The organism is Poseidonibacter lekithochrous (assembly GCF_018861145.1).
Classification (GTDB): Bacteria; Campylobacterota; Campylobacteria; order Campylobacterales; family Arcobacteraceae; genus Poseidonibacter; species Poseidonibacter lekithochrous_A.
Genome location: NZ_JAHKQT010000030.1, coordinates 1 through 57,671 on the forward strand (window position 1 = coordinate 1; position 57,671 = coordinate 57,671).

The window sequence follows — 57,671 nt, forward strand, 5'->3', positions numbered from 1 at the left end:
TTTTGGGCTTTACTTCTTTTTATTCTCTTTTAGGCCTCTTTTTTTATGTATTTCACAATTATTATATGTATTGTTATATTTCATTTACATTAGATTTACATATGATTAAAATATTAATGTCATAATTCTTTATCAAAGAATTAAAGGATTTAAAAATGAAAAGTTCAAATAAAATATTAACAAGTTTAGTTTTAGCAGGATTATTAAGCACATCAGTATATGCAAGTTGTGATATGGGTAAGAATAAAAATAGTGAGATGAATTCTAAGTCTAATTGTAAGAAGCACATGATGAAGAAGAGTATGCCTATTTTCAAGGTATTAAGAGATTTGAATTTATCTAAAGATCAAAGAGTGCAGGTTAAAGCAATTATGATGGAAAGTAAAAAGAATCGTAATTCATTAAATACTGTATTTACAAAAGATAGTTTTAACAAAGATGAATTTATCAAAAGAATGAGTGAAAAAAGACAGTATATGATTAAATCTAAAGCGGATATGATTGAAAAAGTTTGTAATATTTTAGATTCTATACCTAAACTTTTAGTCTTAATATATTAAGAAATTATATATCTTTAAACATAGATCGAATCTTATATATTTCATCAATATTCTCAAAAAATAGTTCTATGATATCTGGATCAAAATGTTTTCCTTTTTCTTCATTAAATAGTTTGAATATCTTTTCGTCATCCCACGCTTTTTTATAAACTCTGTCACTTCCTAGTGCATCAAATACATCAGCAATTGCTGTAATTCTTGCAAAAATATGTATTTCTTTTTCTTTTAAACCTCTTGGATATCCTTCTCCATTATATTTCTCATGATGGTCTCTTGCAACTATTGAGGCTGCTTGAAGGATTGGTTTTTTTGAATATCTTAACATTTCAAAACCTAAGTGAGTATGTGTTTTCATTATTTCAAATTCTTCAAAAGTTAATTTTCCAGGTTTATTTAGAATATTATCTGGAATACCAACTTTTCCAATATCATGCATTGGAGAAGCTAGTTTTAAAATACTCGCTTCTTCTTCAGATAATCCAATTTTTTTTGCAAGTATATAAGAATATTCAGCAACTCTTTTTACATGATTTCCTGTTTCTTTACTTCTTGTTTCAGCAATTTCACCCATTGTATAGATGATTTCTTTTTGGGTATTTGTAATCTCTCCATGTAACTCTTCAATTTGCTCAATACCTTCTTTTATAGATTTTGACATATCTTTAATTGCAAAAGAAATTTCTCCTAGCTCATCAGGTCTATTAATTGTTTGAGTATTATTGTATTCTCCTGATTTTATACTATTAATATTCTCTATTATCATTTTTGTATCTTTTTTTAATATATTTCCAAATGCTATTGCTAAAATTAATGCAATGAAAATCATTAACCCACCAATATACATCATATCAATTGTAACTTGAGTTCCAATTATTCCTTCGGTGTTATATCTTAAAATTATAAGTAATAAAGTTGTGATTGGTGCAAGTGTAAAAATTAGAAATGTTTCTATTATTCTTCTCGAAATCTTTTCATTAAAAAAAGTATAATTAGTATTATTAGAAATTTTTTTATATCTTATTTCAAATAAAATATATTCAAATTGCGCTAAAACTGCAGCTCCTAAAATTAAGTAACTTAAGAATATTCTTATATGACTTGCTATTGGAAAATTAGGATATAAAAAGTAATGTAATAAAAAGGCGCAAAAACCAGCAAATATCCAGGATACTATACTTAAGAGATAAGCTTGTCTTGGCAAAGATAGATCATTTGATTTTTTACTAAATCTCCAGTATAAAAACTCTCTAAAAATAGTATGTATTATAAAAATAAAGAAAAGATTTCTTAATACTTGTTCTGGCATTAGTCCATCTATAAATTCACATATATTTGTACAAAAATTTTGTAGAAATAATAATGTAAACAAAGATGAGATATAAAGTAATATTCTTGTTTTTGTATCAATTAGATTTTGTATTGTTAAATTTTTTTTCATAATTTTTTTTAAAAAGTTAAAAAGTAACTTTTAATATCCTTCTTTTAATTTGGTTTTTAATGATTATATCAGTTAAATGTTTATAGTTTATAATATATTATTAAATAAATAATTTTAATTTAGACGTCATTAACCATTTTGTAATTATCCTTTGCTAAAATAGATAAAATTAAATATGTTGGAAGATAAATGAAAAATAAATTAATAGAAATTATAAAAGAAGCTGGTGAGATATTTAAAGAAGGCTATTATTCAAAAAAAGATGTCACTTTTAAAGCTAAAAAAGATTTAGTTACAAAATATGATGTTGCTGTAGAAAACTTTTTAAAAGTTAGATTTGAAAAAGAGTTTTATGATTTTAATGTAATAGCAGAAGAGTCTGATAATACAGATAAAATATTTTCAAATTCAATTATTGTAGATCCCATAGATGGAACTACAAATTTTGTAAATAAATTGCCTCATACTGCAATTTCAGTTGGAGTTTATAAAGATAAAAAACCATACATTGGAATTGTATTTAATCCAATTTTAGATCAATTGTACACAGCTGTTGTAGGTGAAGGTGCTTATTGTAATGGTGAAAAGATTCAAGTCTCAGATGAAAGTGATTTTCAAAAAGCTTTACTTTCAACTGGATTTCCTTACTCTTCTGGGACTTGTGAAGATGATCTAAATGATGTAGTAGAAAAAATTAAACATATTTTACCAAGATGCCAAGATATAAGAAGATTAGGTTCTGCTGCACTTGATTTATGTTATGTTGCATCTGGTATTTATGAAGCATATTATGAAATGAATTTAAAAGCTTGGGATGTTAGTGCTGGCCTTATTATTTTACAAGAAGCAGGTGGTAAAGTATCAAATATTGATGGAAATGATTATGTATTATTTGAAAATAAATATATACTTGCTAGTAATGGATATGTACATAAAGAATTAATAGAAAATTTAAATTTTTAATAAAGAAAAATAATATTTTGTAAAAAAGATATTATTTAGTAAGTTTTAAGTATAATCGCTGATTAAATTTTTTCTAAAAGGTACTACTATATGTGTGGAATAGTTGGTTATGTAGGTAAAAACGATACAACAAAGATATTATTAGATGGCCTAAAAGAGCTTGAATATAGAGGTTACGACTCTGCAGGAATTGCTGTTTTAGGTGATGATAAAATTGATGTATTTAAAGCTCTAGGAAAATTGCATAATTTAGAAGAAAAAATAAAAGCTAGTTCTTCAAGAGATTATGAACTAGGAATTGGACATACACGATGGGCAACACATGGGCAACCAACAGAACTTAATGCACACCCCCATTTAGGTGAATATTCTTATGTAGTACACAATGGAATTATAGAAAACTATAAAGAATTAAAAGAAGAATTAATCTCAAAAGGACATAAGTTTGTATCTCAAACGGATACAGAAGTTATTGTTCATTTATTTGAAAATTATTATAATAATTTAAATGATACAACAGAAGCATTTAATAATACAATTAAAAGATTAGCAGGTGCTTTTTCTATTCTTTTAATAACAAAAGCGGATCCTACTAAAGTATTTTTCTTTAAGCATGGCTCACCTTTAATTGTAGCAAATGGTAAAGATGAAGGTGAAGTTTTATTTTCTTCGTCAGATGCTCCCTTAATAGGTTTAGCAGATGATGTTGTATATTTAGAAGATGATGTTGGTGGAATTGCTAGTGCTTCTGGAATTGAATTCTTTAGTGATAATTATTCATGGGCAACACTTCCAACTTCTAAGCAATTTGCACAAAAAGATGGTTTTAGATTTTTTATGGAAAAAGAAATTTATGAGCAAAGTGATGTAGTAGGCGATTGTATGTTAGGTCGACTTAATGATGAAGGAATTTTATTTGATGAAATTGATAAATCTTTAATAGAAGGTATTAATGAAATTAAAATTTGTGCTTGTGGTACATCGTATCACTCAGGATTAACAGCTTCATATCTTTTTGAAAGATTATCAAAAATCAAGTGTAATGTTGAAATTGCAAGTGAGTTTAGATATAAAGATCCTTTATTAACAAAAGATACTTTATTTATTGTAATATCTCAAAGTGGAGAAACAGCAGATACTCTTGAAGCTTTAAAAATGGCAAAAACAGCAGGACTTAAGTCTCTTGTAGTTTGTAATGTTGATAACTCATCCATGACAAGAACAGCAGATGCTACTATTTTAACACGTGCCGGAATTGAAAAGGGCGTTGCATCTACTAAAGCGTTTACAACTCAAACAGTTGTTTTATGGATGTTAGCTCTTTATTTTGGAAAAGTTAAAAATGTAATTCCAAATGACAAATTACAAAGTGAACTTCTTGCTTTAAGAGAAGTTCCAAAATCATTAATTATTAATGATTCTATGCATGAGAAAACAAAAAGATTATCTAAAAGGTACCTACATGGTCATGGTTTCTTCTTTATTGGTAGGGATGTATTTTTCCCACTAGCTTTAGAAGGGGCTTTAAAGCTTAAAGAAATTTCATATTTACATGCAGAAGGTTATCCTGCAGGTGAAATGAAACATGGTCCTATAGCATTAGCTGATCCTGAGTTGTTCACTATTGCTTTAATGCCACAAAATTTACTTTATGATAAAATAAAATCCAATGTTGAAGAATTAAGTGCTAGAGATAGTACTATTTGTTCTATATCACCACTTGATTTTGATTTGAGTGATGATTTTATTAAAATTAACGAGACTGATCATTATATGTTAGAATTTTTTGAAATGTTAATAGCTTTACAGTTATTATCAATGGAAATATCAGTTCGATTAGGAAACGATGTTGATATGCCAAGAAACTTGGCTAAATCAGTTACCGTAGAATAGATTCAACTTGCTGTTGTATTTGTTATTTTTTTAACAGCAAAATTGTAATTAAAAATAATGGAAAACAAAAATGGAAAACCACAAAGGAAAACAAAAATGGAAAACAAAAAACAGTATTTATTTACTTCAGAAGTAGTAAGCCCAGGTCACCCTGATAAATGTGCAGATATTATTGCGGATACTATTGTTGATAAATTAATTATTGAAGATAAAAACAGCAGAGTTGCATCTGAAGTTTTTGTTGCAGGAAAAAATGTAATAATTGGTGGAGAAGTTAAGTCAACTTGCCAATTAAGTGATAAAGAGTATGAAGATTTAGTTAAAGCAGCACTTGCTAAAATTGGTTATGATGGAAAATCAGCTTTTACAAAAGAGCAGTGTTTACATCCAGATGATGTAAATGTTCAAGTATTATTAAACCAACAAAGTCCAGACATTTCTCAAGGTGTTGATCAGACTACTGGTGATATTGGTGCTGGTGATCAAGGTATTATGTTTGGATTCGCTTCAACAGAAACTGCAGATTTTATGCCAGCAGCTATTTCTTATGCCCGAATGCTAAGTGACAAAGTTTATAATTATGCGTTAAAGCATAATCATAAATTAGGTGTAGATATTAAAACTCAAGTTACTGTTGATTATGGAACAAAAGAAAATTTTGAAAATTGTAAACCACAAAAAATACATACTATAGTTGTATCTGCTCCTTCAGTTGAAGATATGGATATTAAAGATGTACGAGAATTAATTCAAGGTTTAATTGATGATTCTGGACTTCCAACTAATATGTATGATAAAGATAATACAATTATACATATTAACCCAACAGGAAGATATGTAAGTCATTCGTCTTTACATGATAGTGGTTTAACAGGAAGAAAACTTATTGTTGATTCTTTTGGAGGATATTCACCAATTGGTGGAGGAGCTCAAAGTTCAAAAGATTATACAAAAGTTGATAGATCTGGACTTTATGCAGCAAGATGGATTGCAAAACATATTGTAGCTTCAGGACTTGCTTTAAAAGCAGTTGTTCAAATATCTTATGCGATTGGAGTTGCACGTCCAACTTCTGTTTCAGTTGATACAATGGGTACATTTACAAAATTAAATGATGATGAATTGTCTGAATTTGTAATGAATAATTTCTCATTAACTCCTAAATGGATTACTGATAAGTTTGCATTAGATAAACCAAGTGCAGAGACTTTCCTTTATGCCGATGTTGCATCAAGAGGACAAGTAGGTCAAAGTGACTACCCTTGGGAGAAACTTGACGAATTAGAAAAATTCGAGAATTTATAAGATTAAAAAAAAGGATTTAATATGGATTTAAAAAACTTATTTAGCAAAATATCATTTGATAGTGATTCTAAAGAACAACCTACAAAGAAAGATGCACCAAGTCACTGGGTAAAGTGTCCAGAATGTAGTTCTTTAATGTTCTTTAAAGAAGTTGAAAATCAAGATAATATATGTCCTAAATGTAATTTTCATATGAGAATTGGGGCTAAAAGAAGAATTGAGATTTTAACAGATGAAGGCACTTTTGTTGAACATGATGAAAATTTAAGACCTAACGATCCTTTAAAGTTTGTAGATAAAACTTCTTATAAAAAAAGAGTTGAAGTTGCAGAGAAAAAAACAGGAAGAACATCTTCTGTTGTAAGTGGTGATTGTGAAATTAATGGAACACCTGTTCAAATTGTAGTATTTGATTTTTCTTTTATGGGAGGTTCCTTAGGATCTGTAGAAGGTGAAAAGATTGTACGAGCTGTAAATAGAGCTATTGAAAATCATCAAGGTCTTATTATTGTTTCAGCTTCAGGAGGTGCAAGAATGCAAGAATCAACTTTTGCATTAATGCAAATGGCAAAAACTTCTGCGGCACTTAAAAGGTTAGATCATGCGAAATTACCATATATTTCAATTTTAACAGATCCTACAATGGGTGGTGTTTCTGCATCTTTCGCATTTTTAGGGGATATTATTATTGCAGAGCCAGGTGCTTTAATTGGTTTTGCAGGTCAACGGGTTATTAAACAAACTATTGGAGCTGATTTACCTGAAGGATTCCAAAGAGCTGAATTCTTACTAGAAAAAGGTTCTATAGATATGGTTGTAAATAGAGCTGATATGAAGAGAACATTATCTGATTTATTAACAATGTTTAAAAAAGAGAAAATAGCAAACTAAATGCTATCAAACTTTGAAGAAGCTTTAGGTTTTAAACTTGAAGCTTCTAACCTTTTATATGTTTTATGTGATTATGAAACTCTTTTAAAAAAAAATATTTCACTTGAATCTTTTGTAAGTTTATGTAAAAATAAAGATATAAAACTGATTCAATATAAAGATAAAATATCTTCTATTCAAACACAAAAAGAAAATTTAATCTTTTTAAAAAACTCTCTTGATATTCAAATTATTGTGAATAATAAAATAGACTTAATAGAATATTGTGATGGCTTACATTTAGGCCAAGAAGATTTTACTTTAATACATAAAAATAAAAAACTTGCTTTTAAACTAATAAGAAAAAGAATAGGAAATAAACTTTTAGGACTTTCAACTTATAATGAATTAGAAATATTGGAAGCTAATGAATTAGAAATTGATATGATAGAACTTGGAGCTTATAGAAAAACTAATATAGATGATATTAATACTTTCTTGGGTGATAAAATTACTTACTTAGCAAAAATATCCACTCACCCAGTTTGTGCTACAGGTGGAGTTAAAATTGAAGATAAAATTAAAAATATAACTTTTAATGTTGTAGGAAGTGATTTTTATATGACTAAAAGGAATGCTTGTTGTGAAAATTAATATTTATTCTATAGTAAAACCATCAAAAGATGAATTTGACATTTTGATAAAAGAGTTTATTAAAATGTCTTTAAAATATGCAAAAATTGAAGTTCATTATATTTTTAATAAATCAATTTCTAAGGCTCAAACTATTGGTGAAAGAGAATCACAAAAAGCTTATAGTGAAACGTATGAACCATTATTAAAAGGTTATAATATTGCTTTAGATGTTTTAGGGAAGAAATTAGATTCATATTCTTTTTCTAAAATATTAGAGGGTAAAAATGAAATAAACTTTTTTATTGGTGGAGCATTTGGCTTTGAAAGAGAATTTTTAAAGAAATGTGATAGTATAATATCTTTAAGTGATTTAACAATGGCACATAAAATAGCGAATATTGTCTTGACTGAACAGATCTTTCGAGGCCTTTGTATCATAAATAATCATCCGTATCATAAATAATTTATAATATTTTTTGTATAATAGCAAAATTTTAAATTTAAGGGTACAATGTGGCTAACACAAAACAAGTTGAAGAATTAAAACAAATTCTACTAGATAGAAAAGAATTAATCATTAAAAATATTCAAGGAAGTCGGGATAGTATTGATTCTTTAAAAAATTCAGAATGTAAAGATGAATTTGATTATGCAGAAATATCAAGTGATAGTTTTAAAGAAGGCATTATTGCGAATCAACAAGTTAAAGAATTAGAAGAAATAGAAGATGCACTAAAAAGAGTTCAAGAAGGAACTTATGGAACTTGCGATATGTGTGATGAATTAATAGCAATTGGAAGATTAAGAGCAAAACCATTTGCAAAGTTTTGTACACCATGTAGAGAGATTTACGAAGCAGAAAAATAGTAAAAAGGATTTAGTTATGGGTTTTAAAAAATATATTGTTTTTTCAGTATTATTTATTGGTTTAATTTATGGATATACATTTAGTTTAGAGTTAGGGGATTATAAGGTTACGATCCTTGACATCTCACTACTTTTACCAGTAGCAGTTTGGATTATACTTCCAATAGTTTTCTTATTTATCGCAACAATAGGACATATTCTATTTTATGGTTTAATAAATATATTTAAGCAAAGAGCAATAAATAAAGATAAAGATACAATGATGACTCTAATTAAATCAAATTTATTAGAAAAAAATCCTCCAAAAAGATTTAGAACTAAAGCTTTTAAAGAATTATCAGCAGTTGTTTCACAGTTAAAATTAAATGTTAAAAATGATACATTTACCTCTTCAGATTCAGAACTAAACAATTTAATTGCAAATATTCAAGATATTAAAGCTGGAAAATTTGTAAATGATAAATCATTAAAATTAAATGAAATGTCAGAATTAGCAAATCAAAACATGATTAACAAAGTAAATGAACAGCCAGATTTTGCAGTGGAAGTTCTTAAAAAAGTTGAAAATTATGCTCCAAATGTTGTTAGACAATCTTTTATAAATGTTATAAATGAAAAATCAATGACTACAATTAAAAAACTTTATAAAAATGTAAAACTAGATAAAGAATTAGCAAGAAGGTTATTTGAAAAAGATGCTGCAAATAATGAATTTGGATTTAGTGCAGAAGAGTTATCTAAAATTGTAAAAGATTTAGAATATACAACTGAAGACTATTTAGCACTTGCTAGAAATTATGAGTCAATTTTACAGCCAGATCAAATAATTGCATTATTTGAAAAATTAAGTTCAGAAATTGATGAATCAACTCCAGCATACTTACATGTATTATTTGAATATGAAATGATTGAGAAAGTAAGAGAAATAGTTGATACTACGCCAGAGGGTGAGTATTCATCATTCAAAGCACTTTTAGATTTAAAAGAAGCTGGTAAACACTACGATTTAGAATCAATCTCTTATAAATAATGACAAAAAAAATAGATTTTAGCCAACCCTTAATGGTGTTGGCGCCACTTGCTGGTTATACTGACTTGCCTTTTAGATCTGTAGTTAAAAAATTTGGTGCAGATATTACAATTTCTGAAATGATTTCTTCAAATGCTTTAGTTTATAAATCAGAAAAAACATTTAAAATGATAGAAAAATCTCCAAGTGAAGATCCTTATATTGTACAAATTGCAGGAAATACTCCTGAATTAGTTAGAGATGCTGTTTTGATGTTAAATGATATTGATGGAATTGATGGAATTGATTTAAACTGTGGGTGTCCTGCTCCAAAAGTATTCTCACACGGTTCTGGTTCAAATCTTTTAGGAGATTTAAAAAAATTAGAAACTATTCTTTCAACTGTTAAAAAATATTCAACAAAACAATATACAAGTGCAAAAGTTAGAATTGGTGTTACTGATAAAATACCAGTTGAAATTGCAAAAGCAGTTGAAGCTTGTGGTGTAGACTTTGTATCCGTTCATGGTCGAACTAGAGCAGGTAAATATAAAGCTCCAGTTGATTATGATGCAATTAAAGCAATGAAAGAAGCTGTTAGTATCCCTATTATTGCTAATGGCGATATTAAAGATTATGATAAGGCTAGAGAAGTTTTGGAATATACAAAAGCTGATGGTGTAATGATTGGTCGTGGTGCAATAGGAAGACCTTGGATTTTTCATCAATTAAAACAAAATATTGAAGATAAAGATATATCTCAAGATTTAAAAAAAGAGATTATTTTAGAACACTTTGATGCAACACTTAACTTTCATGGTGAACATGGTACAGTTATGTTTAGAAAACTACTACATTCATACTCTAAAGGCTATACAGGGGCAAATGAATTTAGAGATTTAATTAATAAAATATCTGATAAAAAAGTTATGAGAGATATGATTGAATCTTTCTTTTAAGCCTTCTTAATATTATTTATAATGTTATTTAGATAAAATATTACACTTTTTATAAAATAATTTAATTTTATATAGTTAAATAAAAAGGAAATATTTGTCTGAATACTATTTTGAATTAATAATTAATCCAAATAAAAATTACGAACTTTTTTTAGATCTACTTACTTCATTAACAAATAACAATGCTATTGAAGAAATTGATGGCACTTTGATTGCTAGAAGTGAAGATGATTTATCTAATGTTGAAGAAGGTATCTTACAGTTTGCAAAAGCTTTAGATATCAAGTGTAAAACTACACATACAAAAAAAGAAAATATTGATTGGATAAAACAATATCAAGAATCAGTTAAATCTGTTGAAATTGGAAACTTTTATATCCGTCCTTCATGGGAAGAGAAAAAAGAAGATAAAATTGATATTATAATTGATCCTGCATTATCTTTTGGTTCAGGTCATCATGAAACTACTTCTTCTTGTGTTGAAGCTATTGATAATTATGTTAGTGAAAGATCAACAGTTTTAGATGTGGGAACAGGAAGTGGAATTTTAGCAATTGCAGCTTCTAAGAAAAACTGTATTGTTGATATTTGTGATACAGATGAAGTTTGTATTAAAGATACTGCAAGTAATTTTGAATTAAATTCTGTTAAATTTAATACTTCATGGATTGGTTCTGCTAATAAAGCAGTAAAGAAATATGATGTAGTAATTGCAAATATAGTTGCTGACGTTTTATCTATGATTGCAAAAGATTTAAATAACTGTTTAAATGATAATGCTATATTAATAATTTCTGGTATTTTAGATAAACACATTGATAGAGTTTTAAACAAATTTAAAGACTTAGAACAATTAGAACTTATTCATAAAAATGAATGGGTTACAGTTGTATTTAAAAATAATAAGGAGTTTTAGTTTATGAACGATAAACAAAATAATGACAATAATGGTGGAAATAATAACAATTTTTTTAATAATAACCCATTATTAGTTTTTGTAATTTTTTCAATAGTTACAATTTTTGCTTTTAAAGCATTATTCCCAGAAAATCAAATGGGAACTGGTTCAAATAATGGTGTTACACCATTTAATACGCAATCTACAAATAAAACAATTCCATATTCAGAGTTAAAAACTTTAATTACTTCTGGAAAGATTGAATATGTTGGAATTGGTAATACTCAAATTAGAGCTGTATCTAAATCTAATACAGGTCAAGTTATTACGTATACTGCAAGAAGAGTTGTTCCTGATGAAACTTTAGTTCCAAGTTTAGAAAAAAATGGAATTAATTATGGTGGAATAAATGAAGAAAATATTCTGGCAGATATTTTATTTGGATGGGTTTTACCTATTTTTATTTTCTTAGGTATTTGGATGTTTATTTCAAGAAAAATGTCAAAATCAATGGGTGGAGGAGGCGGAGGTCTTCTTGGAATTGGATCATCTAAAAAGATGATTAATTCTGAAAAACCAAATGTTAAATTTGAAGATATGGCTGGAAATAAAGAAGCTAAAGAAGAAGTTCAAGAAGTAGTAGAATTTTTAAGAAATCCTGATAGATATGTAAAGTTAGGAGCACAAATTCCTAAAGGTGTTCTTTTAGTTGGACCTCCTGGAACTGGTAAAACATTACTTGCAAAAGCAGTTGCTGGAGAAGCAGATGTTGAGTTTTTAAGTGTTTCTGGTTCAGCATTTATTGAAATGTTTGTAGGGGTTGGAGCTTCAAGAGTTAGAGATTTATTCGAGCAAGCTAAAAAAGTTGCACCTGCAATTATCTTTATTGATGAAATTGATGCTATTGGTAAAAGTAGAGCAAGTGGTGGACCAATGGGTGGTAATGATGAAAGAGAACAAACTCTAAATCAATTATTAGCTGAAATGGATGGTTTTGCTACAGAAGAAGCTCCTGTTATTGTATTAGCAGCTACAAATAGACCAGAAGTTTTAGATCCTGCACTTTTAAGACCAGGAAGATTTGATAGACAAGTTTTAGTTGATAAGCCTGATTTTGAAGGTAGAAAAGAAATCTTAAACGTGCATATTAAAAATGTAGCAGTTGGAAAAGATGTAGATTTAGTTGAAGTTGCGCGTATGACAGCAGGATTGGCAGGTGCTGATTTAGCAAATATTGTAAATGAAGCTGCATTACTTGCAGGACGAGCTAAAAAAGATGAAGTTACATATGAAGACTTTAAAGAAGCAGTTGAAAGACAAATTGCTGGTCTAGAAAAAAAATCTAGGAGAATATCTCCAAAAGAGAGAAAAATTGTAGCTTACCACGAATCTGGACATGCTGTAATTGCAGAAATTACAAAGGGTGCTAAGAAAGTAAATAAAGTATCAATAGTTCCAAGAGGAATGGCTGCTTTAGGTTACACACTTAATACTCCTGAAGAGAATAAATATTTAATGCAAAAACATGAGCTAATAGCTGAAGTAGATACACTGTTAGGTGGTCGTGCGGCAGAAGAAGTATTTATTGGTGAGATTAGTACAGGTGCTGGAAATGATCTTGAACGTGCTACTGATATTATCAAATCAATGGCTACAATCTATGGGATGAGTGATATTGTTGGATTAATGGTTCTAGAAAAAAGACAAAACCAATTTTTAGGTGGACAAACACAAAAAGACTTCTCAGATGATATGGCTAAAAACTTAGATTCACATATTAAGACTTTATTAAATGAAAGATATGAAGTTGTTCTTCAAGCTTTAAGAGATAATGATGCTGCAATTGAGCAAATGACAGCTGAATTATTGGATATTGAAGTAATTTCAGGAGAAAGAGTACGAGAAATTATTAAAGAAAATGGTGGAGAAGTTTTTGAAGATGAAGACCTTCATAGTGATGCTATTTCTAAAGATGAAGAAGAGCTTGAAGTTAGTGAAACTGAAACTCAAGAAGAAGCATCTTCATATGATGAAGATATCGTAAATACAGAAAACAACGAAACTAAAAAAGACTAAATGCACTACTTTAAAGGGGTAAAATATTATTTTTACCCTTTTCTTAATTTAAACTACTATTAACGAGCAACTCCAAAATTATTATTTTATGTATTTTCTGATATAATGGAAAAAACTAAATATATAGGCCACTTATGAAAAAATTAATTAAATTATTATTTATCTTTAATCTTAGCCTTTTTTCATATGCAGAAGAAGTAGATGAATTAAAATATGGTTTCCTAGAAAGTACATTAGTCTCATCTTTTGCAGATGCAAGAGTCGCAGCAAAAGTTTGGTTAGAAGACATTGTCTCTGATAATTATGAAAAAAAAGCTAATATAGAATTTTATGATTCAGCAGATATTTTATATAAAGACTTAATAAGCGGTAAATTAAATATGGTTGTTCTTGATTTAGAATTTTTCTTTAAGCACAAAAAAAATATCGAAAAAATAGCTCGTGAATTTTGGTCTTTAAACACTTTTGGTACGGTGTATTCTCAATACTATTTAATTGCTAGAAAATCTTTAAATGCTAAAGGTTTTAAAAATATAACAGGAAAATCATTAGCTTACAAAAAAGGAGATGTAAGTGCTGAAATTTGGTTAGATAAAAACTCATTAAGTACATATAAAAGTGAAGCCAAAAAAAATTTAAAGGAAATAATTCTAGTTAAAAAAGAGAATACTGCCCTTCTAAATATCTTTTTTAATAAAACTGATTTTGCTATAGTTACAAAGAAAACTTGGGAAATTGCAACTGAATTAAATCCTTCAATAAAAAAGAAAATTGAAATTATTGCAAAGTCTGAAAAAATACATATGCCTCTTATTGGTTTATTTCGTAAAGATGTTAAAGATTCAAGAATTAAATCTTTCTTTAAAGCAACGGAGAATATAAGTGCAGTTGAAGGAGGAAGAGAAATTGTACAATTACTAAAGTTTGATTCATTATTTAGAGTTAAAGATACCGATCTTAATAAATTGGATAAGTATTATAAAGAATATTTTGAATTAAAAAAGAAATATAAATGAGCATCAAAAACTTTAAAAATACGCTATTTTTAAAAGTATTTATTTTAATACTAATGACAATTTTTTTAGTCTTTTCACTTTTTTCTTATGAAGTTACAAGATTACAGAAAGAAGCAATACTTGACACTATTGAATCGAAAGCAAAAAGTATGAGTGAGTCTATTATTTTTGTAAACTCTGAATTTATGATTATTAATGATGAAATAAAAATTTTAGAATTTGTTTATGATTTTGTTCAAGCAAATGAAGATATAAAACAATTGATAGTTTCACGAAGAAATGGTAATGATTTAATTATTCAAAAAAATAAATGGGAAATTGAAGAAAATCATAACAAAAACATTTCTTCAAAAGAAGAAAAAAGTGAAATAAAAAAAATAAAATATGAAATTGTTTTTTCTAAAACACAAAATGAAGAAGTATTCAAATATTCTTATCCTTTATATTTGACATCAGTTCATTGGGGTTGGTTACATTTTGAATTGTCTTTAAATGAGTATAATCAGAGATTAAATAATATGTATAATCAGTTTTTTATTTTGGCAACTATTATGATGTTTATACTTTTAATAATTTCATATTTTATTGCAAAAATGATTTCAAGACCTATTGTTAAACTTGAAGAAATATCTGAAAAAATTTATAATGGAGATTTATCTAAAAGAGTAGAGATTGAAACAAGTGATGAGATTGGGAAGTTATCGCTTACTTTTAATAAAATGATTGATAGTTTAGAAAAATCGCAAGACCAATTAAAAGAATCACATAATAAACTTGAAGTAAGAGTAAGAGAAAGAACTGATGAATTAGAAAAAAAATCAAAACAATTAAAAGAACTTAATGATAATTTGGAAAATATTGTACTTGAGGAAATTTCAAAAAGACAAAAACAAGAAGAACTACTTATTCAACAATCTAAACTAGCTTCAATGGGTGAGATGATTGGGAATATAGCACATCAATGGAGACAACCTTTAAATGCATTAGGTTTAGTAATTCAAAATATACAATTAACTTATGCTATGGATGAGTTAGATGATAAATTTATTGAGAAATCTGTAGATAAAGCTAATTTATTAACTTCTACAATGTCTAAAACAATAGACGATTTTAGAAATTTCTTTAAACCAAATAAAGAAATAACTGAGTTTAGCCTTGATATGGCAATTAAAAACTCTATATCTTTAGTTGGGTCAACTTTTGACTATAATAATATTAATATAGAATATAAAGTTCAAGAAGATATTAAAGTAATTGGTTTTTCAAATGAATTTTCACAAGTTATATTAAATATTTTAACAAATTCAAAAGATGCCTTTATAGAAAAAGATATTTTGAATGCAAAAGTTTCTTTAGAGATTAATAAAGGTGATAAATATGGTTCTATCCTCATAAAAGATAATGCAGGTGGAATACCTGAAAATATCTTGGGTAAAGTATTTGAACCCTACTTTACAACAAAAGAAGAAGGCAAAGGTACAGGTATTGGTTTATATATGTCAAAAATTATTATTGAAAATAATATGCATGGTAAATTATATGTTAGTAATACGGAGGTAGGGGCTCAGTTTATAGTATCAATACCTTTATCTAAGTAATAGTTATTACAATAATGTTTTTTATTGTATACTTTACTTTTAATAACTATAATTTGTAAATAAAAAAGAAGTAGATTTGAAAAAGATAAATAAAACACTATTGAGTAATATAACCATATTATATGTAGAAGATGAAAAAATGATTAGTGAAGAAGTCTCTTTTTTCTTTAAAAGATATGTGAAAAGTTTTCATGTAGCAAATAATGGAATTGAAGGTTTAGAACTTTTTAAAAAAATAAAACCAGATATTTTAATCTCTGATATTCAAATGCCCAAAATGGATGGGCTTGAAATGGTTGAAGAAATTGGTAATACTTCCGTTCCTATTATTATCACAACAGCATACTCTGATATAGATTATTTCTTAAAAGCGATAGAACTTAAAATATCTAAATTTGTAATAAAACCAATTAATTTAATAACATTAATCTCAGATGTACAAGATTGTGTTACGTCTAGTCATTTACAAGATAAACTTTTTAAAAAAGATAATTTATTAAAAATAGTAGATGAAAATGTACTTATTTCAATTACAGATAAAGATGGAATTATTGTAGATGTTAGTTCTTCTTTTTGTGAATTTACAAAATATAAAAAAGAAGAATTAATTGGACAAACTCATAATATATTAAAGCATGATGAAACGCCTTCTTCTTTTTATAAAAATATGTGGGATATAATACGTTCAGGAAAAGTTTATATTTCTGAAATTAAAAATAAAAAGAAAGATGGTACAATATATTTTGTTACTCTTACAATAACACCTGTTTTTAGAGATGGTGAGATTGTAAATTACACAGCAATTAGAAATGATATAACTGACAAGATAAAGTTAGAGCAACTAATAATAGAAGATGATTTAACAAAACTTTATAATAGAAGACATTTTAATACAATTATAAATCAAGAGATTAGAAGATTAAAAAGAGATAATTTAAAATTATCATTAGTTAGTATAGATATTGATCATTTTAAGAAATACAACGATACTTATGGCCATCCCAAAGGAGATGATGTATTAGTTGAAATAGGAAAGGTTTTAAAAAATCATACTTCAAGAGCAACTGATTATGCTTTTAGAATGGGTGGAGAAGAGTTTTGTTTAATTTTTTCAGGTCTAGAAGTTGAAGAATCTTTATTTTATGTTCAAGAAGTTGTAAATGCAGTTGAAAATTTAAATATTGAACATAAAAATAGTAAAAATAATGATGTTGTTACTATCTCAGCAGGGATTGTTGTTCAAAAAGCATCTGAAATAATTAATGAAGACACTTTGTATAAATATTCGGATATAGCTCTTTATCAGGCAAAAATAAAAGGTAGAAATCAAGTTATTCTTTCTGATTCTTCTACAATGTCTTGACAAAACAGTTTAAATTAATTATACTTAGACATATTTAAAACCCAGGAGAGTTCTATGAAAATATTTAATTTTTGCAATAATCATTTCATCAAAAGTGTTAACTCTTCATTGCTTCTTTCAACAATTCTCTAATTTCTAAAATTAGACACTTACACAATCAACAAATCACAATTTTACAGTTTTCTTTTTTTATAAAAAAAAAGATATAATAATATATATTTTAAAAGGTAAATCACAATGGATAAAAATAGGATTATAGTATTTGATACTACATTAAGAGATGGTGAACAAAGCCCAGGTTGTTCAATGAATACAGAAGAAAAGATTAAAATAGCATTACAATTAGAGAAGTTAGGTGTTGATGTTATTGAAGCAGGATTTGCAGCTGCAAGTCCAGGAGATTTTGATGCGATTTCTAGAATTGCAGAACAAGTTAAAAACTCTTCTATCTGTTCATTAAGTCGTGCTATTGATAACGATATTAAACAATCAGGATTAGCAGTAAGTAAAGCCGCAAAACATAGAATTCATACATTTATTGCTACTTCTCCAATTCATATGAAATACAAATTAAAAATGAATGAAGCTGAAGTTATTAAAAGAGCTGTTCACGCAGTTGAATATGCTAGAACATTTGTTAACGATGTTGAGTTCTCATTAGAGGATGCAGGACGTTCTGAAATCCCATTTATGAAAGAAGTAATGGATGCAGTTATAAGTGCAGGTGCTACAACAATTAATTTACCAGATACTGTTGGATATAGATTACCTTATGAATTAGGTGCAATGGTTAAAGAATTAGCTGATTTTGCAGGTGACAGAGCTATTATTTCTGTTCATAATCATAATGATTTAGGTTTATCAACTGCAAATACATTAGCCGCTGTTATGAATGGTGCTAGACAAATTGAAGTAACAATGAATGGTTTAGGTGAAAGAGCTGGTAATTCTGCTTTAGAAGAAGCTGTAATGGCTATTAAAACTAGAAAAGATGCTTTTGGAGATTTATATACTGGTATTAATACAGCTGAAATTTATCCAACATCAAGATTAGTTGCAACTGTAACAGGTGTTGAACCACAACAGAATAAAGCAATTGTTGGTAAAAATGCATTTGCACATGAAAGTGGAATCCATCAAGATGGTATGTTAAAAAACAATGAAACATACGAAATTATGAGACCAGAAGATGTTGGTGTATTTAAAGAATCTACATTAATTTTAGGTAAACACTCAGGTCGTGCAGCATTTAGAGATAAAATTGAGCACTTAGGTTTTGACAAAGTTAGTGATGAAGAATTAAATGCTGCTTTTGAAAAATTTAAAGTTTTAGCTGATAAGAAAAAAGATGTGAGTGATGATGATATTAGAATGTTAATTACTGATGAATCATTAAATCAAGATAAGACTTATGAGTTAGATGCATTACAAATTTCTGATTGTTCCTCTGGAGTTCCAACAGCCGCAGTTGCTATTAAATTCCAAGATAAAATTATGAGAGATGCAGCTATTGGAGATGGTACTATGGATGCAATCTTTAAAACTATTGATAGATTAACAGGTTATAATGGAGAACTTAAAGATTATAAAGTTACTTCAGTAACAGAAGGTAAAGATGCCTTAGCAAAAGTAACAACAAGAGTTTCTTTTGATGATGAGTCTCCTGCATTTGTTGGCCATGGTTTAAGTATTGATACTATGTTAGCAACTGCAAAAGCATATTTAAGTGCTTTAAATTCTTACCTTTCTCAAAAAGAAAGACTTTCTAAAAAAACTTCACACCAAGTATAAATATCAAAAGCAGATTTACTGCTTTTGATATAAAATAATCCAGATTTAAGCTAGGAGAAATAATATCATATGATGCAGTTTAACTTCTTTTTGAAACTTTTAAAAGAATCTTTTAGAGATCTGATTCCAATCATAATAGTTATTTTATTTTTCCAATTAGCAATTATACAAGTTATACCTGATGAATGGTTAAATACTACTATTGGTTTAGGAATAGTTGGAATTGGTCTTGCAATATTCTTACAAGGTTTAGAAATCGGAGTATTTCCAGTAGGGGAAGGACTAGCAAGAGATTTTGCTAAATCTGGATGGACTTCATGGATATTAATATTTGGTTTTTTAATAGGTTTCGGTACTACAATAGCCGAACCAGCTCTTGCCGTAATTGCAGATAAAGCAGCTTCTATTTCAAGTGGAAGAATTGATGCAACAGTTTTAAGGTTTGTAGTTGCAGGTTCTGTTGGTCTTGCAATTTTATTAGGTGTCTTTAGAATTATTAAAGGTCATCCAATTCATTATTATATTATCGCAGGATATATAATAGTCGTTACAGTGACTTTTTTTGCACCTGCTGAGATTATTGGATTATCTTACGATTTAGGTGGAGTTACCACTTCCACAGTAACTGTACCTTTAGTTGCTGCACTTGGGATTGGATTAGCTTCAAATATTAAAGGAAGAAATCCTGTAATTGATGGATTTGGATTAATTGCATTCGCTTCTTTAACCCCAATGATATTTGTTCAAGTTTATGGAATTGCTGTGTATAATTTAGTTGATGCACAAAATGTAGCTACAATTGTAGTCAAAGCAGCAGTTTCTTCTCCTACTGATATTACTGATAAATCAGTTTTTTATGGAATATTATCAGTTATAAAAGATGTAATACCTATCTTAGTAATAATTATGTTCTTTCAATATGGAGTATTAAAAAAAACAATTGAAAACTTGAAAACAGTATTTTTAGGTTTTACTCTTGTAATAGTTGGCTTATATGCATTTATTCTTGGACTTGAAATGGGTCTTTTCTCACTTGGTGAGACAATGGCATATCAATTAACTAAATCTGATTCTGTAATGATGATATATGCATTTGCTTTTTCTATTGGCTTCTCAACTACTATGGCAGAACCAGCTCTTATGGCAATTGCAAAAAAAGCAAAAGATATTTCTGATGGTAAAATTAATGATTTTGCTTTAAGATTATTTGTAGCTTTTGGTGTTGCTTCAGGTATTGCTTTAGGAGCTTTTAGAATTGTTGATGGTGGACACATTCATTATTATATTATTGTTGGTTATTTAATTGTAATCATTCTAACTTTTATAGCTCCTAAATATATTATTCCAATTGCTTATGATTCAGGTGGAGTTACAACTTCAACAGTTACAGTACCTTTAGTAGCAGCGCTTGGGATTGGTTTAGCTACTAATATACCAGGAAGAAGTCCTTTAATTGATGGTTTTGGTCTAATTGCTTTTGCTTCATTATTTCCAATGATTACAGTAATGGCATATGGTATTTTAATTGAGAAGCTTGAAGTTAAATCAGATACACAAATTGAAAAAGAAAATTTACTTCATGATAATATAATTGATGCAGATAATATGTCTTTAGCAACAGTTAAAATTGATGGTACCTCTACTAGACATTCTTTTGAATTAGAATTCTCAGCTGTGGTTATTATAGTTCCTAATGAAAGAAGATTTGATGCTATTGAAGCTGCTAAAAATGTGGGGGCTTCTGGAGTTACTGTTATTCCTGCTGAGGGAATTGGCTTTGAAAATATGACTAATATTTATAGAAGATCTTTTGAGCATAATGAATCTTTATTGTTATTTTTACTTCCTGAATATTTAGTTAATGATGTTGTTAAATCAATTATTCATTCACTTGATCTTACTACAACAGGAAAAGGTGTCGCTTTTGCGTTTCCTTTAACGCATATGAAAGGTATTTCTTTATCAAAAGAAGATATTTTTAAAGAACAAGCATATCAAATTAACCTAAATAAAGAACAAGGAGAGAGTAATGAAACAAGCAAAAACATTAATAGAAGTTGAAAACATTATTAATACTGGAAATCCTGTATTAATATACTTCTCAGGTGAGAATTGTTCAGTTTGTAAGGTTTTAAAACCAAAAATTGAAGAAGAAATAAGTAAAAACTTTCCTTTATTTGATTTAATTGAAGTTCAAACGGATTTACATAAAGAGATAACAAGCCACTTTACGGTATTTTCAATACCAACTATGTTAATCTTTTTAGATAAAAAAGAGTTTTTTAGACGTGGAAGAAATATATCTGTTTCTATGTTTATGGAAGAGATAAGAAGACCATATAATTTAATGACAAAGTAGAATATGAAAAGAACACTTTTAATTTTTTTAATAATATTTATTTTAATGCAATTTATTAGAGTTGATCAAACTAATGTTGCAGTAGAAAAAGATTTAGAAATCAAAGCCCCTATAGAAATTATGACAATATTTAAAAACTCTTGTTATGATTGTCATTCAAATGAAGTTAAATGGCCTTGGTATTCTCAAGTTGCACCATTTTCATGGACTATTACAAATCATGTTGATAATGGAAGAGATTGGTTAAATTTTTCGATTTGGGAAACGTATACCGATGAAGAAAAAGAAAAAAGATTAAAAGGTATTTATCGAACTGCATATGCAATAATGCCATTACCTACTTATATTTGGTTACATAAAGAAGCAGATTTAACTAAAGAGCAAAGAAATTTGATACGAGATTGGACTGGAGTGAGAAAGTATAAGTGAGAGAAGAAGTAGCAGAAATATTAGCAAATAAAAAGACACTTTTAACAATTACATATTTTAAATTACAAAAACTGTTTGAAAAAAAGTATGGTAAAAATACTGTAGTTTTAATGGAAATAGGAACATTTTTTGAAGTTTACGAAGTTAATAATGATGATGAGCAAATAGGAAAAGCAAAAGAAATTGCAGAACTGTTAAATATTCAATTAACAAGAAAAAATAAAACAATCTTAGAAAATTCACAAGAAAATCCAATTATGGCAGGAGTTCCTGCTATATCTTTGGAGAAACACTTAGCTAGAATTATCTCAGAACAAAAATATACAGTTGTTCTTATAAAACAAAAAGGCGTACCACCAAATGTTTCTAGATACTTAGACACAGTTGTAAGTCCTGGAACAAACTTTGATTTCGTGATAGACCAAGATGAAAATAATATCACTTCACTTTTAGTTGATCAAAGTAGAGGAATATATCTACTTGGGTATTCTGCTATTGATGTAACAACTGGAAAGTGTTACTATAATGAAATACATGGAACTAGTGAAGATAAATTTTTTGCCTTAGATGAAGTATTTAATTATATGAATATGCATAAAACAAATGAAGTTATAATTACTTTTGCTGATAAAAATATAAATCAAAAAGAAGTTATAGATTACTTAGAATTAAAATTAAAAACATTTCATATAGGAACTTTTAGACCTAAAATAGCATATCAAAATGAATTGTTTAAAAATGTATTTTCAATTCAATCTTTATTAACGGCAATTGAGCATTTAGATATGGAAAGAGTACCTTTAAGTACAGAATCCTTATCTGTGTTAATAGACTTTGTAATTGGACATGATTCAAATATTATACAAAAATTATCTCTTCCTTCTAAACTTGATATTAGTAAATATATTTATTTAGGTAATAATGCAATTGAGCAATTAAATATAATTGAAACTAATCATAACCCCTCACTTATTAAACTTATAAATAATACATCAACAGCAATGGGGAAAAGACTTTTAAAAGAGAGACTAACTCATCCTATCAAAGATTCAAAAGAACTATTAAGAAGATTTGCACTATCAAAAGAATTATTTGATTATCATGCGCCAATCGAGAATGAATTAGCAAATATTTATGATATTGAAAGACTAACAAGAAGAATTAAACTTACACGTCTTCATCCTTTTGAATTAAACTATTTATATGACTCCCTTCTTAGTATTAAAGAAGTTGTAACTTTTATGGAAAACTATAAGTTCATATCTCCTCCTTGTTCTAGTGCGGATTTAGAACTGTTTATTAGCTCAATAGATTCAACATTTGACTTATCTATATCTGGAAAATATATGTTAAAAGATGTAGAAACGAATATGGTAAATGGTGGAATAAATACTCAAATTGATGAGTTGAATGCACAAAATGAAGTTTTATATTCAAAACTAGAAATGCTAAGAGCTCATGTATTAGATTTCCTAAAATCTAGTGATTCAAACTTTATTGGTATTAATAGATTAGATAAAGAAGGTTTCTTTTTAACATTGACAAAAAATAGATTTAACCTTATAAAAGAAGAGCTTTTAAATTCACATATAATAATAGATGATGAATTATATTTATTTAAAGATTTTACTATTAAGATACAAACAAATTCTGTAAAAATATTTTGTAAATTAACAGATGAAATATCTGATAAATACGTACATAATTTAAGAAAAATAGTTGAACTAAATAAATTAGTATTTAAAGAAAAAATATTAGAGTTTGAAAAAAAATTTGCTCCTCTTTTAGAAGATTTAGTCCAGTTTATTGCTGAAGTTGATTTAACAGTTTCAAATATAAAAACAGCCAAAAAATATAACTATGTTTGCCCAAAACTTGTAAAAACTAATGATAATGAAAACTTTATAGAGTGTATTGACTTAAGGCACCCAATAATTGAAGCAAATGAAGAGCAGGGTATTTATGTACCAAATGATATTATTTTAGGTGAATTAAGTCTTGCATCTAAAGAGTATAAAGATAATGTGATTATAAAAAACTCAAATCCAGTAAATATAAAAAACAATAAAATGCATGGTGTTTTGTTATATGGAATTAACTCATCTGGAAAATCTTCACTAATGAAAGCTATTGGAATTGCAGTAATCTTAGCACAAGCTGGTTTTTATGTACCTGCAAAGTCTATGAGATTCTCAATCTTTGATGCTGTTTATACGAGAATATCAGGTGCTGATAATATTGCAAAAGGTTTATCTTCTTTTGCTGTAGAAATGTTAGAACTAAAAAATATTTTCAATCGTGCGAGTAAAAAGTCTTTAGTTTTAGGTGATGAAATTTCCCATAGTACTGAAACAATGAGTGGATTATCAATTGTTGCAAGTTCTATTTTAAAGCTTTCAAAACTTGAAGCTATTTTTGTATTTGCTACACATCTTCATCAACTTCCAGAAATAAAAGAAGTAGAAGAGTTAAAAAACATTATTTCACTTCATTTATCTGTAATGTATAAAGACGAGGAAGATAAACTTGTTTTTGATAGAAAATTAGCATATGGAAGTGGTTCTTCTATGTATGGATTAGAGTATGCAAAATCTTTACATATGGATAAAGAGTTTTTAACAATTGCAAATGATATAAGAAAAAAACTTACAGATGATTATGATTCAATTGAGAGACTTAGTATGCGTAAAACTTCAAAATATAATAAGAATGTTTACTCGTCTTCCTGCATAATATGTGGTAAGGCATGCGACGATGTTCATCATATAAAAGAGCAAGCACGAGCAAATAAAGAAGGTTTTATTGAGCATATAAATGCAAACCATAAATATAATTTAATTCCTTTGTGTAAAGAACATCATAAAATGGTACATGATGGAAGAATAAATGTAAATGGATTTGTAGCAACTTCAAAAGGTTTAGAGTTACATTATACAGATGCAGGAGAACAAAAGTAGAAGCGAGAAGATAAAAATTCTTCTTAATCCTCTTCTTGTACTTCTGGTAGTTTTATTGCTAGAAAGATACCTATAACACCTATTATTGATAATAAAAGAATAATTCCATTTAATCCAATACTTGAACTAAGTGTTCCTATAAAACCTGCAAATAATAATACAATACCAATAATTGTATTACTAACAGCTACATAATCAGTTCTCTTATTTCCACCTGCTAAATCAACTAAATAAGTTTTTCTTCCAATTCTAATACCTTGATATCCAACTGTTAAAACAAAATATATCAAAGGCATTAACCAAATGATTGAAAAAATATTTTCATAAAATATACTTAAAGTAAAAACTAAAAATCCAAGAGCAGTAGAAATACTAGCACCTATAATCATAGATTTTCTACTAGAAATATCAGATAATTTTCCCCAAATAACAGAAGAAGAAAAATCAGCAAGACCACTTGATAAAATAAATAAACCCAATAAATAATTACTAGAATCTGATTGTTGCTGAGCTAAAATTACAAAAAAAGGTGCACTTAATACTGAACATAAAAATAAGGCTCTTGTTATTACAAAAAGTCTAAAATCTTTATCTGTTTTTAGAAGAGATATCTTTTTTAAAGCAACACTTATGGCATTTCCTCCACCATCAGTCTCCCCTTTAAACTCTTCAATTTTTAAGTAAGTTAATGAAGCAATTATCCAAAAAATACCAGCTAAGAAAAGTAAAACTCCAAAGTTTTGAGGTGAAAATGGCTTTTCACCAACTAGTAAAAAATATACTCCAAGACCAATTACAATAAGTCCAGCTAAAGATCCTGAGTAACCATTTAATGCACCTCTTCTTGTTTTAGGAATAGTTTTGCCTATTACATCTTTTGCAGCAACGGAGCTTAATCCTCTTGCTAAACTCATTATGATTATTAAAGTAATAATTGCAATTCCTGCATTTAATCCTTGCATATTCCAAGCAACAATTCCTATTGCAATAATACAAAGTGCTTGAATAAAAACTCCAAGACTCCAAATATATTTTCTAATAGGAAGTTTTCTAACATATGCTGCAATTAAAAGTTGAGGTAAAAGTGAACCAGATTCTTTTATAGGAACTAAAAAACTAATTAAAAAAAGAGGAACACTAAGACTTTCCATTAGCCATGGAATAATTACTTTCATATTGGCAACAGAGTCTGCAAGTTTGTTAAAAAAGTAACTAATAATAGTTAAGAAAAAGTTTCCTGGAACTACTTTACAAGCTTTTTCATCAATAGCTTTGCAAACTCTTGCATCTTCTTCATTCATCATTTTTTCATAGATAGATTCGTATTTTAATTTTAATGACATTTTATTTCTTTTTAGCAGTAAGTATACTTCTTATAAGAAGTCCTATAAAAAATAGAGCAATTCCTCCATTTATATAAAAGCCTTGCATATTATTATCTTCAAAAAATAAATATGCAAGTGCTGCAAATACTAGAGAAATTACTAAACACATATTAACTATTTAGTCTTTTAATACTTTAAACCCTTCTTCTAAGTCTAAAGTTCCTTCATAAAATGCTTTTCCTACAATAACACCAGAGATGTTGCCGTTTACTTTACAGTTAATTATGTCATTGATATCTTTAACACCACCAGAGGCAATAGTATCAACTCCTGAAGCTAATGCAATAGATTGAGTAAACTCTACATTTACCCCACAAAGCATACCGTCTTTTGAAATATCAGTACAGATAATAGCTTCAACACCAGCGTTTGCAAATTCCTTTGCTAATGTTGTAGCTTCCATAGTAGAAACTTCAGCCCAACCTTCAACTGCAACCATTCCATTCATTGCATCAATTCCAACTGCAATTGGATATTTTGCAGCCATATCTTTTACAAATTGAGGGTCTTTAACTGCAATTGAGCCTAGAATTAATCTATCAACTCCAAGTTCAATATACATTTTGATAGTTTCTTCATCTCTAATACCACCACCTAGTTCAATTTTAAGATTACAATTTTCTCTAATCTTTTTTATTTGTTCTAAGTTTGCAGGCTCACCTGCAAAAGCACCATTTAAATCAACTATATGAAGCCATTTACTTCCTAATTCTTCAAATCTTTTTGCTACTTGCCAAGGTTCATCTGAATAGATTTTTGCACTTTCCATTAGCCCTTTACTTAGTCTTACAGCTTTTCCGTCTTTTAAATCTATTGCTGGTAAAATATCCATCTTTTTACTTCCTCTTTAGTGTGATAAATTCATAAAATTTTTAAGTATCTTTAATCCATTGTCATGTGATTTTTCAGGGTGTGGTTGAAAACCATATATGTTTTCTTTATGTACAGCACTTGCAAAATCATAACCATATTCAGTTGTTCCAATTACATTTTTAGCATCAGTTACTGCGTGATAAGAGTGTACAAAATATAAATAAGGATCTTTTAATCCTTTAAATAAAGTATGATCATCTTGAGTTTTAATTACATTCCAGCCCATATGTGGAATTTTTGTATCTTCATGCATTTTTGATTTATCAAATTTTACAATGTGTCCATCAATAAGGCCAAGACCTTTTGTTTCTCCAAATTCTTGAGAACTTTCAAATAAAAGTTGCATTCCAAGACAAATACCAATCATTGGTTTTCCTGATTTTGCATATTCATGGATTGCTTGAAACATTCCTGTTTTATGTAGGTTTTCCATAGCATCACCATATGCACCAACTCCTGGAAGAATAATTCTATCAAAATTTTTTAAATCTTCTGGGTCTTTAACAAATGAAGCTTTTGCATCTAGTAAATGACAAGCATTATAAACACTTGCTAAATTCCCCATATTATAATCAATAATTCCTATCACATTAATCCCTTTATTAAAAAAAGAATTATACTAAAGTTTTGCATCAGCTAGGGTTAAAGAAAATAGGACTTTATTATTTTGTTTTTCTAATGCTTTTTTTGCTTCTAAAATTGTTGTTCCAGTTGTAATTAAATCATCACAAAGAATAAGTGTTTGATTTTTTATATTTGAAACTTTGAATTTTCTAGGATTATTCTTTCTAAATTCTAAGTCTTTCCCTGCATATTTTACAATATTGGAAGCTTTTAAGATGTTGTATTTAGGTGTTATAAATTCTGATTTCAAATGCTTTGCTAGAATTGCAGTATGTGAAAAATCGTGTCTTGTATGATCATCGATGGGAATTGCTAAAACTTGATTTGGGAAATTAAAGTTTTGTCCAAATTTAGCAAAAGAGAGTTTTGCTAATATATTAAAAACCCTATCTCCATGAAAATAGTATTTTGATGAAATAAGATCTTCTAGTTCTGATAATGTATAAAAAGAATAATTGAAAAAGTCTTTTTTTAGTTCTCTTTTATGAAAAGAGGGCTCTAATAAATTCTTTTGACATGTATTACAAATGATTTGGAAAGATAGGTTTTCACAACTTAGGCATTTCATAAATTAATAATACTATAAATTATATTTATTTCTTTGATAGGATACTCCTTTCTTTTCTTTTTAGTAAAAAAAGAAGCAAAAGAAAAGTGTGAGTTCGCTGAGAATACGCTAAAAAATATGATTAAGTTCTAAAACTACAAAACTCGTTCCTACTTCACTCAGAAAGTTATAGTTTTTTAACGAACTTAATTTTATTCTTCTAGCAAATTTTAAAATGAGAATAGTAAAAGAAATTAGAAATCTATAAAATTTAATATTTTATGTAGATTCAAGGCGGAAAAGTAAATTTATCTAGGAGCTTAGTAAACTAAGTGATTAGATAAATTTTCTTTTTTAACGCAGAAGATGCACGAAAGATTATATTTTTAAAACAGCCATGAATGCTTCTTGTGGTACGTTTACTTTCCCTATAGATTTCATTCTTTTTTTACCGGCTTTTTGTTTTTCAAGTAATTTTCTTTTTCTTGTAATATCACCACCATAACATTTTGCTGTTACGTTTTTACCTGTTGATTTCACAGTCTCTCTTGCAATAATATTAGAACCAATACTTGCTTGAATAGCTACTTCAAATAATTGTCTTGGAATTAACTCTTTTAAGGCTTTGATAAACTCTCTACCTTTTGAAAGTGCTTTATTTTCAGGAACAATAATAGATAAAGCATCTACAACATCACCTGCTACTTTAATATCAAGTTTTTGTAATACTCCTGGTCTAAAACCTATTGGCTCATAATCAAAAGATGCATAACCTTTAGTAGTTGATTTTAATCTATCATAAAAATCCATTACAATTTCATTCATTGGAATATCATAGTCAAGTAAAACTCTTGTCCCTATATAATCCATTTTATTTTGAACACCTCTTTTATCATTAAGAAGTTTAATTACATTTCCTAAAAACTCATCTGGAACTAAAATCGTAGCTTTTACATAAGGTTCAAAAATTGTTTCAATATGATTTGGTTCTGGTAATTCACTTGGATTTTGAATAGATATTTTTTCACCATTATTTTTTAATACTTCGTAAATAACTGTTGGTGCTGTTGCTATTAAATCAAGATTAAATTCTCTCTCTAATCTTTCTTTAATTACTTCCATATGTAGCATTCCTAAGAATCCTGCTCTAAATCCACTTCCAAGTGCTGCTGAGCTTTCTGGTTCATAAGAGATTGAAGAATCATTAAGTCTTAATTTATCTAAGGCATCTCTTAAGTCTTCAAATTTATCTGTATCAATTGGATAAATTCCTGCAAATACAAAAGGTTTTGCTGGTTCAAATCCATCAATAGGTTCAGGTGTTCTATTTTTAGCATCAGTAATTGTATCACCAACTGCAATAATATCAACTGTTTTAATCCCAAGTACTACAATACCAATTTCACCTGTTTTAATTTCATCAGTAACTTGTTTTTTTAAAGGGTGTGGATACATTAATGATAAGACTTGTTGTTCATGCTCTGTGTTCATCATACGTACAACTTGACCTTTTTTAATACTTCCATCATATACTCGTACAAGTGCTAAGGCACCTAAATAGTTATCAAACCATGAATCATAAATTAAAGCTTTTGTAGGAGCATTAGTATCTCCTTTAGGAGGAGGAACTCTATCTACTATAGAATCTATTAAATCTCGTACACCAAGACCAGTTTTAGCACTGATTAGGTTATGTTCTGTACAATCAATTCCAATAGCATCTTCAACTTCTTCAAGAACTCTAAGAGGGTCAGCTGAAGGTAAATCAATTTTATTAACTACTGGTAATAGTTCTAAATCATTTTCCATTGCAATATAAACATTTGCAATAGTTTGAGCTTCTACACCTTGAGTTGAATCTACAATTAAAAGTGCACCATCAGATGAAGCTAAAGATCTACTTACTTCGTATGAGAAATCAACATGTCCTGGAGTATCGATAAGATTTAGAACATAGTTTTGACCATCTTTTATATAATCAAGTCTAACACTTTGTGCTTTGATTGTAATCCCACGTTCTTTTTCTATATCCATTGTATCCATAACTTGAGCAGACATATCTCTATCTGCTACTGAACCACACTCTTGAATGATTCTATCAGCAAGTGTTGATTTTCCATGGTCAATATGTGCAATGATACTAAAGTTTCTAATATTTTCTTGCAAGGTTATTATCCTTATTATCTATTATTTATCGCGATTATAGCTAAAGTTTTGTAAGTTTGATGTTAAATTAAAAATGTAAAGAGGGTTAAATGTAGGAATAAAGACTTAGATAAGTTTATCTAAGTCTTTAAGTTTTTAGATTATTGGTTTATTAAACCAGTAACTCTTCTATTTTCTGCTCTTCCTTCTTTTGTATCATTAGAGGAAATTGGTTGCGTTTCACCATATCCAATAGAGTGTAATCTTTCTGACGAAATATTAAAATTTTCTAAAGCTCTAACAGCAGACGCTGCTCTTTTTTCAGATAACTTTTGATTATATTTTTCTGGACCTACAGAATCTGTATGCGCTTCAATTGTAGCATTTAACTTAGGATTTTCTTTTAACATACTTGCAAATTCTTGTAATCTCTCGTTATATTCAGATGAGATTTTATCTGAATTGTAATCAAATTTTATATTTAAATTAAATGTAGCAACACATCCATCTGAATTAACTGTAACACCTTGAGATGTATTCATACATTTATCAAGTCTATTAACAACACCATCTTTATCATCATCTTCCTCACAACCATATTCATTTACAACTGCACCTGGTAATGAATCTGGACATAAATCTTTAGAGTTTAAAACACCATCATTATCATCATCTCCATCTACTACAGGAACAGTAGCTTCAACAGGTTCTTCAACAACAGGTACTTTTGCTACTATATTTTCAGAATATCTTTTTCCTAATGGCATTGCCAACCCTAATGTATACATTAAGTCATTTTTTCTATCATTAATTGAGTATAAATGTCTTACATCCCCTTTAACTGCAATTCCATAATATGGAATGTCATATCTTAATCCTAATCCATAGTTTAATAAGGCAGAATCATCATTATCTTTTATTTCTTGTGTTATATCTTGGTATCCAGCTCCAATTAAACCATAAGCAGCTAATTTTTCAGTTAATGGCAGTTTTTTTACTGCATTTAAAAATACTCTATTAATATTTGTATTTCCATTAGTCCCATTGTATTTAAGACTATCACTTCTCATTATTGCTAATTCTACTTGATCTAAAAAAGAGTTTTGTAAGTTTTTAGCTAATGAAATACCAGCATTTGCATAATGATCATCGTCTAAATTGGCTTTGCTATCTGATAATATTCCTGCAACAAAAGGTGTTACTTCATAGTTGTACTCAGTACTTGGTGCACTTTGTGCAAACATAAAAGATGCACATAATGCAGATGTTAATAAAATTTTTTTCATTTAACTTCCTTGTATTTTAAATAATTTATTTTATTATAGCAAAAAAAGATCAGATTTATATTAAAAAAGAATTTAGGAAGTTTTGGAAATTTGATATTAAGTGTAAAAAGGAATAAGACTAGGAAGTTTCCTAATCTTATTATTTGATTATAATTATTTAGTAATTACAGCTTGAACTCTTCTGTTTTGAGCTCTTCCTTCTTTATTCATGTTACTTGCAGCTGGTTTAGTTTCACCATAACCAATAGCAGTAATTCTAGAAGAATCAACATTTAAAGATTTTAAAACTTCAACAGTTGAAGCTGCTCTTCTTTCAGATAATTTTTGATTATATTTTGCAGAACCAATTGAATCAGTATGTGCTTCAATTGTAGCTTTTAATTTAGTATTGTTTTTCATCATATTTGCGAAGTTAACAATTCTTGAATTATAAGTATCTTTAATTACTGCAGAATTAGTATCAAAGTTAATGTTTAAGTTAACTAATGTCATACAACCAACATTATCAACTTTTGCACCAGCAATCGTATTTGGACATTGGTCTAATCTATTTACAACACCATCTTTATCATCATCCATTTCACAACCCATTGCATTTACAATAGCACCTGCAATAGAATTTGGACAGTTATCTTTAGCATCGATTACACCATCTTTATCAGAATCCATTGGAGCAGGAACAACTACAGGAGCAGGAACAACTACAGGAGCAGCTTTTGCAATCTTTCCAAATGGAACAACAAAACCTAAGTTATATAATAAAGTGTTATCTCCATGATCAGCTTCAATTAAATGTCTAACATCAGCTTTTAATGCAAATTGTTCAGCTATTTTATATTTCCAACCAAATCCATAGTTTCCTACAAGTCCATTTTCATTATTATCATTTGCTTCATCATCAAAGAATTCAACACCAGCACCTGCTAACGCATATAATGAGAAGTTTGAAGTTAATGGGTAATCTTTAACTAAGTTAACAAAAACTCTTGTAATTCCAGTATCTCTTCCACCTAAGTTATAATACTTTGTATCTTCTACTGTTCTGAATGCTGCAATTTCAACTTGATCTATCATAGAATCATTTTGATTAAATCCTAATGCTAATCCACCATTTGCGTAGTTTTGTTGCATACCTAAGTTACTTTCTGTATACGCTCCACCAATCATTGGTGTAATTTCATATTTGTATTCACTTGCTGCGAACATCATTGATGCACATACAACTGATGATAATATAATTTTTTTCATTTTGTATCCTTCTAATTAATAATTTTATGTATTATAGCTAAATATTTATAATTTGGATATTAAGCAATAAATATTGAATTCACAGATTCATTATTTTGAATTCTTCTTATTGTTTCACCAATAATAACTGATGCACTTAATACTGTTATTTTTTTAGCATCTTTTCGTGTAGGAATTGTGTCAGAAACAACTAATTCATCTAAAACTCCATTTGCAATTCTTTCATATGCAGGTCCAGAAAGAACACCATGTGTACAGCAGGCCATTACTGAATTAGCACCTTTTTTCTTTAATACTTCAGCTGCTTTTACAAGTGTTCCAGCTGTATCAACCATATCATCAACTAAGATTACATCTTTACCTTGGACATCACCAATGATATTCATTACTTCAGATTCGTTGGCTTTTTCTCTTTTTTTATCAACAATAATTAAGTCATATCCTAATTTATCAGCATAAGATCTAGCTCTTGCAACTCCACCAATATCTGGACTAGCAATAATAGGATTTTTTAAGTTTTTATCTTTTATATAATTAGCAAATAAAATTGATCCAAATAAGTTATCAGCAGGAATATTAAAGAAACCTTGAATTTGAGCAGCATGTAAATCAATAGTTACAACTCTTGTAATTCCAGCAGCTTCTAATAAATCAGCAACTAACTTTGCAGTAATTGGAACTCTTGGAGCTGCTTTTCTATCTTGTCTTGCATATCCATAGTATGGAATTACAGCAGATATTGATTTTGCACTTGATCTTTTTAATGCATCTACCATAATTAATAGTTCCATTAAATTGTCATTTGTTGGTGCACATGTAGGTTGTATAACATAAACGTCTTGACCTCTTACACTTTCTGTAATTTGAACAGACATCTCTCCATCACTAAATTTCTTGCAAGTAGCATTAGATACAGGCACACCTAAATAACTACCAACTTTAGCAGCAAATTCAGGGTTAGCTGAACCACTAAATAATTTATATCTTGACATAAAAACTTCCTTAATTGAATGAGTATATTTGTGATTTTATCTAAAAAGTACTTAATGGATTGTTATTGAAATATAAATTAAAATCTTTTATTAAATTGTATATAAAATATATAGTATAGGTGATTGTTTAATATCAAATTGCTGTTATAATTTTTTTGTTCTTCTAAAATGAATATTAATATTACGCGCTATATTAATAAAAAATAAACTAAGGAAAATGAATATGACTAAAAAATTAAGTATGGCTGCAAGTGGATTATTATTATCTACAACAATGGCCTTCTCTGCAGATTCAATTGATAATGCTTTTAAAGAAGGTACTATATCTGGATCTTTAACAGCTTATGCCCTTGAGCATGATGGAAAAGGTAGTGCTTCTGACACAGATTCAGGGTTTGCTACAATTAATTTAGGATATGAAACTGCTTCATATATGGGATTAACTGCAAAAGCTGGTTTTGAAGCTGGTCATGGACTATCGGATGGAACATTAGCAAATGATGCATTAATGACAGAAGCTTATGTAAGATATGCAAATGAGATGTTTTCTTTAACAGTAGGTAGACAAGCTATTGATTTAGAATGGTTAGGTGATTATAATGAAGCTGTTGTTGCAGGAATTACTGCAATTCCTGATACAACTATAGTTTTAGGATATGTTAATCAACAAGCTGCTGCTGATGAAGATGAGATTGGTGATTTTAGTGATCTAGGTGTTAAGGATGGAGCATATGTAGTTGATGCTAAATATACGGGGTTTAATGGAATTGAATTAAATCCATATTTCTATTCTGCTGTTGATGTAGCTGATTTTTATGGATTAAAAGCGACATATACAGCTGATATGTTTGGTGCTGTAGCACATTACGCAGCTTCAAGTGAAGATGTAGGTTCAGATGGTTCTATTGGACATATTGAAGTAAATACATCTTTATCAGGAGTTTCTGCTGCTCTTGGTTATATCAAAACTGATGATACAGCGGGTGTTGGAAGTATTGCAACGTATGGTGATAATATCACTCCATTTGATAATGGTGGTGATAATTATGCAATTGATGCTAAAACTACTTATGGTTCTTTAGGATATTCTATTGGAGCTGTTGATTTAGGTGCATTATATGGTGAAACAGATTTTGCAGCAAATTCAGAATCAAATGAGTTAAACTTAAGTGCAGGTTATTCATTTACTGATTCTTTATCTTTAGGATTATTATATGTTGATTATGATTTAGAAGGTTCTTCTCTTTCTGATTATAAAGAATATTCAGCTACTTTAGCTTATTCATTTTAATAATAGATAATTTAGGAGTTAATCTCCTAAATTATCTTATACTTTTTATTTATTAATTATAGTAATTACTTATAAATCCACCACCTAAACAATACTCACCATCATATAAAACAAGACTTTGTCCCAAAGTTACAGCTCTTTGTGGCTTGTCAAATTCAATTAAGACTTTATCATCATTAACTGATGTAACAGTACAAGCTTGTTTTTGCTGACGATACCGAACTTGAGCCATTAATTTGTCTCCAACTTTTGGTGATTCATCTAATACCCAGTGCATATGGCTAGCCTCTACATTTTGGTTCATAAGTAAAGGGTGATTTGTGTCTTGAACAACTGTTAATGTATTGTTCTCCATATCTTTTTTGGCTGCATACCATGGATTATGGATATGACCAGCTGATTCAGTCTCTTTAATTCCTCCAAGACCAATACCTTTTCTCTGTCCTAGGGTGTAACAGATAAGGCCTTTATGTTTTCCTATTACTTTTCCATTTTCATCTATGATATCTCCTGGAATTGCTTTTAAATGTTGAGTGATAAATTCATCAAATCTTTGGTTACCAATGAAACATATACCTGTACTGTCTTTTTTATCACTTACACTTAGATTGTGTTCTTTTGCAATTTCACGCACTTCTTTTTTTGTCAAATCAGCAAGTGGAAACATTGCATGGGATAGTTGTTCACTTGATAGTGCATGTAAGAAATAAGTTTGATCTTTTGAACTATCTTTTGGAGTATCAAGTACATAGTGATCATGATATTTAGCTATTTTTGCATAATGGCCAGTTGCAATCATATCTGCACCCATTTTTTTTGCTTCATTTAAAAATACATTAAATTTAATCTCTCGATTACAAAGTATATCTGGATTTGGAGTAAGTCCTTTTTTTAAACCTTCTAAAAATACATCAAAAACTTTAGTTCTATATTCCTCAACAAAGTCTTTACCAATTACCTCTATTCCTAATAATTTACCTACTTTTTTTGCATCTTCAAACTCTATACGATTAGGACATTGACTACCTTCAATTCCATATTCCCAGTTACGCATAAATAAGCCTACTACTTCATAGCCTTGTTGTTTTAATAGCAATGCTGTAACAGATGAATCAACCCCACCTGACATTCCTACAACTACTTTTTTCTTCATTCTCTACCCTTATAAATTTTATATATTTGATTTGTTTTTTATATTAAAAGAACAACTACTGCTCTTCATCATATATTTTAAAGGAATAATCACTGATTCTCTATTTGCCCAGTCTTTATGTGGAATAATAAGTTTTTTTGTATTTATTTTTTTATTATCAAAAAATATTATATCTATATCCAAGGTTCGAGGCGCATCTTGAAAGGATCGTTTTCTTCCGTATCTAATTTCTAATCTTTGCGTGATTTTAAAAAAATCATTTATACTAAGATTAGTTTTAAGCGCAATTATACCATTTAAAAAGTCTTTTTGTTCTGTATATCCAAAAGCTGGATTTGAAAGTAATGGGCTTGTGCTTATGATATGAAAATGTGAGTTGTTTTTTAGAGATAAGAATAGCTTATTAAATGTTTTTTTCACATTTCCCACATTTCCCCCAATACCAATAGTTGCAATATATTTTTTTCTTGAATTATTTTTTGAAATATATGGAAACATATTAGTTTTATAAAGTGTTAATCTCTCACTTAATTTTTTTTTCAAATTTCTCTCTTTTTCTATATTTTTAAATTAACTAAAGTATTATAGCTTTACCATTTTTCATAACAACTGTATCTTCGATTCTTACTCCAAACTCTTTAGGTAAATAAATACCAGGTTCAATAGTAAAAACCATATTATCTTCAATAATTACATCAGATTTAGAATTTATATTTGGGAACTCATGAATATCAAGTCCAACTCCATGGCCAGTACTATGAATAAAATATTTTCCATAACCAGCTTTTTCAATTACATTTCTAGTAAGTGCGTCTATTTGTGATGCTTTCATTCCAACTTTTGCATTTTCTATAGCATTTAATTGAGCTTTATAAACTAAATCATAAATCTTTTGATGTTTTTTATTTTTAAATCTTTGCTCTCTTTTAAATGACAGTTTTTCAAAGTTTGCACTTGTAACACAAGTTCTATCTGAACAATATCTCTTGTACTTAACTCCAGCATCAACTAATATTAAAGCATCTTTTTTTAATTTTTTTGAAGTAGGTAAGGCATGTGGTTTTGCTGCATTTTCATTTATTGCAATAATTGGATCAAAGCTTAAATCTAGTTTTCCACTTTGACTCATTTTTTCAATACCTTTAAAAAATAAGAATTGTTCTGTTTGTTTATATCCATTTTTTCTTATAAACTTTGCAAGTTCTTTAAATCCTTCACGACCTAATTTTGCAGCTTTTTTTAACAACTTTATTTCTTCATCACTTTTAATAATTCTTTTTTGTTTTGAAAAACTAGGTATTGCTACAAATTTAGTTTTTAAATTCTTTGTCATATTTATATATGTTGAGTATTTAAAATCATTTGGATCAAATGTAATTTTTTTTATTTTGTTTTTTATTAATATTTCTTTTGCTGTTTGTATTAAGTTTGATGACTCAATAACTTCACAATTCTTTGCAAACTCCTTTGCTTCGGTTGTATATCTTGCATCTGTAATAAAATACTTATCATTATTTAATGATAAGTATATTACATTATCACAAGAAAACTTTGCTTCAAAATATACTGCATTTTCATCTAGTAAAATAAAATTCTTCATAATAGCTCTCTCTTTGGTAGGGTTTAACGTTAATTTAAATATAATCTTACCTAAATTTTATAAAAGGAATATAATATGAAAATAGCCGTAATTCAAGGACCAAACTTAAATATGTTAGGTATCAGAGAACAACACATTTATGGTCCAATGAATTTAGAACAAATTCATGATCAATTAAAAAATGCAGCTTCACAAAATGGAGTTGAATTAGAATTTTTTCAATCAAACTTAGAAGGTGAAATTGTTGATAGAGTTCAAGAATGTTTAGGAACAGTTGATGGAATCTTAATTAATCCAGCAGCATATTCTCACTCATCTATTGCTATAAAAGACGCTTTAAGTGCAGTTGAACTTCCAACAGTTGAAGTACATATTTCAAATATTTATAAAAGAGAAGAGTTTAGACAAAAATCATTAACTGCATCTGCAACTACTGGTGTAATTTCTGGATTTGGACCTTTTGGTTATCATATGGGATTAATTGCATTAATGCAAATCATTTCTGAAATTAAAGCTGTTGAAGAAGCGCAACAACAAGAAGTAACAGAATAATCATTAACTTATGAATATATTAAGTGCAAACTGGGTTATTACCTGCGATGAAAATTTTAGCATCATTAAAAATGGTGCTATTGTTTTTGAAGATAAAATAGTTGATATAGATACAATAGATAATATTCGAAATAAATATCCAAATGAAGAAGTTTTAGAGGCTGAATCAAATTCAGTTTTAATGCCTGGACTTATTAATTCTCATGTACATTTAGAATTTTCTGCAAACTCAACAACACTAAAATATGGTAATTTTCTATCTTGGTTAAATTCTGTCATTAAAAATAGAGATACTTTAATTGAAAAAGCTACAAATAAACTAATTTCAATTAAACTAGACAGAATGAAAAAGACAGGAACTACTACAATTGGTGCTATATCATCTTATTCATTTGATTTAGAAGCTTGCGTAAAGTCTCCTTTAAATACAGTATTCTTTTGTGAAGTAATAGGTAGTAAAGCAGATATGGCCGATACATTATTTGCTGATTTTAAAAGTAGGCTAAGTTCTGCAAAATTAAATACTTCAAAAAACTTTATTCCAGCAGTTGCAATTCATTCACCATATTCAGTACATCCCTTTTTAGTAAGGGAAAGTTTAGCATTAGCAAAAGCAGAAGACTTGAGCGTTTCAACACACTTTTTAGAATCTCCTGAAGAGTTTGAATGGTTACATAAAGATGAAGGTTTATTTATAGAGTTTTTTAAAAACTTTTTAAATCAAACTAAAGCAGTTACAAAACCTATGGAATTTTTAACTCACTTTTCAAATGTTAAGAAATTATCTTTTACACATTGTGTGGAAGCTAGTGCTAATGATTTTGAAAAAATTAAATCTTTAGGTGCTGTTATTAATCATTGTCCTACATCAAATAGGGTGTTGAATAATTCTAAATTAGACTTATCAAAACTTGAAGGTATTGATTTTTCAATTGGAACTGATGGTTTAAGTTCAAATAATTCATTATCTATGTTTGATGAGTTACGAACAGCTTTAATGATTCATTCTAATGAAAATATAGTTGAACTTTCAAAAAAACTACTAAAAGCTGCCACAATAAATGGAAGTAAGGCATTAGGATTAAATAAAGGTGTACTAGAAAAACATAAAGATGCGGATATTATATCTTTTAAGTTAGCTGATGAGGTTGAAGATAAAGAAGATTTAGCTATGCAAATTATTTTACATACTAAATCTGTAAATAAAACTATTATAGGAGGAGTTATTGTTTAATTTTTTTAAAATATTATTCTCTCCCATTATTGCAATTTTAGATTTTATAACTAAGTATTTTAAAACAATAGTTTTTTTAACTATTATGTATTTTATTATATATAGTCCAAGTGATAAATTGAATGATAATGGAACATTTGAAGTTGCAAATTTACAAAAAATTGAGCTATTTGGTCCAATTTTAGATGTAAGTAAAACATTAGATGAAATAGAGAAAGCAAAACAAAATACGAATATTAAAGGTGTTTTATTTATTGTTAATTCTCCAGGCGGTGCTGTAGCACCATCAGTTGAACTAGCTTATGCTATCAAAGAGTTAAAAGCTATTAAACCGGTTGTAGTATATGCAAGTGGAGTAATAGCTAGTGGTTCATACTATGCTTCAATATGGGCAGATAAAATTATTGCAAATCCTGGTTCAATGGTGGGTTCTATTGGAGTAATAATGCAAGGTATTAATACAGAAGAGTTGATGCAAAAAATTGGTGTTTCTACTCAAACTGTAAAAGCAGGAAAATATAAAGAATCAGGAACGCCAACGCGAAAATGGTTTGATTATGAAAAAGATCAGTTACAAAGTGTAATTGATGATACTTATAATATGTTTATTCAAGATGTAGCAAATGCAAGAGAACTTGATGTTAATAATCATACACAATTTGCAGATGCAAAAATATTTACAGCATCACAAGCAAAAAAAGTAGGTCTTGTTGATGAGGTTGCTACAATTTCTAGTGCTCAAGACTCAATTGTAAAACTTTCAAAAGTTGATAATGCTATTTGGCAAAAACAAGATAAATTTGATAAATTCCTTGATAAATTTATGAGTCAAGTTGTATCAAAAGTTTCTATGAGTTTTAGTTCTAGCTTAAAAGCTTACTAAGATAAAAGAAGTAGGATTTGTCTTACTTCTTTTAATCTTTTTTAAATATTTGTTAAATTTCTTTTATTGTGCTATACTTCAGAAAAATTCTAGTAATTAATCTTCCCTATTCTTTGTTTCCCTAAATTTTTGATATTTCTAATATTTAATTAATGAACTAGACTAGATATTGTTTCTTGTTAGATAACAAACTAAAGGTAATTAATGACATTTACAGAACTTGGATTAAACCAAGATATCCTAAAAGCAATTGAAGAACAAGGTTATACACAACCAACTCCAATTCAAGAACAAGCAATCCCAATCGTTTTAGATAAACATGATATTTTAGCCGCAGCACAAACTGGTACAGGAAAAACTGCAGCTTTTACTCTTCCCTTATTAGACACTTTAAGTAAAAAGAAAAGTACAGTTAAAGAAAAACATTATGTTAAAGCACTTGTATTAACTCCTACTCGAGAGTTAGCTTCACAAGTTGCAGAAAATATAGAAGCATATAGTAGATACCTACCTCTAAAATCAGCAGTTATTTTTGGTGGAGTTGGAATCAATCCCCAAAAAGCAATTTTAAGAAAGGGTGTTGATATCGTAATTGCTACACCTGGAAGACTATTAGATTTAGTTGGTCAAAAATGTATTGACCTTTCAAGAGTTGAATTCTTTGTTCTTGATGAAGCAGATAGAATGTTAGATATGGGTTTTATTCATGATATGAAAAAAATTATTGCAATAATTCCAAAACATAGACAAACACTTCTTTTCTCTGCAACATTTTCAGATGAAATTAAAAAATTATCTGAAGGTTTATTAAATAATGCAAAAATAGTTGAAGTCGAAAGACGAAATGCATCTTCTAATCAAGTAAGTCAAGTGGTTCATTATGTAAATAAAGACACAAAAAAACATCTATTATCTCACTTAATTAGTGAAGGTAAATGGAATCAGGTTTTAGTTTTTACAAGAACAAAACATGGTGCTAATAAATTAGCTGAGTTTTTAAATAAAGAAGGTATCACAGCAGCTGCTATTCATGGTAATAAATCACAAGGTGCTAGGACAAAAGCATTAAGTAATTTTAAATCAAAAGATATAAGAGTTTTAGTAGCTACTGATATTGCTGCACGTGGTATTGATATTGCACTTTTACCCCATGTTGTAAACTTTGAATTACCAAATGTCTCGGAAGATTATGTTCATAGAATAGGAAGAACAGGAAGAGCTGGGAATGAAGGTGTTGCTATGTCTTTAGTTTGTAGTGATGAATATTTCTTTTTAACTGATATTGAAAAGCTTATTAAAAAATCAATTGATGTTGTTCCTGTTGAGGGATTTACTTTACCAAAACTAGCTAAGCCAAATATTCAGAAAAAGACTAATGAAAGATCAAATAATAGAGCTAAAAATAAACCAAATAATGATTCAAATTCTAGGTCAAGAAGTAGAACAAATTCAAGTCCAGAGAAAAACAAAGTAGAGAGTAAGAATAAAACAAATATAAAATTTCCAGAGAAAAAAAGAGTTAGTAAAAATGATGAAAGTAAATCTTTGATTTCTAAATGGGAAAATGAAGTAAAAAAACAAAAAGATAATGAAACTAAAAATCCTCGAAATACTAGAAATAGAAGAATTACTAACGCTTCAAAAACAAGGTAAAAGATAAAGGCTTTTTTTGCCTTTATCTTTTATGATTAAAAGAGATTATTTTTCAAGTCCTGAAACAATTTTATATGTATCATTTGCAATAACATATTCTTCATTTGTAGGAATAACAAAGATTCTTGCTCCTGAACTATTTGTAGCAATATCTCTAGGTTCTTGAGATCTTCTATTATTTTTAGTTGGATCAATATTTAACCCCATACCATCAAGACCCGCACAAACAATTTCTCTGATTAATGCTGAGTTTTCACCAATACCACCTGTAAAACATAATGCATCAATACCATCAAGTGCCGCAACATAAGCTCCAACATATTTTTTAATATTGTAAGCTACCATTTCAACCGCTAATCTACATCTATCATCACCAGCTTGCATACCTTCAAGTACTTCTCTTAAATCTGAAGATTGACCTGAAATACCTAAAATTCCTGATTTTTTATTCATAACATCAAGAGCACCATCGATAGTTAAGTTTTCTTGACTCATCATATATGAAAGTGCACCTGCTCCAACATCACCAGCTCTTGTTCCCATCATTAAACCTTGAACAGGAGTAAGCCCCATAGAGGTATCAATACATTTACCATTTAATACAGCAGATACAGAAGAACCATTTCCTAAGTGACAAACGATAACTCTAGTATTATGTTTTTTATCTAACATATTTTGAGCTTCATTTGATACATAGTAGTGTGAAGTTCCATGGAATCCATATTTTCTAATACCATGTTTAGTATATTGATCATAAGGTAATGCATACATATACGCATAATCAGGCATAGTTTGGTGGAATGCTGTATCAAAAACTGCAACATTTGGTTTTCCAGGAATTAATTGTTGACAAATTTCCATACCCATAATATTTGCAGGATTATGTAAAGGTGCTAATGGAATTAGTTTTTTCATTGTTTCAATTACTTTAGGAGATACCATAACAGAAGATGCAAATTCTTCTCCACCATGAACAGCTCTATGTCCAATAGCATCGATATCATTAATTGAATTAATTACTTTACCTTCACCATCACATAACGTTTTTAAAACTAATTCAATTGCTTCTTTATGTGTTGGCATTGGAACTTCTATTTTAAGTTTTTGATCATTACCAAATTCATGTTTTAAAACACCATCAATTCCGATTCTTTCACATAGTCCAACAGCTAAAACTTCTTTAGTTAATGGATTCATTAATTGATACTTTAAAGATGAACTTCCTGCGTTTAAGATAAATACTAACATATATTATTCCTTTTAATTTATAATTATTTAATTTGAGTTGCTGTAATAGCTACAAGGTTTGAAATATCTTCAATAGAACAACCACGTGATAAGTCATTAACAGGTTTTGCTAAACCTTGAACTACTGGTCCATGAGCAGCCGCTCCTGCAAATCTTTGAACTAGTTTATATCCAATATTTCCAGATTGTAAATCAGGGAATACCAGTACATTTGCTTTTCCAGCTACTTCAGAACCTGGTGCTTTTTTAGCTCCAATTGCTTCAACAATTGCAGCATCTGCTTGCATTTCACCATCAAAAGCAAAATCAACATTTCTATCTTCTAATAAATCAACAGCATATTGAACTTTATCAACTAATGGATGATTCGCACTTCCTTTTGTTGAAAATGATAACATTGCAACTCTAGGGTCTAAGCCAACAACAGATGCAGCAGTTGCAGCAGTTGCACAAGCAATATCAGCTAATTGTTCAGCATTTGGTTCAGGTATTACTGCACAGTCTGCAAAAAGTAATAATCCATTATCTCCAAATTTACCATCAGCTGTTTCCATAATAAATGCAGATGAAACAGTGTTTATTCCAGGAGCTGTTTTAATTACATGAATAGCAGCTTTTAAAACATCAGCAGTTGGAGAGTTTGAACCAGCAACTAAGCCATCAGCTGCTCCAAGTCTTACCATCATACAACCAAAGAATCTAGGTTCTGTTGTCATAATCTCTCTAGCTTCTTCCTTAGTTAAACCTTTTTTCTTTCTAAGTTCAACTAATTCATTAACATAAGTGTCAATATTATCAAATTTTTTAGGATCGATAATAGTTGCACCATCAATATTAGCACCACATGCTAATGCATCTTTTTTAATTGTATCTTCATTTCCAATTAAAACTACATTAGCTGTTTTTTCCTCTAATACTTGTTGTGTAGCTTTAAGTACTCTTTCGTCTTCTGACTCAGGTAGAACAATTGTTCTTAATTGTAACTTTGCTTTTTCCTTGATATTTTCAATTAAACCCATTAAGTAATCCTTGTTTATTAGATTTTAGTGAAAGATTATATACTAAAACAATAGCAAAAAGATAGCATTGTTTTATAATCTTTTTCTATTTACATTGTATATCTTTTTCTTGAAAAAGTACATAAAACATACATTAAATTTCAAAAATATTGAAGATGAGTAATTTTGTAATAAAAGCACTATATAAAGGGATTTAAAGAAAGGTGTAAATATCTCAATGTCTTAAAAATGTACAATTTTTGTTCATGATAACTAAAATAGAATGTTAATTAATTTATTTGCATTAGAATTGTTCTTTTTATCTATTTATTATAATTTAAGATGTATTCGCTTGCATTTTATCTTTTTTTAAGTTATAATAACTTCACTTAAGATGAATAAGAGTTTCATCTGTTATTTTATGACTTTTATTAATTACTGCTCGTTTTGCCCATTGATATTACACATTTATACAAAAAAGCTCATTTTTATCTTTTGATTACTCTATATTAATTAGAGAACAAAAGGAATAATATGTCAATTACACATATAAAAACAAACAAAAAAATCGAAGTTTTATTAAGACTTCTAAAAGAAAACGAAAGTTTACAGGATGCTAGTTCAAAAGCTGGTTTAAATATAGAAAAAACAAAATTGATAATGACTAAATATAATAATTTATAATTTGAAGTAAAGAAAGTAGACTAAGTTTATTAGTCTTACTCCTTATAGTAAGTTATAACTTATAAGTTTTTTATTAATTTATAAGTATCTTGAGCTATTACAAACTCTTCATTAGTCGGAATTATATAGATTTTTGTTTTAGAATCTTTTTTACTTATTTCTCTATTCCCATTACTTAAACTATCATTTTTTGATTTATCTAATTCAATTCCCATAAATTCTAATCCAGAACAAGCTTTTTCTCTAAGTAAAGGAGAATTTTCACCCATACCTGCTGTAAAGCATATTGCATCAGCTTGACTTAATAGTCCCGAATATGAACAAATATATTTTTTTACTCTATTTGCCATCATATTTATAGTGACTTTTGCTCTTTCATCTCCATCATTTGCTGCGCTTATAATTTCTCTTAAATCAGAACTAATTCCTGAAACTCCTAAAATTCCTGATTTCTTATTTAGATAATCTATAATTTGATGAGTATCCATGCCTTTTCTATCCATTAGATATGGTATTACTCCTGCATCTATGTCTCCAGATCTTGTACCCATCATTAACCCACCTAGTGGGGTTAATCCCATTGTTGTATTTATTGACTTTCCATCTTTAATTGCACAGATAGATGCTCCATTACCTAAGTGACAAACAATTATTTTAGAATTCTTTTTATTACCTAACAGTTTTATTGCTTCATTCGAAACATAACTATGACTAGTTCCATGGAATCCATATTTTCTTAAATGGTGTTCTGTATAATCTTCATGTGGAACTGGGAATAAAAAATGCATTTCAGGCATTGTTTGATGAAAAGCTGTATCGAAAACTGCAATATTAGGAATATTTGGCATAATTTCCTGACAAAGTTTCATACCTAAAATATTTGCGGGATTATGTAATGGTGCAAGAGGAATAAGATCTTCAATTCTTTTTAGTACATTGTCATCAACTATAACTGACTTATGAAAATATTCTCCACCATGAGCGACTCTGTGTCCTATTGCTTTTATTTCTTTAATGTTATCTATAACTTTCGTTTCTTCATGGGTTAATGTATGTAAAATAAAATTGATTGCTTCTTTATGTGTCGGCATTGGAATCTCAAAAGTTATCTTTTTATTTTTACCAATTTCATGTTTTAAAATTCCGTCTATACCAATTCTTTCAACAATACCACTTGCTTTAATTTCAGCTGTTTGTGCATGAATTAATTGATATTTTAAAGAAGACGAGCCTGCATTTAATACAAATATTAACATATATAGTCCTTTTGAGTTTTAATTTAATTTAATTTATTTTTATTTTTGGAAAGTTTTTAAGTTTAATGAATATTAAAGAAGTCATAATAGCATCGTTATAAGCATCATGTTTACCCATAAAAGGTATCTGAAGATCTTTCATAATTGTATTAAATCTCAAATCAATATTTCCTTGAGGAATTTTTTCCATTTTATAATCATAATATATAGCTGACACTTCATGGGTTTTATTTGGAAGAGTAATTCCTAATTTTGATTTAATATATTTATTAATCATAGATATATCAAATTCTAAGTAATATCCAACAAGTGTCCTATTTCCAATATATTCTAGAAACTCTTCAATTACGTCATCAATATCTTCAGCTTCTTCTAAATCACACTCTCTTATGTGATGTATTTTAATTGAGGCTACTTGTAATTTTGTTTTTGGTTTTACAAATTTCACAAATTTTTTACTAGAAATAACGGTGTTATTTTTAATAATTACAGCACCAATAGAAACTATATCATCAACTTTAGGGTCTAAACCTGTTGTTTCACAATCAAAACATACATACTCATCAGGATGTGGTTTATTAAAAAGATATGAATATTTTTCATCCTTTAATTTTTTTCTATTAAAATAGTTTGAAATACTTTTAAACATAATTTAACTTAAAATGATAATCTAGTTTCTTTTTTAATTTAATTACAATTTTAAAGGAATCTTTTAATAATTCTTTTTCCATTGTATTTAAATTATCAGGATTTATATAATTATCTATTTCTTCTTGACTATCAACTTTGATTAGATTAAATTTAAGTTTTAGGTTTGATAAAAAGTTAAATGCCATGATTAACTCTTGTGCACTTTCTTCATCAAATACATTTTTTTCACTTAGTGCTTCAATTCTTTTTGCAGTATTTGTTTTAAATATATGCTTTTCTAAACATAAAGCTCTAATACTTTGAACAATTATAAAAATTCCACCTTTTTTAATATCAAGTTCATTTTGGTGTATACTATTTTTTGAATCAACAATAAAGCCATCAAAAAATCCTAATGGAACATCAAAATTTGAAATAACTTTTGCAAAATTTGCATTAAAAGTTTGCGAGTTACCTCCTGCATTAAATAAATATTCTTTTAATTTCGATAATAATTCTTTATTTCCCGATACACATGCAGCATCAAAGAATATTGCTGTATTCATTAGATTATCTGGACTTGGTTCATTTATCCATGAGTAAATTAAATCTTTAAAATCAGATTTTTTTCTACACCAATAAGGATTTGATACCATTATATTACCTTTACATCTAGGAAAACCAAAATCAACTAAAGTTTCAGTAAATATATGTGTAAATTCTTGAATAGATTTTTCATCTAAGGTACATGTATCATCTATAATTAAAGCATTGTCTTGGTCAGTTCTTAGTATTTGTTCCCCTCTACCTTCGCTTCCCATCACAACTAAACATGAACTATTAACTAACTCTTTTGGTGCTAAAAGTTTATATAGTTTATTTAGAAGTTTTTTATTTAACTGATTTATTAATTTAGAAATAAATTCAATTTTTACCCCTTTTGCATTAAGGGATTTAATTATTTTGATAAATGAATGTGAAGCAACTTTAAGTTCTTCAACTGTTTCTGCATGAACTATTTCATTTGATACTGCAAAAGTATTAGTTGCAAAAAATGAAGATAAAGAAATTTGATCAAGAATTCCTACAATTTCTTTCTTATCGTTTTTGACTACAACTCTTTTCATACCAAATTTAGCCATAATTAATTGTGCATTAAAGAGGAAATCATTCTCATTAACATGAATTATCCCTTTTGATGCAATCTTTATAATCTCAGTATCAAAATCCATTCTATTTAGAATAACTTTTTCTCTAAAATCAGAATCCGTAACAATATAAATTTCTCCCTCATTATCTTTTAAAAGTAAAGTAGGGACTTTTTCTTTTTTTATTATTGTTGCAGCTTCAAAAATAGTTCTCTGCGAATCAATTATTACGGCTTTATGTATTTTTGCATCTTTTACTTTTGCAATCATAATATTTGCCATCTCTTTATTTTTTTCATTATGAATGTTTTTATTCAATTTTTGTGAGATAGTTTGGAAAAAATAGCTTTCTAATTCAACATTTTCATGTAATGTTTCAATAAATATTTCTCTAGGAAGGGCATAACAAATTGTTTCTTGTACAGTTATAAAAGTATTTTTTGAATAGTTTTCAATTAATGAAACAGGATCAAAAATTTCTTTTTTCTGAAAAATAGATAATACTTCTTCCTCATTTCTTTCTTGAACTATACCTTTTAAAACAAAGTATAAATGAGTTGGTTGGATTTCACTTTTCTGTATTATTTCATCTTTTTTAAAATATACAATATCAATACTTTGAGCGAAATTTTCTAGTTGAACTTTATTTAAATGTTCAAAAGGGTGAATTGATCTTAAAAATGTTTTTTGCTCTAAAATACTCATATCTTTTCCTTAATTATTATTAAAAATATTTTATTTAAATACTTTTAATAATACTCAATTTAAGTTAAATAAAAAAGATCAAAGAGAATAACTCTTTAATCTTTTTTTAGTACTAGTGATCAACCGCACCTGCTGACCCAATACCTGTATTTGCTCTAATATTTTGAGCTCTAAACATTTCTTTTTCATCTTTTCCTCTTTGAGAATTATCAGTTTTAGAAAAAATCCAGATTGCTATAAATGCAGTTGTAACAGAGAATAATGCAGGATATTTATATGGGAATAATGCTTCTGCATTTCCTAAAATATCTACCCAAACAATTGGTCCAATAACTACTAGCGTAACTGCTGTAATTAATCCAATAAATCCACCAATAAATGCACCTCTTGTTGTTAATCCTCTCCAATAAATTGAAAGGAATAAAATTGGGAAGTTTGCTGATGCTGCAATAGCAAATGCAAGACCTACCATATAAGCAATATTTTGTTGTTCAAATGCAATACCAAATATAACACCTAGAATACCTACAACAATTACTGTGATTTTTGAAAGTTTAACAACTTGTTCATCAGTAGCATTTGGGTTAATTACATTAGAATAAAGATCGTGTGAAATTGCACTTGCTCCTGATAATGTAAGTCCCGATACAACTGCTAAAATTGTAGCAAAAGCAACAGCTGAAATAAATCCTAAGAATGGATTCCCACCTAACATATGAGATAAGTGAATTGAAGCCATATTGTTTCCACCAAACAATTTACCATCTACAAAATATTGTGCACCATCTGCTGAGTTTAAGAAAGCAATTGCACCAAACCCAACAATAGTAATAATTACCCAAAAATAACCAACAAAACCAGTCGCATAAACAACAGATTTTCTAGCTTCTTTAGCATTACCAACTGTAAAGAATCTCATAAGTACATGAGGTAAACCAGCTGTTCCTAACATTAAAGCCATACCTAAAGAAATAGCAGAAATAGGATCTGAAATGAATCCACCAGGAGCAAGTATAGCTTCACCATCACTATGATTTTCAGTTGCAGCAACTGCTAAAGATTCAAAGTTAAAATCATAAGTATATAGAATCATAATTGCCATAAAAGAAACACCTGATAATAATAAACAAGCTTTAATTATTTGTACCCAAGTAGTTGCAAGCATACCACCAAAAGTAACATAAATAATCATCATTACACCAACAAGAACTACCGCATACTCATATTCCATACCAAATAGTACTTGAATAAGTTTACCAGCTCCTACCATTTGAGCAATAAGATATAAAATTACAACAGATAAAGTACCAAATGCAGCTAATGTTCTAATTTCTTTCTGTGCTAATCTATATGCAGCAATATCAGCAAAAGTAAATTTACCTAAGTTTCTTAATTTTTCAGCCATAAAGAAAAGAATAATTGGCCAACCTACTAAGAATGATACAGCATAGATAACTCCATCATAACCTTTTAAATAAATAAGTCCTGATACTCCAAGAAATGCAGCAGCTGACATATAATCACCAGCAATTGCTAAACCATTTTGGAAACCAGTAATTCCACCACCTGCTGTATAAAAGTCACTTGCTGATTTTGTTTTCTTTGCAGCCCAATACGTAATACCTAAAGTACCAAGAATAAAAACAAGGAACATAACGATTGCAGTAACATTAAGTTCTCTTTTTACAGCTTCAAATTCTGCCTCACCTGCTGCAAAAACAGATAATGCAAATATAGTTATTAGCGCTAATATTTTAAACATTAAATTAAATCCTTTACATCATTTTTTATATCATTAGTTAAATCTTCAAATTCACCATTTGCTTTTCTTACATAAATAAGAGTTGTAATAAAACTAATCACTAAAATTGCTAATGCAATAGGAAAGGCTATTGTTGTAAGTCCATCACCAATTTTTGTTGCTAAAATTTCTTTGTTAAATGCAATTGTTAAAATATATGCATAAAACATAACTAGTACAAAAATACCTAATTTAATACCTAAACTATTTCTTTTAGAAACTAGTTCATGATATTTTGGGTTATTTTCGATTCTCTCTACTAATTCGTCATTCATTCTGCTTCCTTTTTTAATATAAATATATTTAGATATTTATATTTATTTTTTATACTTATCTGACTAAATGCTAATAATATTAATAGCAATAAAATAGCAAATAAGATAATAGTTATTAAATGTAACATAGAAACTATTATGTAAGGTTAAAAAAATTAGAAAAAAAGTGTATAAATTGTGTAATATAAGTAGAAATGTAACAAAAAATATTTTTATAAATTATTAAATTTAGTATTAAATTTTAAGATTAAATTTATATAATTATAATATGTAAAAAAGTTATATATTATGTTACAAAAAGTGATATATAAATTATATATGTTACAAAAGAGAAAAACTCTCTTTTGTAATTGTTTTAGTGATCAACTGCACCGTCAGCACCGAAACCAGTTTCCGCTCTAACTTTTTGTGCTTCAAAGGCATGAATTTCATCTTTTGCTCTTTGAGATTTATCAGTAATTGAGAAGAACCAAATACTAATAAATGCAACTGCAACAGAGAACAGTGCAGGATGTTTGTACGGGAAGATAGCTTCTTCGTTTCCTAATACAGAAACCCAAACAACAGGACCTAATATTACAAGAATAACAGCAGTGATAAGACCCATAAGTCCACCAATAAATGCACCTCTTGTAGTTAATTTTGACCAATAAATTGATAAGAAAAGAATTGGGAAATTTGCAGAGGCTGCAATGGCAAATGCAAGTCCAACCATAAATGCAATATTTTGATGTTCAAAAGCAATACCTAAAGCAACTCCTACAACACCAATAACTATTACTGCTCTTTTAGAAACTTTCATTTCCATCTCTTCGTTAGCTTTACCTTTCATAATTACATTTGCGTAAATATCATGAGAGATTGCAGATGCACCTGCAAGTGTAAGTCCTGAAACAACTGCTAAAATAGTAGCAAAAGCAACAGCTGAAATAAATCCTAAGAAAATATCTCCGCCAACTACATGTGATAAGTGAATAGCTGCCATATTATTTCCACCGAATAACTTTCCATCAACAAAGTATTGAGCTCCTGCATCAGAGTTTAGGAAAACTATAGCACCAAGACCAATAACAGCAATAACTAAATAGAAGTAACCAATAAAACCAGTTGCATAAACAACAGATTTTCTAGCTTCCTTAGCATTACCAACTGTAAAGAATCTCATAAGAACATGAGGTAAACCTGCAGTTCCTAACATTAACGCAAGACCTAAAGATATAGCAGAAATTGGATCAGATATAAATCCTCCAGGTGCCATAATATCTTGACCTAATGTATGTGTTTCAACAGCTTTAGTTGCTAATAATGTGAAGTCAAAATTAAATTGTTGTAAAATCATAAATGCCATAAATGTAACACCTGAAAGTAATAAGATAGCTTTAATAATTTGTACCCATGTAGTTGCAAGCATACCACCAAAAGTTACGTAAATTATCATCATAACACCAACAAGCATAACTGCATATTCATATTCTAAACCAAATAATACCTGAATAAGTTTTCCAGAACCAACCATTTGAGCAATTAAGTATAAAGTTACAACTGATAAAGAACCAAATGCAGCTAAAACTCTAATCTCTTTTTGACCAAGTCTAAATGCAGCAATATCAGCAAAAGTAAATTTTCCTAAGTTTCTTAGTTTTTCTGCCATTAAAAATAAAATTACAGGCCAACCAACTAAAAATCCAACTGCATAAACTAAACCATCATAACCTTTTAGATAAACTAAACCTGAAAGTCCTAAGAAAGATGCAGCTGACATATAATCACCAGCAATAGCCATACCATTTTGGAAACCAGTTATTCCACCACCAGCTGTATAAAAATCACTAGCAGATTTTGTTTTACTAGCTGCCCAGTATGTAACTCCAAGTGTTGCTCCAATAAAAATAAAGAACATTACAATTGCAGGAATATTAATATCTCTTTTAGTAGCTTCAAATGTAGCATCACCAGCAGCAAATGCAGCAATTGCAAAAATTGAAATAAGTGTTAAAATTCTAAACATTATAATGCATCCTTTATATCTTCTCTAACTTGGTTTGTTAAATCTTCAAATTCGCCATTTGCACGTCTAACATAAATTAGTGTTGTAATAAAACTTATTACAATAATTGCAGCTGCAATTGGGAATGCAATAGTCATAACTCCATCACCAGTTTTTGTAGCTAATAAAGTTGGTTCAAATGCAATTGTTAAAATAAAAGCATAAAACATAACTAATACAAAAATTGCCAGCTTAAGAGAAAAGCCAGATCTTTTTTTAATCAGTTCTTGATATTTTGGGTTGTCTTTGATTCGTTGTACTAACTCATCATTCATATTTGGATCCTTTACTTTTTTATTCAAGTTTTAAATACTTGCTTATTAAATTAAAAAACATAGTATTGAATAAAATAAAGTCTAATAATACAAAGAGTAATTTAGTTCATACTTTTATTTTGTGAATTTAAGAAACATTTAAATTAATAAGAGTGAATATGTAACTTTTAGAAGCTATATAAGAGAGAATAAATGGCTTATTTATTCCTCTATCTTATATATATTTTTTTAACTAGTGTAAAAAGTGGTTTTTGCAGGTGTAACATCTTTAAGTTTTAAAAACATCATAGACGTCATTATTGCATCATTTAATGCATCATGTTTCCCAAGAGTTGGAATATTTAATTCTTTTAATATAGTATCAAATTTCAAATCAATAAATTCATATTCACTTGTTTTCTTTTTTGATTTGAAATACATTGATGATACTTCAATACTTTCATTTGGTAATTTTACTCCAATATATTGTTTTGTATATTTTGAAATCATCGCAATGTCAAATTTAATATAATAACCCACAATTGGTCTTGAACCTATAAAGTCTAGTATTTTTAGAATAGCTTCTTCTGGACTAACTGCATTTTCTAAATCTATAGGTCTTATTCTATGAATTTTTATAGATTCGGCACTTATATTTTTAGAGGGTTTTACAAAGATATTAAAAGTTTTTCTCATGATTACTTTATTCTCTTTTATATGAACTGCTCCAATTGAAAGTATTTCATCTTTTTTTGGATTTAATCCTGTTGTTTCACAGTCTAAGCATACATATTCATTAGGAATAGGATCATCAAATAAAAAATCATATTTTTTATCTTTTAATTTTTTTCTATTCCAGTTTTTAAAAAATTTTGCAAACATTATGAAATCTTATCTATTTTAAAAGAATAGCTAATAAACTTTTTAAAATCATTTACTATTTTAAAAGAATCTTTTAATAAATCTCTTTCTATTTTTCCTAAATGATGAGTATCTATTTCATTGTTTATTTTTTTATTTTCAAGTAATTTTTCAAGTTGAGATTTTAATCTTAATGTATTTACAACATCAAATGCCTCTAGTAACTCATCCGCTTTTTCTTTTTCTAGGATTTTTTTCTGTTCTAAGATTTTAATTCTTTTTACAGTTGTAGTTTCCCTAATTTTTTCCCTTAAAGCTAAAGAACGAATTCCTTGTACAATTGGGAATACTGCAGTTTTTTTAATATCAATATAATGAACTTTTGTCATAAAATTTGCAACAGTGCTTGGTGTATCAAAAGTTAAAGTAGCTTTTGCAAAATATGCCATAAAGACATCTTTATCATGAAGTTTATCAAATAAATCATCTTTTAAATTTATCAATAATTGCTTATCTCCTGCAACAGCAAAGGAATCAAAGAATATTGCTAAATCCATATAGTTTTGCATATCAGGTGCTTCAATCCATCTTTTTGTTTCATTTTTGTATTCACTTACGGTTTTACACCAAAATGGATTTGAAACCATAATATTTCCTTCGCAAGGTGGATAACCGAAGTCTATTAAATGAGCGGTTAGTTTATCCATATATGGACGATATACAGCTACATCTATTCCATCTTTTACAACAAGTGCATTATCTTGATCAGTTTTTATAATTTGTTCATTTCTTCCTTCACTTCCCATTACTATTAAACATGCATCTTTTTGTAACTCTTTTGGTACTACTAATTGATATAATTTCTGATAAACTTTTGTATTTAATTGCCCGATTAAATTTGAGATGTGATTTACTTTTACACCTTTTGCTTGTAAACTTTTGATTATATTTATTAAATCATTACTTGAGGTTTTTAAGTCTTCTATTGTTTTGGCTTTCTTTATTTTTGTATCTACAACATAAGTATTATTAGCAAAATGTGACAAAATATCAATTTGTTCTACTACTCCTAGCATTTCTCCTTGATTATTTGTTACACCAACTCTTTTGATATTTCTTTTTATTAATATTGTTAGAGCATCAAATAAATAATCATCATTAAATACTGTCATTAATGGAAATACAGCAATCTCTTTTACTGGAATATTTAAACTTCTTCCTTCTAACAATACTTTTACTTTTAGAAGTGAATCTGTAATTATTCCATAACTATCATCTTCTTTTTTTACAATTATAGTTGATGTTTTATATGTCATTGAACTTTCAATAGCATCAATAAGTTTTGTATCTTCATCTACAATACAAGCTTCATGAATAATAGTATCATCAACTTTTGCAATCATAAAAGAAGATAATTCAGAGGTATATTCTTTATTTTTTAATGTTTGAATTTTATTTACAAGATTATTTAAAAAGAAATCTTTGAATTTTTCATTTCCTTCAATTAATTTTAAAAAAGTAGCTTTTTCAAGTTCATAACAAATTAGGTCTTCATGTACTTTGAATGTATTTTCAGTTTCATTATAAATAAGAGAATTTGCATCAAAAGAATCTTCTTGATGATAATCCATTATAACTTCATCCTCTTTATATTCATAAACCGAACCTTTAATTATTATAAAAAAATGATTAGAGATTTTTTCAGGACTAATTAGAACTCTACCTTTTGGATAATATGCTATATCCATATGTTTGATACATTTGTTAATTTGATTTTCTGTTAAAACTTCGAAGGGATGAATATTTGAAAGAAAGGCTTCTTGATCTTGTAAGCTCATTTAGATTCCTTAAGTTAGTATTTTTTTATATTATAATCAATAATATAAAAAAATACTAAAAGTATGCCCAAGGACATACTTTTTAGTAAAAGTGACTAGTGATCTACAGCTTCACCAGCACCTGAAGGGATTCTAATTTTTTCAACTAGTTCTTGAATGTGAGCTGGAGGCTCAGGAGTCATTCTAGAAACAATTACTGCCACAATAAGGTGTAATAATGTACCTATTGTACCAATACCAGTTGGGTGAATTCCTAAGAAGTAATCTTCTGCTTTTCCACCTAAGAATACGAAGTAGATAATATATCCGAATGTAAAGATAAGACCAACTAAGATACCTGCAATAGCACCTTCTTTGTTCATTCTTTTATCAAATACTCCAAGTATAATTGTTGGGAAGAATGCTGCTGCTGCTAGACCAAATGCAAACGCAACTACTTGTGCAACAAATCCTGGAGGGTTAATTCCTAAGTAACCGGCTATACAAATAGCAACGATAGCTGAAATTCTTGCCCACATTAACTCAGTTTTCTCATTTAAAGTTGATTTCCCAGTTTCTTTGTCTTTGAAAATAACTTGACCCATAAGGTCATGTGAAATTGCTGATGCAATTACAAGTAATAAACCTGCTGCTGTTGATAATGCTGCTGCAAGACCACCCGCTGCAATAAATGCAATTACCCAGTTAGGTAAGTTTGCAATTTCAGGATTCGCAAGAACCATGATATCTCTATCTACATATAATTCATTTGCAATACCGTTACCTTTTGCTAATTCTTCAGCTGATGCTGGTCCTTTTGCATTAGTAACTAATCTCTCACCATGAATTCCTCTGTTTTCTCCATCAAATGAAGGTTGACCTTTAGCACCTTCAAAAGCTTTACCAGTAGCATATTGAATTTTACCATCACCATTTCGGTCATTCCATCCTAATAATCCACCATTTTCCCATGTTGTAAACCATTTTCCGTCGTTACCTTCAATTTCACCATTTACAAATGCTTTATATTCAGTATTTTGTAAGTTTTTAATTAAATTAACTCTTGAGAATGCAGCAACTGATGAAATAGTTGTATACATAATTGCAATAAATAATAAAGCCCAACCAGCAGATATTCTAGCATCTCTTACAGTTGGAACTGTAAAGAATCTAACAATAACGTGAGGTAATCCTGCTGTTCCTAACATTAATGCTGTTGTAAGCATAAACATATTCCATAAGTTACCTGGTTGCGTATAATCAGTAAAACCAAGATCAGATATAGATTGGTCAAGTGCATGTAATAGATATGTTCCTTCAGGAATTGTTGAAACTCCAGTGTCGAATGCAAACGTAGTTGTTGCAAAAATACCTAATTGAGGTAAGAATGTATCTGTAACTTGTAATGATAAGAAAATTGCAGGAATCATGTATGCAAAAATCATAACAACATATTGTGCAACTTGTGTATATGTAATACCTTTCATTCCACCT

General features: G+C 28.4%; 51 protein-coding genes (1 of these 51 running past the window's edge). 26 read left to right on the plus strand and 25 right to left on the minus strand.

Annotated features, from left to right (window positions below; genetic code table 11):
• The first annotated feature begins 155 nt into the window (after positions 1–155).
• Positions 156–560 carry a hypothetical protein gene (locus KO488_RS11065; protein WP_216058878.1) on the plus strand — a complete coding sequence of 135 codons (405 nt, stop codon included), beginning with the start codon at positions 156–158 and terminating at the stop codon, positions 558–560.
• 4 nt (positions 561–564) lie between these two features.
• Here the strand turns inward: KO488_RS11065 and KO488_RS15520 are convergent, their stop codons facing one another.
• Positions 565–1,998 (minus strand): HD domain-containing phosphohydrolase, encoded by a 1,434-nt coding sequence (locus tag KO488_RS15520; protein ID WP_216058879.1) that lies wholly within the window; start codon positions 1,996–1,998, stop codon positions 565–567.
• A 189-nt stretch (positions 1,999–2,187) separates the two neighbouring features.
• Between KO488_RS15520 and KO488_RS11075 the strand changes: the two genes are divergently transcribed.
• From KO488_RS11075 to KO488_RS11165, 19 genes are all read left to right on the plus strand, one after another.
• Positions 2,188–2,961, plus strand: coding sequence for an inositol monophosphatase family protein (locus tag KO488_RS11075; protein ID WP_216058880.1), 774 nt, complete (start codon positions 2,188–2,190; stop codon positions 2,959–2,961).
• A 90-nt stretch (positions 2,962–3,051) separates the two neighbouring features.
• Entirely contained in the window at positions 3,052–4,854 is a 1,803-nt protein-coding gene (gene glmS / locus KO488_RS11080; protein WP_216058881.1) for a glutamine--fructose-6-phosphate transaminase (isomerizing), read from the plus strand.
• 96 nt (positions 4,855–4,950) lie between these two features.
• Entirely contained in the window at positions 4,951–6,159 is a 1,209-nt protein-coding gene (gene metK / locus KO488_RS11085; protein ID WP_228319144.1) for a methionine adenosyltransferase, read from the plus strand.
• A 21-nt stretch (positions 6,160–6,180) separates the two neighbouring features.
• Positions 6,181–7,050 carry an acetyl-CoA carboxylase, carboxyltransferase subunit beta gene (gene accD / locus KO488_RS11090; RefSeq protein ID WP_216058883.1) on the plus strand — a complete coding sequence of 290 codons (870 nt, stop codon included), beginning with the start codon at positions 6,181–6,183 and terminating at the stop codon, positions 7,048–7,050.
• A complete protein-coding gene (locus KO488_RS11095; protein WP_216058884.1) occupies positions 7,051–7,683 on the plus strand; it encodes a thiamine phosphate synthase in 633 nt (210 codons plus the stop codon).
• Positions 7,673–8,128 carry a 23S rRNA (pseudouridine(1915)-N(3))-methyltransferase RlmH gene (locus KO488_RS11100; protein ID WP_216058885.1) on the plus strand — a complete coding sequence of 152 codons (456 nt, stop codon included), beginning with the start codon at positions 7,673–7,675 and terminating at the stop codon, positions 8,126–8,128. Before KO488_RS11095 ends, KO488_RS11100 begins: the two co-directional genes overlap by 11 nt.
• A gap of 50 nt (positions 8,129–8,178) precedes the next feature.
• Positions 8,179–8,532 carry an RNA polymerase-binding protein DksA gene (dksA, locus tag KO488_RS11105; protein ID WP_216058886.1) on the plus strand — a complete coding sequence of 118 codons (354 nt, stop codon included), beginning with the start codon at positions 8,179–8,181 and terminating at the stop codon, positions 8,530–8,532.
• Positions 8,533–8,548: 16 nt separating this feature from the next.
• Complete coding sequence (locus KO488_RS11110; protein ID WP_216058887.1) at positions 8,549–9,562, plus strand: hypothetical protein; 1,014 nt, start codon at positions 8,549–8,551, stop codon at positions 9,560–9,562.
• Entirely contained in the window at positions 9,562–10,500 is a 939-nt protein-coding gene (locus tag KO488_RS11115; protein WP_216058888.1) for a tRNA dihydrouridine synthase, read from the plus strand. The genes KO488_RS11110 and KO488_RS11115 overlap by 1 nt, the downstream gene beginning before the upstream one ends.
• A 94-nt stretch (positions 10,501–10,594) precedes the next feature.
• Positions 10,595–11,416, plus strand: coding sequence for a 50S ribosomal protein L11 methyltransferase (locus KO488_RS11120; protein ID WP_216058889.1), 822 nt, complete (start codon positions 10,595–10,597; stop codon positions 11,414–11,416).
• Between the two features lie 3 nt (positions 11,417–11,419).
• Positions 11,420–13,474: an ATP-dependent zinc metalloprotease FtsH gene (gene ftsH / locus KO488_RS11125; RefSeq protein WP_216058890.1), complete on the plus strand. Its 2,055-nt coding sequence runs from the start codon at positions 11,420–11,422 to the stop codon at positions 13,472–13,474.
• 134 nt (positions 13,475–13,608) lie between these two features.
• Entirely contained in the window at positions 13,609–14,490 is an 882-nt protein-coding gene (locus KO488_RS11130; RefSeq protein ID WP_216058891.1) for a PhnD/SsuA/transferrin family substrate-binding protein, read from the plus strand.
• Positions 14,487–16,088 (plus strand): ATP-binding protein, encoded by a 1,602-nt coding sequence (locus tag KO488_RS11135; RefSeq protein ID WP_216058892.1) that lies wholly within the window; start codon positions 14,487–14,489, stop codon positions 16,086–16,088. Before KO488_RS11130 ends, KO488_RS11135 begins: the two co-directional genes overlap by 4 nt.
• Before the next feature lie 76 nt (positions 16,089–16,164).
• A complete protein-coding gene (locus KO488_RS11140) occupies positions 16,165–17,451 on the plus strand; it encodes a diguanylate cyclase (RefSeq protein ID WP_216058893.1) in 1,287 nt (428 codons plus the stop codon).
• Between the two features lie 237 nt (positions 17,452–17,688).
• The gene (locus KO488_RS11145; protein WP_216058894.1) at positions 17,689–19,242 is read left to right on the plus strand and encodes a 2-isopropylmalate synthase; all 1,554 of its coding nucleotides are present in this window, start codon (positions 17,689–17,691) and stop codon (positions 19,240–19,242) included.
• 69 nt (positions 19,243–19,311) lie between these two features.
• A complete protein-coding gene (locus KO488_RS11150) occupies positions 19,312–21,303 on the plus strand; it encodes a DUF1538 domain-containing protein (protein WP_216058895.1) in 1,992 nt (663 codons plus the stop codon).
• Positions 21,272–21,601 carry a thioredoxin family protein gene (locus KO488_RS11155; RefSeq protein ID WP_216058896.1) on the plus strand — a complete coding sequence of 110 codons (330 nt, stop codon included), beginning with the start codon at positions 21,272–21,274 and terminating at the stop codon, positions 21,599–21,601. Before KO488_RS11150 ends, KO488_RS11155 begins: the two co-directional genes overlap by 32 nt.
• Positions 21,602–21,604: 3 nt before the next feature.
• On the plus strand, positions 21,605–22,030 hold the full coding sequence (locus tag KO488_RS11160) for a heme-binding domain-containing protein (protein ID WP_216058897.1): 426 nt from the start codon (positions 21,605–21,607) through the stop codon (positions 22,028–22,030).
• The gene (locus KO488_RS11165; RefSeq protein ID WP_216058898.1) at positions 22,027–24,987 is read left to right on the plus strand and encodes a MutS-related protein; all 2,961 of its coding nucleotides are present in this window, start codon (positions 22,027–22,029) and stop codon (positions 24,985–24,987) included. Before KO488_RS11160 ends, KO488_RS11165 begins: the two co-directional genes overlap by 4 nt.
• Before the next feature lie 23 nt (positions 24,988–25,010).
• Here the strand turns inward: KO488_RS11165 and KO488_RS11170 are convergent, their stop codons facing one another.
• The 9 genes from KO488_RS11170 to KO488_RS11210 all read right to left on the minus strand — a co-directional run bounded on the left by KO488_RS11170 (position 25,011) and on the right by KO488_RS11210 (position 34,087).
• A complete protein-coding gene (locus KO488_RS11170) occupies positions 25,011–26,330 on the minus strand; it encodes an MFS transporter (protein WP_216058899.1) in 1,320 nt (439 codons plus the stop codon).
• 1 nt (position 26,331) lies between these two features.
• The gene (locus KO488_RS11175; protein ID WP_216058900.1) at positions 26,332–26,481 is read right to left on the minus strand and encodes a hypothetical protein; all 150 of its coding nucleotides are present in this window, start codon (positions 26,479–26,481) and stop codon (positions 26,332–26,334) included.
• 9 nt (positions 26,482–26,490) lie between these two features.
• The gene (hisA, locus tag KO488_RS11180) at positions 26,491–27,204 is read right to left on the minus strand and encodes a 1-(5-phosphoribosyl)-5-[(5-phosphoribosylamino)methylideneamino]imidazole-4-carboxamide isomerase (RefSeq protein ID WP_216058901.1); all 714 of its coding nucleotides are present in this window, start codon (positions 27,202–27,204) and stop codon (positions 26,491–26,493) included.
• 15 nt (positions 27,205–27,219) lie between these two features.
• Positions 27,220–27,834 (minus strand): imidazole glycerol phosphate synthase subunit HisH, encoded by a 615-nt coding sequence (gene hisH / locus KO488_RS11185; protein ID WP_216058902.1) that lies wholly within the window; start codon positions 27,832–27,834, stop codon positions 27,220–27,222.
• A 30-nt stretch (positions 27,835–27,864) separates the two neighbouring features.
• Positions 27,865–28,437 (minus strand): ComF family protein, encoded by a 573-nt coding sequence (locus tag KO488_RS11190; protein WP_216058903.1) that lies wholly within the window; start codon positions 28,435–28,437, stop codon positions 27,865–27,867.
• A 357-nt stretch (positions 28,438–28,794) separates the two neighbouring features.
• Positions 28,795–30,582: a translation elongation factor 4 gene (gene lepA / locus KO488_RS11195; RefSeq protein ID WP_216058904.1), complete on the minus strand. Its 1,788-nt coding sequence runs from the start codon at positions 30,580–30,582 to the stop codon at positions 28,795–28,797.
• A gap of 140 nt (positions 30,583–30,722) precedes the next feature.
• Positions 30,723–31,847, minus strand: a complete 1,125-nt coding sequence (locus tag KO488_RS11200; RefSeq protein ID WP_216058905.1) for an OmpA family protein — start codon at positions 31,845–31,847, stop codon at positions 30,723–30,725.
• Between the two features lie 153 nt (positions 31,848–32,000).
• Positions 32,001–33,095 carry an OmpA family protein gene (locus tag KO488_RS11205; protein ID WP_216058906.1) on the minus strand — a complete coding sequence of 365 codons (1,095 nt, stop codon included), beginning with the start codon at positions 33,093–33,095 and terminating at the stop codon, positions 32,001–32,003.
• 59 nt (positions 33,096–33,154) lie between these two features.
• Entirely contained in the window at positions 33,155–34,087 is a 933-nt protein-coding gene (locus tag KO488_RS11210; RefSeq protein ID WP_216058907.1) for a ribose-phosphate pyrophosphokinase, read from the minus strand.
• 223 nt (positions 34,088–34,310) lie between these two features.
• Here KO488_RS11210 and KO488_RS11215 point away from each other — a divergent pair, with 223 nt between their 5' ends.
• Positions 34,311–35,378: an Opr family porin gene (locus KO488_RS11215; RefSeq protein WP_216058908.1), complete on the plus strand. Its 1,068-nt coding sequence runs from the start codon at positions 34,311–34,313 to the stop codon at positions 35,376–35,378.
• Positions 35,379–35,430: 52 nt separating this feature from the next.
• On the opposite strand, the gene mnmA is transcribed toward KO488_RS11215, so the two are convergent.
• From mnmA to KO488_RS11230, 3 genes are read right to left on the minus strand one after another with little or no spacing between them, the layout of a single operon-like run.
• Positions 35,431–36,531 (minus strand): tRNA 2-thiouridine(34) synthase MnmA, encoded by a 1,101-nt coding sequence (mnmA, locus tag KO488_RS11220; protein ID WP_216058909.1) that lies wholly within the window; start codon positions 36,529–36,531, stop codon positions 35,431–35,433.
• A gap of 18 nt (positions 36,532–36,549) precedes the next feature.
• Positions 36,550–37,074 carry a 2-amino-4-hydroxy-6-hydroxymethyldihydropteridine diphosphokinase gene (gene folK, locus KO488_RS11225; RefSeq protein WP_216058910.1) on the minus strand — a complete coding sequence of 175 codons (525 nt, stop codon included), beginning with the start codon at positions 37,072–37,074 and terminating at the stop codon, positions 36,550–36,552.
• Positions 37,075–37,105: 31 nt separating this feature from the next.
• On the minus strand, positions 37,106–38,131 hold the full coding sequence (locus KO488_RS11230) for a M24 family metallopeptidase (RefSeq protein WP_216058911.1): 1,026 nt from the start codon (positions 38,129–38,131) through the stop codon (positions 37,106–37,108).
• Positions 38,132–38,206: 75 nt separating this feature from the next.
• On the opposite strand from KO488_RS11230, the gene aroQ reads away from it, so the two are divergent.
• The 4 genes from aroQ to KO488_RS11250 all read left to right on the plus strand — a co-directional run bounded on the left by aroQ (position 38,207) and on the right by KO488_RS11250 (position 42,453).
• Positions 38,207–38,683: a type II 3-dehydroquinate dehydratase gene (gene aroQ / locus KO488_RS11235; RefSeq protein WP_216058912.1), complete on the plus strand. Its 477-nt coding sequence runs from the start codon at positions 38,207–38,209 to the stop codon at positions 38,681–38,683.
• A 10-nt stretch (positions 38,684–38,693) separates the two neighbouring features.
• Positions 38,694–39,917, plus strand: coding sequence for a metal-dependent hydrolase (locus tag KO488_RS11240; RefSeq protein ID WP_216058913.1), 1,224 nt, complete (start codon positions 38,694–38,696; stop codon positions 39,915–39,917).
• Positions 39,910–40,800: a signal peptide peptidase SppA gene (gene sppA, locus KO488_RS11245; RefSeq protein WP_216058914.1), complete on the plus strand. Its 891-nt coding sequence runs from the start codon at positions 39,910–39,912 to the stop codon at positions 40,798–40,800. The genes KO488_RS11240 and sppA overlap by 8 nt, the downstream gene beginning before the upstream one ends.
• Before the next feature lie 204 nt (positions 40,801–41,004).
• Complete coding sequence (locus KO488_RS11250; protein WP_216058915.1) at positions 41,005–42,453, plus strand: DEAD/DEAH box helicase; 1,449 nt, start codon at positions 41,005–41,007, stop codon at positions 42,451–42,453.
• A 45-nt stretch (positions 42,454–42,498) separates the two neighbouring features.
• Here the strand turns inward: KO488_RS11250 and KO488_RS11255 are convergent, their stop codons facing one another.
• Both KO488_RS11255 and pta read right to left on the minus strand, forming a co-directional pair.
• A complete protein-coding gene (locus tag KO488_RS11255) occupies positions 42,499–43,701 on the minus strand; it encodes an acetate/propionate family kinase (protein ID WP_216058916.1) in 1,203 nt (400 codons plus the stop codon).
• Positions 43,702–43,724: 23 nt separating this feature from the next.
• Entirely contained in the window at positions 43,725–44,720 is a 996-nt protein-coding gene (pta, locus tag KO488_RS11260; protein ID WP_216058917.1) for a phosphate acetyltransferase, read from the minus strand.
• A gap of 513 nt (positions 44,721–45,233) precedes the next feature.
• Here pta and KO488_RS11265 point away from each other — a divergent pair.
• On the plus strand, positions 45,234–45,383 hold the full coding sequence (locus tag KO488_RS11265; RefSeq protein WP_216058918.1) for a hypothetical protein: 150 nt from the start codon (positions 45,234–45,236) through the stop codon (positions 45,381–45,383).
• Between the two features lie 59 nt (positions 45,384–45,442).
• Here KO488_RS11265 and KO488_RS11270 read toward each other — a convergent pair whose 3' ends face one another.
• The 10 genes from KO488_RS11270 to KO488_RS11315 all read right to left on the minus strand — a co-directional run.
• A complete protein-coding gene (locus KO488_RS11270; RefSeq protein ID WP_216058919.1) occupies positions 45,443–46,639 on the minus strand; it encodes an acetate kinase in 1,197 nt (398 codons plus the stop codon).
• A gap of 28 nt (positions 46,640–46,667) precedes the next feature.
• On the minus strand, positions 46,668–47,288 hold the full coding sequence (locus KO488_RS11275) for a 3'-5' exonuclease (protein WP_216058920.1): 621 nt from the start codon (positions 47,286–47,288) through the stop codon (positions 46,668–46,670).
• Positions 47,281–49,122, minus strand: coding sequence for a putative nucleotidyltransferase substrate binding domain-containing protein (locus KO488_RS11280; protein ID WP_216058921.1), 1,842 nt, complete (start codon positions 49,120–49,122; stop codon positions 47,281–47,283). Before KO488_RS11280 ends, KO488_RS11275 begins: the two co-directional genes overlap by 8 nt.
• A gap of 112 nt (positions 49,123–49,234) precedes the next feature.
• On the minus strand, positions 49,235–50,884 hold the full coding sequence (locus KO488_RS11285; RefSeq protein ID WP_216058922.1) for a cation acetate symporter: 1,650 nt from the start codon (positions 50,882–50,884) through the stop codon (positions 49,235–49,237).
• Positions 50,884–51,198 carry a DUF485 domain-containing protein gene (locus tag KO488_RS11290; RefSeq protein ID WP_216058923.1) on the minus strand — a complete coding sequence of 105 codons (315 nt, stop codon included), beginning with the start codon at positions 51,196–51,198 and terminating at the stop codon, positions 50,884–50,886. Before KO488_RS11290 ends, KO488_RS11285 begins: the two co-directional genes overlap by 1 nt.
• A gap of 355 nt (positions 51,199–51,553) precedes the next feature.
• Complete coding sequence (locus KO488_RS11295; RefSeq protein ID WP_216058924.1) at positions 51,554–53,206, minus strand: cation acetate symporter; 1,653 nt, start codon at positions 53,204–53,206, stop codon at positions 51,554–51,556.
• Positions 53,206–53,520, minus strand: coding sequence for a DUF485 domain-containing protein (locus tag KO488_RS11300; RefSeq protein WP_216058925.1), 315 nt, complete (start codon positions 53,518–53,520; stop codon positions 53,206–53,208). Before KO488_RS11300 ends, KO488_RS11295 begins: the two co-directional genes overlap by 1 nt.
• Positions 53,521–53,748: 228 nt before the next feature.
• Positions 53,749–54,381, minus strand: coding sequence for a 3'-5' exonuclease (locus KO488_RS11305; protein ID WP_216058926.1), 633 nt, complete (start codon positions 54,379–54,381; stop codon positions 53,749–53,751).
• A complete protein-coding gene (locus KO488_RS11310; protein WP_216058927.1) occupies positions 54,381–56,198 on the minus strand; it encodes a DUF294 nucleotidyltransferase-like domain-containing protein in 1,818 nt (605 codons plus the stop codon). Before KO488_RS11310 ends, KO488_RS11305 begins: the two co-directional genes overlap by 1 nt.
• A 95-nt stretch (positions 56,199–56,293) precedes the next feature.
• Positions 56,294–57,671, minus strand: the 3' portion of a protein-coding gene (locus tag KO488_RS11315; RefSeq protein ID WP_216058928.1) for a sodium:solute symporter family protein. It continues 503 nt past the right edge of the window; 1,378 of the gene's 1,881 nt are visible here — the last part of the coding sequence; its start codon lies off the right edge, out of view; it ends in the stop codon at positions 56,294–56,296.

Coding starts and splice junctions, on each gene's coding strand:
- KO488_RS11065 (WP_216058878.1), top strand. CDS start 156: ATGAAAAGTTCAAATAAAATATTAACAAGTTTAGTTTTAGCAGGATTA.
- KO488_RS15520 (WP_216058879.1), bottom strand. CDS start 1,998: ATGAAAAAAAATTTAACAATACAAAATCTAATTGATACAAAAACAAGA.
- KO488_RS11075 (WP_216058880.1), top strand. CDS start 2,188: ATGAAAAATAAATTAATAGAAATTATAAAAGAAGCTGGTGAGATATTT.
- glmS (WP_216058881.1), top strand. CDS start 3,052: ATGTGTGGAATAGTTGGTTATGTAGGTAAAAACGATACAACAAAGATA.
- metK (WP_228319144.1), top strand. CDS start 4,951: ATGGAAAACAAAAAACAGTATTTATTTACTTCAGAAGTAGTAAGCCCA.
- accD (WP_216058883.1), top strand. CDS start 6,181: ATGGATTTAAAAAACTTATTTAGCAAAATATCATTTGATAGTGATTCT.
- KO488_RS11095 (WP_216058884.1), top strand. CDS start 7,051: ATGCTATCAAACTTTGAAGAAGCTTTAGGTTTTAAACTTGAAGCTTCT.
- KO488_RS11110 (WP_216058887.1), top strand. CDS start 8,549: ATGGGTTTTAAAAAATATATTGTTTTTTCAGTATTATTTATTGGTTTA.
- KO488_RS11115 (WP_216058888.1), top strand. CDS start 9,562: ATGACAAAAAAAATAGATTTTAGCCAACCCTTAATGGTGTTGGCGCCA.
- ftsH (WP_216058890.1), top strand. CDS start 11,420: ATGAACGATAAACAAAATAATGACAATAATGGTGGAAATAATAACAAT.
- KO488_RS11130 (WP_216058891.1), top strand. CDS start 13,609: ATGAAAAAATTAATTAAATTATTATTTATCTTTAATCTTAGCCTTTTT.
- KO488_RS11135 (WP_216058892.1), top strand. CDS start 14,487: ATGAGCATCAAAAACTTTAAAAATACGCTATTTTTAAAAGTATTTATT.
- KO488_RS11145 (WP_216058894.1), top strand. CDS start 17,689: ATGGATAAAAATAGGATTATAGTATTTGATACTACATTAAGAGATGGT.
- KO488_RS11150 (WP_216058895.1), top strand. CDS start 19,312: ATGATGCAGTTTAACTTCTTTTTGAAACTTTTAAAAGAATCTTTTAGA.
- KO488_RS11155 (WP_216058896.1), top strand. CDS start 21,272: ATGAAACAAGCAAAAACATTAATAGAAGTTGAAAACATTATTAATACT.
- KO488_RS11160 (WP_216058897.1), top strand. CDS start 21,605: ATGAAAAGAACACTTTTAATTTTTTTAATAATATTTATTTTAATGCAA.
- KO488_RS11170 (WP_216058899.1), bottom strand. CDS start 26,330: ATGTCATTAAAATTAAAATACGAATCTATCTATGAAAAAATGATGAAT.
- KO488_RS11175 (WP_216058900.1), bottom strand. CDS start 26,481: ATGTGTTTAGTAATTTCTCTAGTATTTGCAGCACTTGCATATTTATTT.
- hisA (WP_216058901.1), bottom strand. CDS start 27,204: ATGGATATTTTACCAGCAATAGATTTAAAAGACGGAAAAGCTGTAAGA.
- KO488_RS11190 (WP_216058903.1), bottom strand. CDS start 28,437: ATGAAATGCCTAAGTTGTGAAAACCTATCTTTCCAAATCATTTGTAAT.
- KO488_RS11200 (WP_216058905.1), bottom strand. CDS start 31,847: ATGAAAAAAATTTTATTAACATCTGCATTATGTGCATCTTTTATGTTT.
- KO488_RS11205 (WP_216058906.1), bottom strand. CDS start 33,095: ATGAAAAAAATTATATTATCATCAGTTGTATGTGCATCAATGATGTTC.
- KO488_RS11210 (WP_216058907.1), bottom strand. CDS start 34,087: ATGTCAAGATATAAATTATTTAGTGGTTCAGCTAACCCTGAATTTGCT.
- KO488_RS11215 (WP_216058908.1), top strand. CDS start 34,311: ATGACTAAAAAATTAAGTATGGCTGCAAGTGGATTATTATTATCTACA.
- mnmA (WP_216058909.1), bottom strand. CDS start 36,531: ATGAAGAAAAAAGTAGTTGTAGGAATGTCAGGTGGGGTTGATTCATCT.
- KO488_RS11230 (WP_216058911.1), bottom strand. CDS start 38,131: ATGAAGAATTTTATTTTACTAGATGAAAATGCAGTATATTTTGAAGCA.
- aroQ (WP_216058912.1), top strand. CDS start 38,207: ATGAAAATAGCCGTAATTCAAGGACCAAACTTAAATATGTTAGGTATC.
- KO488_RS11240 (WP_216058913.1), top strand. CDS start 38,694: ATGAATATATTAAGTGCAAACTGGGTTATTACCTGCGATGAAAATTTT.
- KO488_RS11250 (WP_216058915.1), top strand. CDS start 41,005: ATGACATTTACAGAACTTGGATTAAACCAAGATATCCTAAAAGCAATT.
- KO488_RS11255 (WP_216058916.1), bottom strand. CDS start 43,701: ATGTTAGTATTTATCTTAAACGCAGGAAGTTCATCTTTAAAGTATCAA.
- pta (WP_216058917.1), bottom strand. CDS start 44,720: ATGGGTTTAATTGAAAATATCAAGGAAAAAGCAAAGTTACAATTAAGA.
- KO488_RS11265 (WP_216058918.1), top strand. CDS start 45,234: ATGTCAATTACACATATAAAAACAAACAAAAAAATCGAAGTTTTATTA.
- KO488_RS11270 (WP_216058919.1), bottom strand. CDS start 46,639: ATGTTAATATTTGTATTAAATGCAGGCTCGTCTTCTTTAAAATATCAA.
- KO488_RS11275 (WP_216058920.1), bottom strand. CDS start 47,288: ATGTTTAAAAGTATTTCAAACTATTTTAATAGAAAAAAATTAAAGGAT.
- KO488_RS11280 (WP_216058921.1), bottom strand. CDS start 49,122: ATGAGTATTTTAGAGCAAAAAACATTTTTAAGATCAATTCACCCTTTT.
- KO488_RS11285 (WP_216058922.1), bottom strand. CDS start 50,884: ATGTTTAAAATATTAGCGCTAATAACTATATTTGCATTATCTGTTTTT.
- KO488_RS11290 (WP_216058923.1), bottom strand. CDS start 51,198: ATGAATGACGAATTAGTAGAGAGAATCGAAAATAACCCAAAATATCAT.
- KO488_RS11295 (WP_216058924.1), bottom strand. CDS start 53,206: ATGTTTAGAATTTTAACACTTATTTCAATTTTTGCAATTGCTGCATTT.
- KO488_RS11300 (WP_216058925.1), bottom strand. CDS start 53,520: ATGAATGATGAGTTAGTACAACGAATCAAAGACAACCCAAAATATCAA.
- KO488_RS11305 (WP_216058926.1), bottom strand. CDS start 54,381: ATGTTTGCAAAATTTTTTAAAAACTGGAATAGAAAAAAATTAAAAGAT.
- KO488_RS11310 (WP_216058927.1), bottom strand. CDS start 56,198: ATGAGCTTACAAGATCAAGAAGCCTTTCTTTCAAATATTCATCCCTTC.